The organism is Tunturibacter gelidoferens (genome assembly GCF_040358255.1).
Lineage (GTDB): Bacteria > Acidobacteriota > Terriglobia > Terriglobales > Acidobacteriaceae > Edaphobacter > Edaphobacter gelidiferens.
In genome coordinates this window covers 4,612,065-4,668,449 of sequence record NZ_CP132938.1, presented here as the reverse complement: position 1 = coordinate 4,668,449, position 56,385 = coordinate 4,612,065, and the positions used below count along the sequence as shown (strand labels likewise).

Genomic DNA, 56,385 nt, shown 5'->3' with positions numbered 1-56,385 from the left:
AGTCGCTCGAGATGATGTTGGGCGGGATCGAGGCTGCTTCGTAGGGCAGTTCGAGACAAGAAAAATCCCCGGTGATCCCGGGGATTTTTTATGGGTTGATTTTTAGGAACGATTCTTTTCTGCGCGACCGATCACTGCACGGTCACTTGAAAGTTGATTGCGTGTGAGAGGTTGCCAGAGGAGTCTGCGGTGGTTACGGTGATGGTCTGGGCACCGGCTGGGGTGCCCGGATTGGTGACGGGGTTGGAAGGCGAGGAAGAGCTGCAGCCAGAGAAAGTAAACAGGCCTGCAGCTAGTAAGAGTGTGAACAACATTGCGCGCGCGAAGCGACGGTTGAGTCCGCGGGTGCGGCGGGGAGAGAAGGCCAGAAAGAGAAGGCTGGCCCACGCAACACCTTGCAGCGGAACGGAGAGTCTGCGCAGGAAGGCGGTGGTTGGCGCGGTGGTTGTGATGGTGAGGGTTGAAGTTGCCGCGCCACTCGATGGGGTTACAGAGGAGGGGGCGAAGGTGCAGCCGACGCCGGTGGGCAGCGTGCCGCAGGAGAATTTCACCGTGCCGGTGTAGCCACCCACAGGGGTGACGGTGAGAGTGGTGGTGGCAGACTGTCCGGCCTTGATCGTTGCGGAGGACGGGGAAGCGGTGATGGTGTAGTCCGGCGCGGCGACCGTGACTGTGACTGGTGTGGAGGCGCTGCCGAGGTTGGCAACGTCGCCGGCGTAGGTTGCTGTGACGGCAAAACTGCCGGTGGCAGTGAAGGCGAAGGGTAGCGTCGCCACTCCGTTGATGAGTGAGGCGGTGCCGAGCGTTGCGGTTGACGAGGCGAATGTAACTTTACCGGTTGGGTTGAGACCAGTGACCGACGCCGTGAAGGTGAGTTGCTGGTTAGTTCCGGCGCTGCCTGCAGAGACGGAGAGGGTGGTGGTGGAATTTACGGGAGCGACGACGATCGAGACTGCGTTGGAGGAGCTTGGAGTATTGTTGGCATCTCCGGGGTAGTTGGCGATGACGGGATAGGTGCCGGCCGCCGCGAAGGAAGTGGCGAGAGCGGCGGTGCCGTTGGTGATAGCTGCTGTTCCGAGTGCTTTGCCGTTGGTGATGAAGGAGACTGTGCCGGTGGTTGGGCTGGCTCCGGTGACCGTTGCTGTGAGGGTGAGCTGCTGGCCGGGCGCTGCGTTGGTTGAGGAGGCCCCGAGCGTGGTCTTCGAGGGAAGAGGAGCCGGAGCGGTTGGAGCGGGGTTGAGCTGGTTAAGGAGAGATATGGTTGCACCACCTGCTGTGTAGACGTAGTCGAGCGTATGATCGCCTGGCAGACTGTGCGCTTGAGCATTAAGTCGAGCCAGCATCGAGAAGCCTGTACTAATTAGAGGATAGGTATTCTCAAGAACGAAGCTACCTGTACCGTCTCCTAAAAACACCGCAAGAACTCCAGGCTGCCCATAAGGAAAAGATTGCAGGAGCAGATCCGGGTGGCCATCTGCGTTGACATCCCCAATTGACGCTAACGGGGAGGCGCCATAAGGAAAGGTGCCCGTGAGGTCGGGAGTGTAAAACGGTGTTGTCTGAAATGTCCCATCCCCATTTCCAGCATATAAGCTAACACCGGTAGGGCCGCTATTGTAGACCACCAGATCCGGTTTTCCGTCGCCATTCAAATCGCTGAGAGAGATGGCGTTTCCGGCGATGCTTAGAGGTTGGCGGTTGAAGGTGCCATCGCCATTGCCCAGGAGAGTGGAGTTGTCCCAGATGATATCGAGGATGCCGTCTCCGTTCAGGTCGGCTATGAGTATTGGTGAAACGAGGGAGTTCGGTATTTGTTGCGCTAGTTCGACCGGAGCGGCGAAATTTCCGGCTCCATTGCCTGCAAGATAGTAGAGAGTCTCATAGGGATAGGCTCTTGAAGAAGGGGTGGTATAGACGATGTCTAGATTTCCGTCGCCGTTGAAGTCTCCTACGACGGTAGCTCCTACCCCAGGAACGGGTATCTGTAACTCATTGACGATGGGCTGGAAGGTACCGTTTCCGTTCCCCGCCAGAAATTCTACCTGGGCATTGCCACTAGGTGTTACGCCCGGAAAGAAGAGGACATCTTCCTTCCCATCTCCGTTGAAGTCCCCTACCGTAGTTGGGCCAGCGAAAGGATTGGGGGAAACTTGAGTTCGGCTTACCACAGTAAAGCTGCCATCGCCGCGTCCTAGAGCTACGATCAAGTTGCCGGACTCGTCGGTGGAAAGCACATCTGTGAGTCCGTCGGCGTTTAGATCAGCCACCGCTTGGTAGTTCGAGCCCAGCAACGTAGCTCTGGGGCCCTGAAAGGTGCCGTTGCCGTTTCCTGCAAGGACGATGGACTCGACATTGGATTGGAAGTAAAGGTTGGTAATTCCATTATCAGCTGTCTCAGGTATGGCAAAGTTGGAGACGCCGTAGCTCTCCCCAAGAGTCAGACCTCCAGCCCCGTCGTTGAGGGCAATAGTCGTCACGTTGCCAATGAGAGCGAGATTTGTAATGTTGCTGGCATTCGTATTCTGGAAGGGAACGATGTATAGGTACTTTACTGTTGGGTCGAGCGCCAGGCTGCTTCCGTTCGTCAACGTTCCACTTGAGTCGCCAAGCAAGACCTGGAGCGATGACGTCGGGGTCTGAGGATTCGGTCCAAGGTAGGCAACGTCGGTCAACCCGTCGCGGTTGAAATCCCCGACGACAAAAGCTGTCCCTGTGCTCGCCGTAGTGAGTTGTGGCGTGTTCAGCGTTCCATCACCGTTTCCGTAATAGATCGCAATTTGCGTGTAGCCTGCGATGATGTCCTGCTTGCCATCGCCATTGAAGTCACCAGCGTCGATGGTAGACAGAGATACACCTGACGGCGCGGGATAGAGCTTAGGCGAAGAGAGCGATCCTGGTTTGCCGACGCCCTGATTGAGAAGTACGCCCACATTCACCGTATCTGCGACAACGGCGATATCGAGGTAACCGTCTCCGTTTAGATCGACTGCGGTGATTCCGCTAAGCGCGCTCGAAGGGACCGGGTAGTAGGACGCTGTTTGAAAGGTACCGTCCCCATTCCCTAGCATTACACCGACGTACGCACCTGAACATGAAAAGGCAAGGTCAATCTTGTTGTCATTGTTCAAATCCGTTGCCAAAACGAATTGCGGGGAGCATGACAGTGGGATGCTTGTAAGAGTTGGAGATGACGCCGGGCCGTTGTTCAGTCTTAGGCCCATCGCGTTGATACCGTTTGGAGTGGCCTCATCAATTCGTCCATCGCCATTGAAGTCTCCGAATGCGCCGGTGGCTGTTGGGAAGAGAGCGAAGTTGTACGGAAGCGTTGGGTAGATGGGTTTTTGAGTCTGAGCGAAGGCGGGGAGGGTGAGAAGGGTGATCAGGAAGGCGAGGAGCGATCGGGCTCCGGAGGGGGTCTTGAACCAAGAGGTCGCAGTCATTTGTGGCATGTCCTTCAAAAGGTGCTCAGCGGGAACAGGTTTGTGAATCTCGTACCGTGCTTGTATGCGCGAGTCGGTGCCACCAGCGAATCTCACCGGAGGTGACCCGGAATGTCACACCAGATCATACAAGAGCGCAGTTGCCTGGTCGTAGAGGATCTTGTGACCTGTTTGGGGGATGGAGAAGGTGTGTCATTCTGAGACGCGTTTTGGTTGTGGGAACGTCTAAGATGGACGAGTAACTTTGAGCGGAGACGGGTGCCGTAGGGTCTATGACTGAGTTTGTAATCAAGCTGGCGGATGAGCGTGGACGGGTGATGGAGCAGAGCCATGCGGCGGCTACAGCGGAGGAGCTGAAGGCGCGGTTTACGCAGGCGGGGTACTTCGTCTATTCGGTCAAGGCGAAGAGTGCGCTGGGGGCGAGCAAGAAGAAGGTAAAGCTCGAGACGTTTCTGGTCTTCAATCAACAGTTTCTGACGTTGATCAAGGCGGGTTTGCCGATTCTTGGATCGCTGGAGCTGCTGGGGAAGAGGCAGAAGATTCCGCACTTTCGCGCGCAGCTGGAGGACGTGGCGTCGCGGGTGAAGACGGGAGAGTCGATCTCGCAGGCGTTTGAGGCGCAGGGCGGATTTCCGATTGTGTACACGACGACGCTGCTGGCGGGAGAGCGGTCGGGAAATCTGGAAGAGGTGCTGCAGCGGTTTCTGGACTTTCAGCGTGTATCGCTGACGTTCAGAAAGAAGCTGAAGGCTAGTCTGATCTATCCGGCGCTGCTGGTGGTGATGGTGATTGGGCTTTTCATCTTTCTGATCACGTTTGTGGTGCCACGGTTTGCACAGTTGTATGACCAGCTGGGGACGAAGCTGCCGGCGTTGACTACGTTTCTGTTGGATTTGGGGCGTGAGGCGCAGTCTTACGGAATCTACGTGGCTGTAGTGGTGGGTGTGGTTGGGTTTTTGCTTTACCGCTGGTCGAAGACAGATGCGGGTGCGAGACTGATCGATAAGATTCGGATCAAGCTGCCGGTGTTTGGCAGTGTCTGGCTGAAGTACCAGGTCGGATTGTTTTCGCGGACGCTGTCGACGCTGCTGACGGGCGGATTGCCGCTGGTGCCGTCGCTTGAGACTGCGGCGAAGTCGATCGATTCACGGGAGATTGCGAGCGCGGTCTATAAGTCGGTGGAGACGGTTCGCGAGGGGAAGGGCTTGTCGGTGAGCTTGCAGGCGACGAAGGTGTTTCCGGAGCTGGCGATCGAGATGATAGAGGTGGGCGAGTCGACTGGCGCGCTACCGCAGATGCTGAATTCGGTGGCGGAGTTTTTCGAGGAGGATGTGCAGACCAATCTTACCGCCGCGATGAGTTTGATCGAGCCGCTGATCCTGATCATGATGGGGCTGGTGGTGACGACGATTCTGATTGCGCTCTATCTGCCGATCTTTAGCTTGAGCGCGGGCGGTTCGGGCGGTCAGTAGGGAACGGCGGGCTTCTTCTTTGCGTACCTCGGGTATCCTCGCGCGTCTGAGCGGATTGCGCTTGGCCTCGCAGCAGGGAGGGCGTATGGATGCGAAGGCTCCGGCACGGGGAATCGAGATGCGGGAAGGCTCCTCCCGTGTTGTCTGCCCTAAGTATCCTGGGTGGCTGAAGGTGGGCTTTTGGATCTGCGTCGTGATCGCGGTTGCGGTGGTGTTGCGTCGAGTCGCGGTGCTTGCTCATCCCACGCAGGGCGGGTCTGGTGGATCGTCGCCGACGGCGGGGCTTGATGCGGTGTTTGCGTCGCATGAAGCTTTGACGCTTGCTCATATTCTTCCGGCGATGGCGTTTGTGCTACTGAGTCCGTTTGTGCTGTTGCAACGATCCAGGGCGATGCGGGCGGAGCGGGTGTTCTTCCTGCTGGGAGCCTGGGTGGGAGTTACCGCGTATGCCATGAGCGCTCATCCGGTTGGAGGGTGGGTGGAGCGGTCGGCTGTTCTGTTGTTCAATAGCCTCTTCTTGTTTTCGCTAGTGCGGGCCTTTGTGGCTGCGCGGCGGGGTGAGGCGGTTGAAAAGATGCGCTGGATGTTGCGGTCGGTTGCGATTCTTCTTGGTATCGCAACCACGCGGCCGGTGATGGGTGTGTTCTTTGCTACGAGCCGGTTGACGCATCTTGAGCCGGCGCAGTTCTTCGGCGTTGCGTTCTGGATCGGATTTTCGATCAACACGATTGCTATTGAACTCTGGCTGCGTTCGAGGGGAGACCGGCTTCCTGTTGTGGGTTAGGGCGCATTCAGGCCAGGGTCTTTGAGAGAGAGGTTACAATTCGTCAAGCTCTGGCGGGGTGAAGGAGTTGACTGTGATCTCTCGGCGTTGGGTGTTGCGATGCGTGATGGCGGTGGCTCCGCTGATGGTGCTGGCTGGGTGTACCAGCTCCTACTACAAGGCGATGAAGACGTTTGGTAAGGAGAAGCGGGACATTCTGGTGTCGCGGGTGAAGGACTCGAAGAAGGACCAGCAGCAGGCGAAGGAGCAGATCAAAACGACGATGGAGTCGTTTCAGGAGCTGACTGGATTCCAGGGTGGGTCGCTGGAGAAGAACTACAAAAAATTAAACGGAGAGTACGAGAAGGCTGCGGATAGTGCGCAGAAGCTTCATAACCGCATCGACTCGATCGATCAGGTGTCGAACGATCTCTTCAAGGAGTGGCAGAAAGAGATTGACGGGATGGAGAACAAGAAGCTGAAGGCGCAGTCTGCGGTGATGCTGCGGCAGTCGCGGTTAAGTGAGGCGGGATACATCAAGTCGATGCGGCAGACTGAGGCGCGGATGACACCGGTCATCACGGCGTTTCGCGATCAGGTGACGTTTCTAAAGCATAATTTGAATGCGCGGGCGATTGGATCGTTGAAGGGAACCTCGGCGCAGATGTCGACCGATGTGGATGTGCTGATGGTGAGCCTGGATGCGTCGATCGCGCAGGCCGATGCTTTGATTGCTTCTTTGAATACGGATCAGCCTTAGAAGATCTGTCCTGCCGGACGGGCCCACTGCGCGTGGGGCGGGCGTTCGCACGCCCTTTTACTGCTTCGCGTGGTCTTCACGTTGGTCGGAGGAAAGATGGCGCCGACCAGCGGGAGGCTCTATGCTGCTGGCTTAGCCAAGACCGGTATACGCGTCACGAAGTGACCGCCCCACGCGCAGTGGGCCCGTCCGGCAGGACATTGCCTATCAGAGACTCTGCTTGAGCACGCGCTTGGCGGCGAGCGAGAGCATGAGGCGGGAGAAGCCGCTGAACATCATGCTGATACCGACGAGCGTTCCGATGACCCAGACCGTGCTCGCAGGCCACGAGCGCCAAATCATAATGGCCAGGATGAGAGTGATGACACCGTCGAACAAGAGCCAGCTCGCTCCGTGGCGGGGACGAAGCTGGAAGGATTGGATAATCTCCACGATTCCTTCGAAGACCAGATAGACGGCAAGGATCAGCGTCAGGACGATGAGGGCATCGAGCGGGTGCAGCAGGAGATAGACGCCCGTGAAGAGGTAGATGGCGCCGACGAGCAGCTCCCAGAGCACGCCGCCGGTGGTGTGGGTCTTGAAGGCGAAGACGAAGTGTGTGATTCCACTGATGATCATCGCCCAGGCAAAGATGAGTGTGACCGCGAGGCCCGAGAACGGCGGGACGAGAATAGCGAAGAGGCCAGCCAGGATGAGCAGAATGCTGAGGGCTATGGACCAGTTGATGGCTTTGGGGGCGAGCGCGGCTAAGGTGGGTGGGTAGGTGCTCATGGTGGGGTCCTCCAAAAGACGTAGGTCTGTGAGACTAAACGGGGTTGCGCGGAGGATACCATAAGAGGTGATTCTGCTGAATAATAGAAGATTGGACGGATGTTTCGTCTCCTGCGGATTTCGGCTTTTTCTTATGATCGGATTCGCGCAAGAAAGATCGTTTGAACACACTGTGAATGACGCGAAGGTGTGAGTGACGGTTTGGTTGGAACAGGAGTCTTACGAATATGGCAATGGCACCGTTGGCAATACCGATTAATGAGGCAGGAATGGGCGAGGTGGAGCGCGCGCAGTCGCTGGCGCGACGCTATCGTGCTGATTTCGTAGACCTGAAGAACTTCAAGATCTCGCATGAGTTGTTCAAGAGCGTGCCGGTGGACATGATGTTCCGGTACAACTTCGTGCCGCTGGAGCAGATGGAGGGCAAGCTTGCGATTGCGGTCTCTGATCCTTCGAAGCTGATGGTGCTGGACGAGATCTCGGGGTTGCTGGGACAGCGGCTGGTGACGCGGGTGGCGACACTGAGCCAGATCACCGAACTGCTGAAGAAGACCGAGCAGAGCCAGCGTGTGCTCGATGAGGCGAGTGAGGGTCTTGCGTTCGATGTGCTGCACGGCGATGAGAACCAGGACTCGAATATTTCGATTGAGCGGCTGACGAGCGAAGACGATATCTCGCCGATTATCCGGCTGGTGGACACGACGATCTTTACGGCGCTGGAGCGACGCGCTTCGGATATTCATCTCGAGACCTTCGATGATTCGCTGCTGGTGAAGTACCGCATCGACGGCGTGCTGCAGCAGGCGATGGCTCCGATTGCGCGGGAACATCACCAGACGATTCTTTCGCGTATCAAGGTCATGAGCGAGCTGGATATTGCAGAGCGGCGCGTGCCGCAGGACGGTCGCTTCCGCGTGCGGTACAAGGGCAGGCTGATCGACTTCCGTGTGTCGATTATGCCGACGGTGCATGGCGAGAATGCCGTGCTTCGTGTGCTCGACAAAGAGTCGATGTCGGAGAAGTTCAAGTCGCTATCGCTGGATGTGGTGGGGTTTGCGGCGAAGGATCTGGAGAGATTTCGGCGGTACATCAAAGAGCCTTATGGCATGGTGCTGGTGACCGGGCCGACGGGTTCGGGTAAGACGACGACTCTTTACGCAGCGTTGAACGAGATTAAATCCGAAGAAGATAAGATCATCACGATTGAAGATCCGGTTGAGTATCAGATTCGCGGCATCACGCAGATTCCGGTGAATGAAAAGAAGGGGCTGACGTTTGCGCGAGGGCTGCGGTCGATTCTGCGACATGACCCGGACAAGATCCTGGTCGGAGAGATCCGCGATGCGGAGACGGCGCAGATTGCGATCAACTCGGCACTGACGGGCCATCTTGTGTTTACGACGGTGCACGCGAATAACGTGGTCGATGTGCTGGGGCGGTTTTTGAATATGGGCGTTGAGCCTTACAACTTTGTTTCGGCGCTGAACTGCATTCTGGCGCAGCGGCTGGTGCGGCAGGTTTGTGAATTTTGTGTGAGAGATGTGCACTATAGCGACGCAGAGTTGTTGGCGAGCGGTCTGGATCTGCACGAGTGGCGCGGGTTCAACTTTCGTGAGGGGCCCGGATGTATTGAGTGCGGCGGGACGGGGTATCGTGGACGGTCGGCCATTCACGAACTGCTGGAGCTGGACGATGAGATTCGCGAGATGTTGCTGGCGAAGAAGCCGGGCAGCGAGATTCGTAAGAAGGCCAAGCAGAAGGGAATGGCTTTTCTGAGGGATTCGGCGTTGGAGAGAGTAAGGGATGGGATTACGACGCTGAAAGAGATCAATAAGGTTACATTTATCGAGGCTGGACGGTAAGGTGACGAATGGAAACACTCCATTCCTAAGTTCACGGCTTTTTGGTTGGACGTGCTTTCTGCTGGCACTCCTTGCGGTTCTTACCATGCCTCGTAGCATTCACAGCGCTTGGCTGGGAATGGCTAACTCGACATGGCGATGGCCCGCGGTAGTCTTCATCGTCTGCATTCGCTCGCTATGGATTTATGTCTTCGCAAAACGATGGCTTTTAATAGGTCAAGCGCATTCTGAGAGTAAGTAGCTTGATGAAGAAAAACAGGTAGTCTAGGACGGAATGGAAATTTTACCGAAGACATTGGGCACGCGGCCGCGGCTGGCGGTTGAGGTTCGCGCAGAGGGCGTCGTGGCGGCGCGGGCTGAAGATGCCTCTGCTCTGCTGACCGCTGTGGCACGAGTTGACCTGGCGAATGGCGCGCTGGCTCCTGGACTGAAGCATGGCAACCTCGTTGATAAGACTTGCGTGTCGTTAGCGGTGCGCAAGGCGCTCGACACGGTTTCGGGGCGTGGGTCGTCCGATCGGGCAGAGCGGGGCGCGGGGCGCCTTCGGGATGTGACGCTGGTGGTGCCGGATTCGGCGGTGCGTGTGTTGTTTCTGGACTTCGAACAGCTGCCCACCAAAGTGGCGGAGGCTCTACCTCTGGTGCGGTTTCGTTTGAAGAAGCTGCTGCCCTTCGACGCGGATGATGCGATGGTGAGCTACCAGGTGATGTCGAGCGAGAAGGGAACGATCAAGCTACTGGCGGTTGCGATCCCGAAGGCTGTGCTCGAAGAGTACGAGGCGATGGTGCTGGCTGCGGGATATCTGCCGGGCGCGGTGCTGCCGAGTACGCTGGCTGCGCTGGCGGGCCTGGACGAGACGCCGTCGCCGGTGCTGGTGGTTAACGCCGGGCTCGGTTCGGTGACGACGGCGATTGTGCAGGCGGGAGTTCTGCTGCTGCATCGTTCTGTGGATATGGGTGCGGGGGCGAGTGCGGGTGCTCCGGTTGAACTGGTTGAGAGCGCGATACCGCTGGTGGATCGGGAGAGTTCGGTGCAGGAGTGGGCGCGGCAGGAGCCGCTGGGGCCGGATGGATGGGATCGGTTCGATGCGCCTTCTGGAATGCCGCCTTCGGTGATGAATTCGGCTTTGGTGCGAGAGATTGAGGCGCAGGCAGCGGCGCGTGAAGTGGCGCAGGCGGTGAGCGTGGCGGCGGCTTACTTTGAAGACTCGTTGCATACGGCTCCTGAGCAGTTGCTGATCGCGGGAACACTGGACGCGGGGACGCTGACGGCGGCGACCGAAGAGAACGGGCTGGAGGGCCTGCGGGTGCGCGAGATGATGGATGCAGGGATGATGGAGGCGGGAGCGGTGACGGCGAGTGTGCCGCGAGGCTGGCTGGCCGGCGTCCGGGGAGCGCTGAAGAACTGATGCGAATCTCTGTCAATCTTGCGAATCGACCGTTCATTGAGCTGAGGCCGTTGTTTGCGAAGCTTCGGCTGGCGATGGTGGTGCTGGCGCTGCTGGCGGTGGGGTTGGGGTTTGCGCTGCACTCGCTGAATGCCAAAGCCCGCGTGGCGCAGGCGCAGATGGACGCGCTGAAGGCGAAGACGCAGAGGTATCAGAACGAGCGCCAGGCGAACGAAGCGAGGATGCACCAGCCGCAGAATATGGCAGTGCTGGAGCGGTCGCGTTTTCTGAACCAGATGTTTGCCGAGAAGAGCTTCAGCTGGACGGCCGTGATGATGGACCTCGAGAAGGTGCTGCCGGTTGGGGTGCAGGTGACCAGCATCGATCCGGCGATTACGAAGGAAGGCGATGTGAATATTCGGCTGCGGGTGAGCGGCGATCGCGACAAGGCAGTGCAGCTGGTAAGAAATCTGGAGACGTCGCAACGGTTCCTTTCGCCGAGGCTTGCTTCGGAGCAGGCGCAGACGCAGGAGGGAAACCGGAACGCGGCGCAGGTGATGGCTCCGGGTGCGGTGCAGTTCGATGTGTTGAGTGGATACAACCCGCTGCCGGAGAGGTCTGCGAAGGATGTCGCGGCGAAGGGCAGGGGCGGTGCAGCGGAGGGTGATTCGCCCGCGGACGGGGTGAAGAAGAAGAGAGCGACGGCTCCGAAGAGCGCATCTCCTGCATCTCCAAAAAGCGGCTTGGCGAAGACTCCAGCGCAGAAGGGAGCTGCGCGATGACAACGGTAGCCGAGAAGAAGCGAACCGCAGTTGCGGCGAAGCAGTGGGCCGAGAAGGCGAGCCGTCTGGGCACCCTGAAGAACTTCCATATCGCAGGAGTCGTGGCGCTGGGGCTGGTGAATCTTTACCTGCTGGCGCATATGGCCTTCGCGTGGCGCGCGGCGAACAGCCAGAATGCGGCTGCGTTGGCGGACCAGATGGTACAGATGAAGACGGCGGAGATCGCAAGACAGCCACTGGAAGGTTTGGACGAGAAGCTGGCGCAGGCCACGAAGGATGCAGACAAGTTCTACAAGCAGCGGCTGCCGTTTGCGAACTCCGAGGTGGCTGGAGAGCTGGGCGCATTGGCGAAGAAGCAGGGAGTGAAGCTGACGCGGGTGCAGTATGCCTACTCGCCGGTGATGGATGGGACCGTCGGCGCACTGACCGAGGCGCGGATGGATGCGAGCTTGAGTGGGGACTACCGGCCGCTGGTGCTGTTTATCAACTTGCTGGAGCGGGACAAGATGTACTTCCTGATCACGGGGCTTACACTGACCGGGCAGCAGAGCGGGACGGTCGGGCTAAGGCTGCGGCTGACGACTTACCTGCGGTCGCCGGTGGGGACCGAAGGCTCGGAGAAGAGCGTAGCTGGTGCTGGTGAGAAGGCGGCTGAAAGCACCTCGGAAGCGACTGCGGCGGGAGGCCAGCGATGATGCGGCTGACTGCGGATCAACAGAAGAAGGGCGCTGCGATCGTTGCGTTCGTGCTGGTTGCGGCTGGCGTCTTGTACTACGAGCTGCGTGATGACAGCCCTGCTCCGGTGGCGCCGCCTGTGGTCGTCACGGCTCCGGCGAGGTCTGCTCCTGCTGCGGGGGCGGTTGTTGCGCTGCCGTCGGGAAATATCGCGGGTGCGGCGGCGAAGAAGCTTGGGACGACCTCGGCACAGCTTGATCCGACGTTGCGAATGGATGCGATGCTGGTGACCGAGTCATTGGTGTACTCGGGTGGTGGACGGAATATATTTTCGGCGAACTCTGCCCCGATTGATATCCCAAAGCCGATTGTGCCAGTCAGAACGGTGAAGGCTCCGCCGCCGGGTCCGCCGCCACCTCCACCTGGTCCGCCTCCACCACCTCCGATCGACCTGAAGTTCTTTGGTACCGCGACCGCCGCGGACGGAACACGCAGAGCATTTCTGCTGCACGGGGAGGATGTGTTTCTGGCCTCCAATGGCGATATCGTGCAGCGGCGGTATAAGGTGATAACGATCTCGGCCAACTCCGTGCAGGTGGAGGATATGGCGAACAACAATACGCAGACGCTGCCGCTGTTGGCGCGGTGAGACTGCGAAGCTGGAGGTAGATGCGATGAGGAAGCTTCGCCCCGGTTTTCGGCTCGGTGACCGCAATCCCCGTGTGTGCGCGAAGGGTGATCTGCGCGTCGGGGATCTGCACATTGATGACCTCCACATTGATGTTCGACACGGAGAGCAGGGCTTCATGCTGGTGGGGCTGATCGTCGCGATCTTCATCATTCTGCTGGTGCTGGGAATCGCGGCTCCGAAGATGGCGCAGGAGCTGAGGCGCGAGAAGGAGGTCGAGGCGGTCCATCGCGGAAACCAGTACGTGCGCGCGATCCAGCTCTACTACCGCAAGAACAACTCCTATCCGGGCACGATGGATGCGCTGGCGAAGGGAACGCCTGTGAAGTATCTGCGTCAGGAGTACGTCGATCCTTTCACGGGCAAGGCGGATTGGCGATTGATTCACGTCGGCGAGGCGAAGACTACAGTGAAGGGATTCTTCGGCAAGCCATTGACGGGTCTTGCGCCGGGGTTGGGTTCGGCCGCGGGCCTGGCATCTCCTGGGGCGGCCGGGGCGGGAGCCGCAGGTTCCTCGTCGGCATTTGGGTCTTCGAGCGGCAGCGCATTCGGTTCATCGGGGGCAGGGTCGGGGTCAAGCGCCTTTGGGGGCTCTTCCGGAACTACGCTGGGAGGTACAAGCTCCGCCGGGGCTACCTCGGGTGGCACCACGGGAGCTGGAAGCTCAAGCCCGGGTGCGGCGAGCGGAGCGACGGGTTCAACGGACAGCTCGGGAGCCGCCTCGACTGGGACCGGCACGAACAGCACGTTGGGATCTGCAGCCGGAATTGCCAGTCAATCCACTGGTGGTTTTTCGGGGGGTGGAGCACCGTTCGTCGGTGTTGGCATTCCCAAAGAGGGCACCTCGATCAAGGTGCTGAACGAGCAGACGTCGTACAACACGTGGGAGTTTATCTACGATCCCCGGATTGAACAGATGAAAGCCGCCGCAGGTCTACAAGGCGGAGGAACGCAGGGACTTGGATCGGCTGGCGGACTGAGCTCAGGCGTTGGAGGTGCTGGGACCGGTACTGGAACCTCTGGATTCGGGTCGTCGGGGAGTTCGGGCTTCGGCTCTTCGCCTAGTTCCGGATTTGGATCGTCACCCAGCTCAGGATTTGGCTCATCGCCAAGTTCGGGCTTCGGATCGTCTCCCGCATCCGGTTCGCAAGGGAGTGGCACAACTACTCCGACTACACCGCAGCAGCCTCAGTGATCCTTTGCGGCTCCGGTGCTGCTCCGGAAATCATAGCTGCGTGGCGACTACGGTTTCTTTGTAACCGCTGCCTTTTGATCGATAGTGCGCAGGCGGCCGATACGTCCGTGTGGACCCACAACAAAGGGAAGCGATAGCGCGTTCCAGTTTTTGTCTGTATCTTCAGGGTCGGTCGGTGAGGGCGTAAGCGGACGCCAGTTTTTTCCATCGTCGTTTGAGATGTCGGTGCCGTTCGGGCCTACCGTGATCCAGAGTTTCTGATCGGCATCCCACGCGACGGCGGAGCGATAGCCGTGGGGTGGGGTTGTGGAGGAGATTACTCTTTGCCGCTCAGATCCGAAGAAGACCACGCCCCCAAGTGAGTTGTTTTCCCGGTGTGGCAGATATGCACACGCACCGACACTATCTGGAGATTCATAGTTTCCTCCCACAACCATCAAGTCGTCTTTGTAGGGTTGGGTCTGTCTGCTTGCAATAGAGAAAGCTCCCGAACTTTTGTTGGAAGAAAATGGAAGCTTCGTTACTGTAAATTTGAATTTCGTCTCATTGTCGAACGGATTGTGTGGCTCCGCCGAAAACAAACGCGACCCGCCTTCGCCACCGGTAATGAAGCGAATCTCGTTTGGCCTGAGTGTGACGACAACACTATTGCTCGCTGCAAAAAGAGATTCTCTCGTGTTCGCGTTGATCGGTCCTAATCGTTTGTATGCATTCACTTCATCATCTTTCGCCCATATTTCCCAAGAGTCTCCTCCGTTTTGCGTTGTATAAACAGCAAATTGACCATTCACGGGATCGCCGACAAGAACGCCAGACCGGTGGTCATTGGACTGCCGTTTCTTTGGCAAGAAATCAAACCTAATTGAATCCCAGAAGCCGTCTTTGTCCGGGTTCGTGAAGATGAGCTTCCAAGTCTGGCAACCATCCGTGGTTTTGTAGAGTCGGGACTGATCGCCCGGGCCGCTGGACATCACGATGGCGGTGTTTTCGTCGAAGGCCTGGACGCCGCGGAAGTCGAGCTTCTCCGCACCGGGTGGAATCGCGCAGGTCTGCCAGAGGTAGCCACCGTCTTCGGTGCGCAGCACGGTACCATCAGTGCCGCTGGCCCACGCGACTCCTCCGCCGACGTTGTGAATGCCGCGCAGGCTGGCGGTGGTGTGGGACTCTTCGATATCCCATTGAGCGTAGGCGAAGCTTGCGGCTTGTGTCGTTCCCAGAGTGAGGGCCAGGGTGAGCGCCAAAAGAAGGTGAGAGGATCGCATCTGCTGACTAGTGTATGACGGAGCCCTGACCGAAGCGTGTAGGTGAACCTGAGGAGAGCGGTTCGTCCTGCGCACGAAGTCCCACACAATCGCGATGAGACCGCGAGTATGGGCACCCGCACCTTGCGATGCATCGGGCTCCGGCGATATGACCACAGGAATGGCCGAGTTGCGCGGAGCGGTGGCGATGAGTCGCAGGTTAGAGCTTTTGTTGCCAGAGGCCGAGTGCTGCGCCGGTGGGGTCGCTGATAACGCTGAACCAGCCCATGTTCGGTACCTCTTGAACGTCGACGTGGACTTGCGCACCCAGGCCTGCGGCCTGTTTTGTTGCTGCGTGAATGTCATCGACTGCGACATAGGGCAGCCAGGACGATGGCGCTCCCGGGACGGGCTGTGTCATCATGCCGCCGCCAGGGCCGCCGCCCTCCGGTTTGAACATGGAGTAGGTCATTCCTTCTCCATATTGGGTGTCGGTGATCTCCCAGCCAAACATGTCCGTGTAAAAGCTCTTCGCTTTTGCGAGGTTGGTGCTGCCTAACTCCAGGTGACAGAAGGGGTGTGCCATTGAGTTGTCCTCTTTTTTCAAGATGGTGTTTCGCGGCCCGCGTGCACGAAAAGGATTTTACTCGGAAACGGTTTACAGGGTTGTGACACCATTCTTCAAAGAGTGGAAGCCTGCGATCCCCGGAGGAGTTCCATGATGAGACGCATTGGATGGATCGGAGTGCTGAGTCTGGTATGCGCTGGGATGGGCGCAGCGAGGATGGCGGCGCAGAACGGGACAAACCATAAAGGCGGCTCGACCTCCGGAACGTCGTACAAGCGGCAGCAACCGGCACCGAAGGGAGTTCCTGCCGCTGGGGCGAAGGTGGCGCCAACGAATGCGCAGAAGCAGCCGTTGGTGCAGCCTCAACCGACAGGTACCCTCAAGCCACTCCAGACGCTTCCTTATCAATCGCCAACAGCGAGTGCGCCGGCGAAGGGGGCGTCGGCCACTGTTCCGACGCAGCCGTCCGGATCTGCGCCAGCGGCGAATCCCGCTAACCAGCTGTACATGAACTGGCAACCGATCGGGACGAGGACAACTGGATCGGCTTCGACGCCTATACCTACGCCTACGCCTACACCAACACCTACGCCTACGCCTACACCAACACCAACACCTACACCTACACCAACACCTACACCAACACCTACACCAACACCTACACCTACACCTACACCAACACCTACACCAACACCTACACCAACACCTACACCTACACGAGACACCACGGGAGCCTCGACCGGGTGGGGAACGATTGGGTCAAATTCGCCGCCAGGGACGGCGCAAAACCCGAATGCTTCAGGCGAAGGCTCGAAGGAGTCACCGGGGACTGGATCGAACTCGCTACCATCAACGACAAAAAATCCGCCGCCTGCTACCGGTATGACTACCCGGCACCCTCCGCGCTGGCCGCCGAAAGGATCGCAGACGCCGGCACCGACGTATCCGCGACATCCTCCGAAGACGCCACCACCGCTGATTCCGTCGTATGGGGCGCTGCCGCCGTATGGATATCGGCCGCCGCTGCCGCAACAGATCACTTCGCAGGCGCCAGGTTTGCCGCCCCCGCAGACGGTGCAGCCGTCTGACAACGGACAACCACCACAACCGGTTCAGAGCGCGCAGACACCAGCAGGGCCGACACCGAGTGCGCCGCCGTCGACAGCTCAGACCTCAGAGGCGCCGTCGGTGAATACACAGACGCCACAGCCTCAAGCGTCGTCGAGTCCGGACCATCCAAAGAGCATTCCTGCGATCGAACCGCCGCCGTCCGGATTGAGTCCGGTTATCCCTCTGGTGCCATCGGCGGTCGCTCTGACCTTAACTCCTTCATCCCTTCGACCGGTGGTAGGAAGAAAGATCGTCGTGGTGCCGGCGTTGACGCCGTCGCATGCTGGGACGAGCTACCAGCTGAACTGGGGCGACGGTTCGGCGATGGAGACTGTAAGCGATTCGGGCACACATCGTTATGCGAAGCCGAAGTTATACAAGGTATCGGCCAGGGCCGTGGTGGGGACCAGCGAGTTGAACCGCGAGATTCTGCTGCAGGTGGGCCCGGTGGTCCCGCCGTGGGTTGCTGTGCTGCTTACGACAATCGCAGGAGTGGGGCTCTGGGGCATGCACACGCTGGTGAAGGTGACTACAGGCTGCCGCTGGGACGTGCCGAAGATGAAGTTGTTAGGCAGAGAGACGTATGTGTCGCTGAGTTTTGTATCTGATATGGGGCCCGCTGAAGAGCGCATCACGTTTTCGAAAAAGAGACGCAGGTCCGGATAGGAGCAGCGATGACAGAGACAGCCGAGGAGAACAGAACGAAAGAAGCGACTGCAGTTCTTACCGAGAATATGAGCATAGGAGATCTGTTTTCGCTGGTCTCGGGCGGCGAGGCGGAGACCGACCTGAAGGCTGGGCTCGGTGCGGAGGAGTTGACGGATCTGCGCAAGAAAGTCCCGAAGATGATCTCCTGGAGCAGCGTACAGGAGGGTGTGACCGATTCGCTGGCGGAGGCGATGCATGTAAGCGTGTTGGCAACGCTGGCGAACGGATGGAAGCATTACTCGAAGTTTATGGAAGACGTGCGGCAGAGCCGGAGCAACCCGGAGATGGAGATTGTCTCAGCGATCGCCGACCACTCCATCCACTCCACCCTGCACCCGTATGTGGATGTCCGGCTGGCAGGAGTGAAGGTTCACGAGATCGCGTTCGATGTCGGACTTGTGACCACGATTCGGGGGCTGCTGCTGGGGTTGAAGAAGGGCGAGATCGTCTCGGTAGAGCTTGGGGAGTGCGAGTGGTCCGGAAAGATTGCGGTGGCGGAGGTGGATGTGCTTGAGCGAAAGCTCAAAAAGCTGAAACTTCCAGGGCATCTACGCCTGCAGGATGGCATCGCGATTCCTCTCAGTTGAGACCGTCGCTACTTCGGAGTGAGCGTCAAGGTGTGAGTGGTGGCGGCATCGACTGCTGCATGGCTGAAGGGCAGGGGAAACGTGGTGCCGTGATACCAGGCTGGCCACTGATCCATGAACCAGACGCTCAGAGGATTGGAGGATTCGCCGAGGACGAGGTTTAGGGTGCTGTTGTCGAGTTCGGATAGATCGGCAGTGAAGCGCTCGGAGGGGCCGAAGCTGTGGCCTACCTGCTTGACAGTGACGTCGTCGCCGCTTTGGGGCTGGGGGCCGGGGCTGGTGGGCAGGCCGAGGACGCGCTGAAGGATCGGAGACTGGCCATAGATGGGGTGTTCGATGTTGATGGGCCGGAACTCTCCGTAGTGCCACCTGGAGAGATCGGCTGGAGCGTGGCTATCGGCGAGGGCTTTTGAGACGGCGGCGGTGAGGAAGTCGTCCCAGCAGGAATAGGCCGGGGGAAGCCAGCGGCTGGGGGTGTGCATGATGAGCCACTCTTCCGCGTAGGATTTGTTGCCCCAGGTGTAGAGAGCCGCTCCAGTGCGGCGGACTCCAGGCTGAAGATCCGATTTTGTTCCGGGCTGCGACGTGAACTGCGGGTCGAGCAGGAGTGGCCACAGCGCGGCGCGAGTAGCAACGACGATGGCGGGAGCCGCGGCGTCCGCTTCCACGTTGCCGTTCCAGTCGCGGAGAAGATCGGCAGCCTGGTGAAGACGTTTTGCGGCGACCTTTTCTGTCGTGAACTCGGCTTTGGTGGTGTGATCGAGGGCATAGGCGAGACGCTGAGCGATGACGTGATCGACATCGGAGTATACGTCGGTCTGGAGCGCGAGCATGTCTGCGGCGGTGAGGTGGTCTTTGGTCTCGGCGGCGCGCGCAGTGAGGACCTTCCAGATGCGCTCATTGCGGTAGGGAGCGGCCCAGTTGAGAGTGATGGGGTAGGGATAGTCGTCGCTTGTGACGCGGGCGTTCGCGGTGGCGAGGATGCCGTTGGGCGGGTCGGTCGCCTGCGGCAGGTTGTCATAGGGAATCGTGCCAACCCAATCCTGCGCGGGGTCGAGCGCGTCGGCGGGAACCGGGCTGATGGGGCTTGGCGTAACGATATTGCCGCGAATCGGAATCTTTCCGACGGCATGGTAGCCGATGTGGCCCTGGTCATCCGCATAGACGAGATTCTGCGCAGGGCCGCCAAAGCTGGAGAAGGCAGAGATAAGGCCGGCGCCGTCGGTTGCCGTATCGACGGCCAAAAACGATGGCGAAATGTTTGCGGGATCGTAGATCGTCCAGCGAAGGGAGAGGCTGCGCTTCTCGCTGGGAAAGATGCCCGAGATGACAGGCGTATTCACGCCGCCGTGCTGAGTGGCAGGCACATCAAGGACAACATCCTTCGCTCCTTTGACGTGGATGATCTCCTGTTGGTGAATCACCGCATGCCAGGCGCTGTCGTGCGTTTGATACTCCATCGTGTCGCCACTACCGCGTATGTGTTCGACGTAGACATCCTGCACCTCAGCGCCGAGATTCGTAAATCCCCATGCCACATGGGCGTTGTGGCCGACGATGATAAACGGGACGCCGGGCAGTGAGACGCCGGAGACGTGCAGATCTCCACTCGGCGCGGGTGCTTCAAGATCCGCTTCATACCAGATCCCCGGAATATTATGCGCGAGGTGCATGTCGTTGGAGAGCAGCGGCTTGCCTGTAGCCGTGTGAGCGCCTGAGACGACCCAGTCGTTCGACCCCGCAAAGCATCCGTCGCACACAGGATTTTTCAGTATCTGTTGCAGGGCGAGCAGATCTTCGGGACTCGCAGTAGGAAGCGCCGGTCTCCGAAGTTTCGTCTGCGATTCGTCGAGTGGAATATCCGGAATATCCTGCTGCGGCGCAGTCAGATCGATCAGCGGCTGAGCCGGCGGATGGTCGCGCCACGAGCCCACAGGATACAGGTCCCCAACCAGATGCGAAGGCAGCCGCGCTGTCAGCGCCTCGCGATTCAACTCCTGCGGAAAGCTGTTCGTAAGATCCTGAAACATCACCAGGCCAATCAGAAGACTGTCGCGCGGAGTCCACGGCGCAGGCACATAACGCAGCAGGCGAAACTCGAGCGGCAGATGAGCGCTCTGGTCGGCGATCGAAGCATTGACGCCAGCGGCATAGCGCTCAAGCAGATGAAGCTGATCTGCCGGGAGAGTAGCCAGCGCACGATCGGCCGCAGCGCGAATCTGCAGCGTGCGTTGAGCGCGATCGTGCTCAAGCAGAGGCGCACCGAGGATCTCCGCAAGGTTGCCCGCGGCGTGTCGGCGCAGCGCATCCATCTGCCACAGCCGGTCCTGCGCGGTCACATATCCCTGCGCCGTCACCAGATCGTCAAGCGAACTTGCCCGAAGATGAGGAACGCCATGGCCGTCGCGCTGAACCGAGACTGGAGCGGACAACCCAGAGATGGAGATGACTCCATCCAGCTGCGGCAGAGCATCGTGCATCGCCTGGCGAGTCCAATGGCGCGCGTAGAAGAAACCAACCGCGCCGGAAACCAACACGAGCAAAGTAAAAATAACGACGAGTCGATAAAAGATCCGTCTGCGCTGAACCCGCAGGGCGGTGCGGGCTTCTTCCGGGGAGGCTGCTGCGGCGATCGATTCGTACGGGTTCATAGCCTTGATCGAAGTGTAAATGGAGTGCGGGAATCTGCGCGCAACTCGACATCGCCTCGCACATGTCATTTAATCTGGTTTACTTGGCATCAGTTTCAGAGACACTGGACGTAGTTTCGTTTGCAACGCGGTGCCGGACCGAAACGAGGGTGTTATGGAAGCTGGATCGAGTCTGCATGCTGTCGAGACAGTCATTCTTCTTCTGCTGGTGCTGGTCGCCGGTTTTGCGGCGATGGCGCGGCGGATCAAGGTGCCCTATCCCATCGTGCTGGTGCTGGCGGGGCTGATCATCAGCTTCCTGCCGCGTATGCCGCGTGTTCCGCTCGATCCGAACGTCGTCTTCGTGGTCTTTCTGCCGCCGCTGCTGTACGCGTCCGCGTGGTGGATGTCCTGGCGTGAGTTTCGCCGCAACGCAATCTTGATAAGCCTGATGGCGTTCGGGCTGGTCGGCTTCACGGTGTGGGGCGTAGCGGAGTTCTCCGAGCACTTCATCACTGCGCTCGACTGGAAGGCTGGCTTTCTGCTCGGTGCGGTCGTCGCAACAACAGACGCGATCGCCGCAACCTCGATTGCAAAGTCCATCGGCCTGCCCAGGCGGATCGTCGACATCCTGGAAGGTGAAAGCCTGTTGAACGATGCGACCGGTCTGCTGGCGCTCGAGATTGGACTTGGAATCATCCAGGGCGGTGAGACCCCGACGCTGGGCGGGGGCCTGGCGAGGCTGCTGTATCTGGTAATCGGAGGCATCGGGATCGGCCTGCTGATCGGGGTGATCGTGGGCTGGCTGGAAAAGTTCATCGACTACGGTCCGGTCGAGCTCGTGGTGAGTCTCGTCGTTCCGTACGCAGCTTACATCGCAGGAGAGCACGCCAAGGCCTCAGGAGTTCTGGCAGTCGTGGCGTGCGGAATCTACCTGAGCCGCAAGAGTACGCAGTTCTTTTCGCCGGAGGTGCGTCTGCAGGTGCATGGCGCCTGGGACGCACTGACCTTCATGCTGAATGGCCTGGTCTTTGTGCTGATCGGATTGCAGCTGCCCTACGTCCTGAACGGGATTCACGGCAAGTTCGGCAGGGGAACGCTGATCTTTTACGGAGCCGTCTTCAGCGTGGTGCTGATCGTGCTGCGAATGGTCTGGGTCTTTCCGGCCATCAAGATCGCGTCGTATGTGGAACGGCGATGGATGGGGCATCAAGAGGAGGAACTGCGCCCGCGCGAGGTCTTCGTCGTCGGATGGACAGGAATGCGCGGTGTCATCGCGCTGGCTGCGGCGTTCTCTGTTCCGGAGATGCTGGGAAACGGTAGAGCTGAGACAAGAAACCTGATCGTGTTTCTGGCGTTCTGTGTCATCCTAGTCACCCTCGTGCTCCAGGGTCTTACGCTGCCCGCGTTGATTCGCGCGCTGGGACTGGCCGGCGTACCGGGCATGGATCCGGAGGAGAAGGAGGCACGGAGAATCGTACTTCGTGCGGCGCTTCATCATCTTGAGGAGGAACGCAAGCGGCAAGGGCAGGACGCAGAGCATCTATACGACGACCTGATTCATCGGTACAGGCACAAGCTTGCAGCCGTCGGCGGTGGCGAAGAAGGAGATCTTGAGGCCGCCGACACCGAGACGATGACACGTCTGCGAAGCATCCTGGAAGATGCCTTGCAGGCCGAGCGACGCACGCTGATCAGTCTGCGCGACAGGGGGCGGATCAGTGATGACACGTTGCGGACGATGGAGCGCGAGTTGGACCTCGCCGAGACCAGGTATCAGGGGACGCCGATCGCGTAGCTCTGGCATGCCGTAAACCTTCCAGATGGAACTACTCCAATCCAGCTCCCCTGATGACACCATCCTGAGACTCGACCGGTGGCTCCAGGAGCCGGGTATAGCCCGCGTTGGTGCGCGGCAGCGTGAAGACGATGACCGCGATAATCAGGATGATGATCGGCAGGATGACGACGCTGCCTTCAGGACCCGTTGTGCCTCCACTCAGCAGCGGCTTGCCGACGGGGTGGGTAGCGAGGAGGTGGTGTTGCACCATGATGCCGCTGTCGGCTACTCCGTAGAGGAAGGATTGGCCCCAGTCCCAGGTAGTGTGAAAGCCGACGGCCCACCAGAGAGAGCCGGTACGCCAGAGGACGAGACAGAACATCATCGAGGCGATACCTGCGGTAAGCAGCCCGATGGGCGACTCTCCGGGATTGCTGCCGTGGATCAGGCCAAAAAACGTTGAAAAGATGACAGCCGAAGTCCAGAAGGCAAGAACGTTGCTGTGAAGAGTTTTGAAGGCTGATCGAAAGAGGCCGGCCAGGCCGCGAGTGAGCGTGTACTGGAGATAGCCACGAGTGAAGTACTCCTCCAGTAAACCGACAGCGAAGAACAACGCCAGCCACTGCGCGCCGTAGCGGAGTATGTCGCTGCCAAAGAGGAGGCGATTGTCGAAGACAAGAAAACCAGCCTTCCAGAGGATGAGAATGAACGGTGTGAGGCAGATGATGCCCCAGGCGAGCCCCGCGACAAAGTGCGGGAGCTTGCTGGCACCTCCAAGACCGTAGACGCCGATAGGGCGGCGCTCCACCTTCGACATGATCCACGTGATGATCCCAACTCCGAACAGCGGTACGGCCTCGTTCAGAAACATGAAGTAGAAGGGGATAGTGTGGTCCGGCGAGGTGTGGTGGGTGGGTGGATGAATCTTGTGCGTGATGAAGTTCGCGAGAAAGAGAAAGGCCGCGAAGAGAGCAATAAAGATGAGCATGCTCCAGCCGGCGCGAAGCCCGTCCGTGCCGAAGAACACATGGCGCAGCGGCGAGGGTCGCTCGATCGGAGAGTGCGGGGTCGGAGGAAGCGGCGTGTCGGGCAATGGATCTTGGGTATTGGTCTGCAAGGGAATCCTCGTAGGGCTGGATTTGGTATACGCGAAGAGCCTGCGGGAAGTTCCGCGAAGTGACAGGGATCGCGACCGATGCAGGGTGCGCTATGCTGGACTCTTCACACCTTCCAGGAAAGGTGTTGAGCACGGGAGAGAGCCGATTTGGACTGTAAGATTTTTTATCACGATAAGTGCTTCGATGGTGCTTGTTCGGCTTCGCTATTCACGCGATTTCACCGGGAGTGCGTGAAGACGGCGACCTCGTACTCCTACCATGGGCTGGTGCATCGAGCAGGCGCACTCTTCGACGAAGCCGAGTTCATCAGCGGCGAAAACGCGATCGTGGACTTTAAATACTCCGCTTCCCCCAAGGTGACCTGGTGGTTCGATCATCACCAGAGCGCGTTTTTGACGCCCGAAGACCAGATGAACTTTGAAGCAGGACAGGCCGACGGTTCGCAGCGCATGCGAAAGTTCTTCAACCCGAACTACATCTCCTGCACCAGCCTGATCGCAGACATCACGCAGGTCAACTTCGGCTTCGACACAGCTCCCATGCTGGAGCTGATCCAGTGGGCCGACATCGTCGACGGCGCGCGGTACGAAAGCGCCAAGGCCGCAGTCGAGATGGCCGAGCCTGCGATGAAGCTGACGATGGTCATCGAAAGCTCCGCCGACGGCACCCTGGTGAAGAGACTGATTCCGCTTCTGACCGAGATGAGTCTGCAGCAGGTTCTGGACCAGGGATTCGTTCAGGAGCAGCTTGGCCCGTTGATGGGCCGGCACTGGGCCGCGCTTGAGCTCATCAAACAGCGAGCCACCGTCGACCAGGGCGTGATCACCTTCGACATCTCCGACCAGCCGACCGAGGGATACAACAAGTTCATCCCGTACTACCTGCATCCTGACGCAACCTACAACGTGGGGTTGAGCAAATCGAGCTTCCGAACCAAGGTGTCCGTAGGAACCAACCCGTGGACCAAGCTGATGCCTTCGGAGCTGGTCAATCTCGCTGCCATCTGCGAGCGCTACGGCGGGGGAGGCCACGCTCGCGTAGGCGCGATCAGCTTTCCCCCTGATCGCGAGGACGAAGCGCGACAGGCAGTCGGCGAGATCGTGGCGGAGCTGCGAGCAGCTTCAACCGGCCCCGAAAAAAATAGTTGAAAAAGTTGGCGTATTTTTTCCACCTGGAAAAGTGACGGTCAATGCACCACATTCACCATGCATCCCACCACGTTCTCACCACCAAAACACCACACCAAAAACACTCTTTTTCTAAAACACCCTCAAAAAATACCAGCAAAAACAACAAACCCCGGAGCGAACCATGCTCGCTCCGGGGTTTTGTTGTTTTTCTAAACTAAGGTTTAAGTTTTGTAAAAAGATTGAGCTTCGTCAGATCGTTGAAGATGACGAACGCAAAGAACGCCAGCAGGCAAACAAACGCAACCTGGTACACGCGCTCCTTGATCTGCTGATTTACATCCCGCCGCATGATCGTTTCAATCAGCAAAAACAGGATCATGCCGCCGTCGAGAATCGGAATCGGCAGCAGGTTGAAGATCCCCAGATTCAACGAGATGTAGCTCATCAAGCCAATCAAAGGCATCCAGCCCGGCATCTGCGCCGCCTGATGAATCTGCTGCCCAATCCCAATCGGACTCTGCAAACTCTTAACCGAAACCTGCCGGGTAAACAGCCGTTTCAGAACCTCAACGATAAGAAGAGAGCCTTTTTTGTTGAACTCCCACGACGCAACCATTGCCTTACCCAGCGGCAGCCTCTCTACTTTGACGGGAGGCTGCACAGCCACAAAACCTAGCCGGTAGTCCTTTTCCTTAGGTCCACCGGGAGTCTCTGCTAGCTCCGGAGTGACCTGAATTGGTAAAGTCTGCGTCGTGCCATCAGGCGCAGTGCGTTGAATCAAAAGGGCCGCGGGCTTACCAGCCTGATTCTGAAGATAGGACAACAGTGCAGGAACGGAGTGCAACTGAAGCCCGTCGATACTGAGGATCTTGTCGTGGGGCTTGAGCCCCGCGTGGGCTGCGGGCATGTTGGGCTCAAGCGAGTCGACCTGAACGGGCGTCGTCTGCATCTTCGGAATGAGACCAAGGTTGTCGAGAGAAAAGTCGTCGGGTGCGCCCTTGTTTTCAACGAAGAGTTTGGTGTCGGTGCGCTGGCCGTTGCGGATGAAGGAGAACGGCACGGTCTGGTTGAGATTCAGAAGGGAGCGTATTCCGACCTGGTCCCAAGTGGGGTTTTCGATGGAATCATAGTGGACGATAGTGTCGCCGCTACCGATGCCGGTCCTGCTTGCGGGCGTGTTCGGGGTGATGTAATCGGTGTGAGCAGGCCCGTCGATGAACTCCTGCACCTCGTTGTGGAGCATGGAGACGCCGGTCATGAGGCCGAGGGCGAGGATGAAGTTTGCGATCGGGCCTGCGAGTGCGACCAGGATGCGCTGCCAGCGGGGATGGGCGTTGAAGTCGCCGGGATCGGTTGTGCGAGGCTCGTCCGTCTCAATGGTCTGGAAGGACATTTCGCCGGCCATCTTGACGTAGCCGCCCAGAGGAACGGCGGCGATCTGGTATTCGGTGTCGCCGCGGCGGAAGCCGAAGAGGCGCTTGCCGAAGCCGATGGAAAAGACCTCGACGCGGATACCACAGAGCTTGGCGACCGCGAAGTGGCCGAACTCGTGGACCAGAACCATGATGCCGAGGACGATGAGAAGCTGGATGATTGTTGCCATGAAGTTCGGGAGGACCTCGTTACTTGGTTGGCTGCAGGCTACCGTTGGGCGCCGGTGAGTTGGCGGGCAATCACTTCGCGCGCAGAGGCACGCGCGGCAAGATCTGCATCAAGCACATCGAGGATAGACGCCGGAGATTGACCGGAAGTTAGCTGCAGCACAGCATCTATTGTACGCGGGATGCCAAGGAAGGGGATACGTCCTTCGAGGAATGCGGCTACGGCGATCTCGTCGGCGGCGTTGAGGGCGATGCAGGCGTTGCCACCGGTTTCGGCTGCTTCGTAGGCGAGTCGGAGACAGGGGAATCGATTGAGATCGGGCTGGGAGAAGTCCAGCTGCGAGAGTGTGGTGAGGTCGAAGGTGAGGGCCTCTTTTTCAGTCACGGCGACGCGCTCTGGATAAGCGAGGGCGTAGAGGATGGGGAGGCGCATGTCGGTGACGGAGATCTGGGCGAGGATGCTGCCGTCGACGAACTCGACGAGGGAGTGGACTGTGGATTGAGGGTGGATGGTGGTGCGGACCCGGCTGGCAGGGAGGTTGAAGAGGCGGCAGGCTTCGATGACCTCGAAGCCTTTGTTCATCATGGTGGCGGAGTCGATGGTGATGCGCTGGCCCATGACCCAGGTGGGATGCTTGAGGGCCTGCTGCGGGGTGATGTTCTCGAACTCGGCGAGGGGAGTGTTGCGGAAGGGGCCACCCGATGCTGTGAGCCAGATCTGCTTCACTTCGGCTGCGGTGCCGCCGCGCATGCACTGGTGAACGGCGTTGTGCTCGGAGTCGATGGGGAGGAGGGCTACGTTGTGTTGCTTTGCCGCGGCGATGATGAGCTCGCCTGCGGCTACGAGGCACTCCTTGTTGGCGAGGCCGATGGTCTTGCCGGCGCAGACTGCGGCGTAGGTGGCTTCGAGGCCGGCTACGCCTACGATGGCCGACACTACGAAGTTGACCTCAGGCAGCGTGGCGACATGGATGGTGCCTTTGCTGCCATGGACGACTTCGATGTTGGTGATGCCTTCGGCTTTAAGGCGAGTCAGCAGAGCGGCTGCGAGGGCTTCGGTGGCGAGGGAGATGACTCTGGGCCGCCAGCGTAGGCACTGGGCGAAGGCATCGTCGATGTTGGTGCCAGCGGCGAGGGAGACGACCTGGTAACGGTCGGGGAAGGATTCGCAGATGGAGAGAGTGCTGTGGCCGATCGAGCCGGTCGAGCCGAGGATTGCTAGCTTTCTCACGAGGCCTCGGCCTCGGGGTCTATGGGGTGCTTTGGATTCTCAAGGTGGCTGGCGGCGCGCAGCGTGGCTGGCCTGCCGAAGGGGTCTCCCCCCCTATTACCTGCGCGTAAGTCTTTTCCTTGCATAGATATGGGGGTCGCGTTGTCTCGTAAATATTTCATATACAAAGGGTTACTTGCAAATATGTCCAGTCAAAGGAGTTACGTCGCATCCTTGGTAAACGTCGGGGTTTACTTCAGAACTACTTCAAGTATAGCCGGTTGAGGGAAACTAATACGCCATGCGAATTCCCTTGATTGAGGAGGGTTTGAGCTGTTTCGGGGCTTGACAAGATTTGGCCGCGAGGGCTCTTCCGGGGAATTTGTGCGATTTGGGTGAGAAAGGGGTGGACGGTATGGGTGGGTCCGACCTCTTCGGGATCCTTCGCTGCGCTCAGGATGACAGCAAAGGCGAGGATTCGACGGCAGAGGCGACTGCACAGGCTGAGGATTCGATGGCACAGTCGATTGATTTGACTGCACAGGCTAATGATTCGATGGCAGAGGCTGATGATTTGATGGCGCGGGCTGATGCGAGGCGAGAGCGGGCACGGCAGTTGAGAGATCGCGGGTTTCTTCGACTCTTATTTCTGGTCGGCTATGTTCTGGTGTGGGGTTAGGATTGCCAGCCGTATTGGGCGGCGAGGTCTTTGAAGTCAGGGTTTTGCTGGAGGATGAGAGCTAGTTTTTTGGCTCGGGTCCAGCCTTTTATTTCTTTTTCTCGGGCTATGGCTGATCGGATGTCGCCGAAACGCTCGTGCAGGAAAAGACGGTTGCAATGATATTTGCTGGCGAAGGTGGATTTGATGCCGTTTTTGTGCTCGAAGAGGCGCTGGTCGAATCTGCTAGTAACGCCGGTGTAGAGGGTTCCGGTGCGGCTGCCGAGGATATAGACGTGGCCTTCTGGCATGGTTGTTTTGTGGGGAAAAACGGGTTGTTTTCGCAGAAAGGGTGGAACGGTATGGGTGGGTATGAGTGTGTCGGGATCCTTCGCTGCGCTCAGGATGACAGCAAAGGCGGACAACGGCAAGTGCAAAGGCGAACAATGGCAAGTGCAAAGGGCGGACACAGGTGCAAAGGGCGGACACGGAAAGTGCAAAGGGCGGACACGGAAAGTGCAAAGGCGGACACGGAAAGTGCAAAGGCGGACAACGGCAAGTGCGAGAACGTTTGGAGTGCCGTTAGAAGCGGCCGAGACCGAAGTAGTCCTTGAGGAGGAGGACATACCAGAGGACTGGGGCGGCGAGGAGGAGAGCGTCGATGCGGTCGAGGATGCCGCCGTGGCCGGGAAGCATGGTGCCGGAGTCCTTGACGCCTGCGCCGCGTTTGATGGCGGACTCGAGAAGGTCTCCTAGCTGGGCGGCGATGTTGAGGATCGCGGCGAGCAGGAGGGATTGCCAGAGTGGCTCGGAGATGTGAAGCAGGGTGTTGCCGTGGGCGGTGAGGGTGTCGGCGATGGCGATGACGATGCTGGCGGCGATCACGCTGCCGATGATAGAGGCGATAGAGCCCGCCCAGGTTTTGCCAGGGCTAAGACGGGGGGCGAGCTTGCGTTTGCCGAAGGCGCGGCCGATGTAAAGGGCTGCTATATCGCCGGCCCAGACACAGACCATGAGGAAGAGGACGAGCGCGGGACCATCCTCCTGTTTCCAGAGGAGGGGGACCAGCGTGAGGGGGTAGGCAATGTAGATGAGGCCGAAGAGGCCCTGGGCGGTGTCGGGCAGGACCTGGATGAGCGGGGCTCGAAAGCCGTTCCAGGCGAAGAGAATCAGGGTGAGTCCGCTGAGGACGGGAAGCTGGGACTCGACGGGAACGTTGGGGAGGGTGACGACGAAGGCGAGAGCGGTTCCGAGGGTCATCCACCAGATGGGGATGCGGAGTTTGGCTCCGTGTGCTTCTGCACCGACGGAGGCCAGCTTGAGGTATTCATAGGCTGCGAGTTCTGCAACGATGGCGCTGAAGAGTGTGATCATCCACAGCTGTCCGAAGAAGATGAGGGCGAAGACGGCGAGGATGAGAACCGTGGCGGTAAGAATGCGTTTCATGAAGTCCTGAACAGAATATATCGGAGTCGTCAAGATTATTTTATTTTATATCTTGACTTATCAAGATATATCTTAGTAATATCCAGCCATGAGAAAACTACACGAACACTTACACGAGCACTACAGAGGTTGCCATGGCACAGAAGAAGGGCGTGGTGAGAGACACAGGGACAATCAACGAGGCGGTTTTGGCGACTTTGGCGGAGGACGACATGGCTTTCGCGGGGGACGTGGAGGGCCGATGCGGTTCTTTGGGGCGGGCGATCTTCGCTACGTGATTTTGCAGCAGATTGCGGAGAAGCCGAGCCATGGATACGAGATCATCAAGTCGATCCAGGAGCGACTGGGCGGGGTGTACGCGCCGAGTCCGGGGGTTGTGTATCCGATGCTGACGATGTTGGAGGAGATGGGACACGCGACCGTGGTCTCCGAGGGCGCGCGCAAGCTTTATACGATCACGGAGGAGGGGTCGAAGTCACTGGCTGAGAATAAAGCGGTGGTGGATGCGATCTTCGCGAGGATGGACCATGCTCGCAGCGAGCAGGGGAGTGGTCGTTCTCCTCAGATTGAACGCGCGGTGGAGAACTTCCGGATGGCGCTGCGGATGAAGAAGGGTCCGCTGACGACGGAACAGATTCACGCGATTACAGACATCATTGACGCTGCTGCAAAGCAGATTGAGAGGGCTTGAGATGAACTCTTACCGTTACAAGATCACGGTGGAGGCGCTGACTGGAGCGAAGGGAGAGCCGGTGGAGGGACGGACACTGTCGTTCGAGACTGCGAACCACGACGATATTCTGGGAATTGTGGAGAGGATGCGGGCTTGGTTGCCGTTCGACAGCCATACGGTTGCGTCGCTGGGAGTTGGGCTAAAGTTGGTCTCAGAGGTAGCGCTGATGGAGCGCAACGATCCTATGTTTGCGGCGATTCGTCCGGCGCTTGGGGAGTTTGTGCGTGGATTGAAGCAGCGGCCTGAGACCATCGCATCTGAAAGTCCGCGCAGGTTGCTTTAGGCTAGTGGCGGGTAAGGACGGCGTCGGGCTTTATTTCTGATTTGTTCTCGACTTTGGCGTCCGATTTGGGGATGAGGTGGTCCTTAATCTCTGCGGCTACTTCATCCGCGGGCTCTAGGTTGTTGAGATCTTCGTCGGTGAAGCTTTCGCCGAGGCCACCGAAGCGGCGCTCGCGATGCTGGTAGGCGTTGATGGCTTCGAGGAGGTGGAGGCCGTTGAAGTCCGGCCAGAGGCGATCGGTGACGAAGATCTCGGAGTAGGCGATCTGCCAGAGCAGGAAGTTGGAGATGCGCTGTTCGCCTGATGTGCGGATGACGAGATCGGGGTCGGGCATGTGCGCGGTGTAGAGGGCGCGTGCGATGGTGGGCTCGTCGAGGGACTCGAGGGCACCGGCGCCGAGGAGGTCATCGACGGAGCAGCCGCGGGTGTGGGCTTCGGTGGTGAGGTCGGTGAGGATGGTGCGGACGGCATCGACGATCTCGGATCGGGCGCCGTAGTTGAGAGCGAGGGTGAGAGTGGTGCCGGTATTCTTTGCGGTGGACTCCGAGGCCCACTGCATGGTGTCCTGGACTTCCTGCGGCAGGTCGTGCGTGCGACCGATGTAGGCCATGCGGACGTTGTTATCGTTCATCCGCTTGACGTTTCCTACGAGGTAGCTTTTGAGCAGCTTCATGAGGAAGCTGACCTCAGACTTAGGGCGGCGCAGGTTGTTCTCGAGCGAGAAGGCGTAGAGGGTGAGCCAGGGAAGATTGATGCGGGAGGCTGTCTCTACGACGAACTGGACGGATTCGGCGCCCTTCTGGTGACCGAGGAAGCGCTTGAGGGCGCGTTTTCCGGCCCAGCGGCCGTTGCCGTCCATGATGATGGCGACGTGTTGCGGAATTTTGGCTGGATCCAGCTCTCGGTATACGCTCTGCTCTTCGGCAGAGAGCTCATGGCTGCGATTGGGAACGCGGCTGGAGTTCGGAAGGGGTGTTGATGCGCGCAAAGCGACCTCGCAGATATTGACGCTAGCACACCGTTGGTGGGCGCGCAACGAAGGACGTCGGTTTTGCAGAGCCAGAAAAGCGAGAGTGGTTGGGGGAATCCGCAGATGTAATTTTTCGTCGAGGTTGCGAGCCAACGCATCTTCGGATTGCAGAGGGTTTAGCGAGCTTCTGACGCTGAGAGATTCGTAGCGAGTACAAAGAGAACGGGCTGAAGAGAAGATCGAGCGGAGAGGAGAGCATCACCACAGTGGTGTTGCTCTCCCTGGAGGTTTTAACTACGCACGAGCTGCGGTTCAGGCAGTACGGCGGCGTCCTGCAGCCAACTCGCGAACATGGTTGAGGAAGATGGAACGTTGCAGATCGTCGAGCTGCGATGTGTACATGGCGATCTCGGCGAGGAAGGGGTCGGTCATGAGGACCGCGGTCTCGTCGCGATGGCGGGTGTTGGAGTCGCGCAGCAGGGCGGAGATGTCGACCTGGAGAGCGCGAGCGAGGCGATCGAGAGAAGACAGGGTCGGCATGGCTTTGCCATTCTCGATCTTAGAGATGTAGGTGCGAGGCACTCCCATGCGAGCTGCGAGCTGACGCTGCGAGAGATTGCGCACGTGGCGCAGGTCTCTAACGGCGCGGGCTACTTGCAGGCCGCCTTCTTGGGTTGATGGTGGGGGAACCAGCGCCAGTGGTGCTGGAGCGGGTTCGGGCTCTTCGACCTCGAGGCATTTGTGGCAGCGGCGGCACAGCGCATTTGCTGTCCGGAACTGCACCAAACTGCAGTGGTCGCAACGCAGGACCTCACGTTGTTCGACAGGTGCCATCATGGTTGCCATAAGTTTTGTTGTAGCGAAGGGACCCAGAGCAAGGACCCAGCACATGTCCGATAACGGAACATATGATGTGCCTAGATTGACACTGGGACTCGGGTGAGTCAACAAAAAAACCGCAGACAAATCCACAAAAGCCTAAAAAAACAGGAAAGGAACCTAAGTGGTAACTTGCTTGCTGCTTCGGAAGGCGGTAGGCGGCCGCGTTAGATTTGGAGAGGAGGAGTTTTTGATGAGCGATGGTTTTGGTCGAGTGCAGGCGCTGGCGTTGCTAGAAGAGTGGACCAAGGGCGAGAGTCTGCGGAAGCATGGGTTGGCAGTCTCGGTTTGTACGCAGTCTTATGGCGCGATGGAGGCTTCGCGGTTGGGGCTTGAAGGGGAGGAGGCTTCGTCGTTTGTGGAGCGATATGCGAGCGCTGGGCTGCTGCATGATATGGACTATGAGCGGCATCCGACGCTCGAGGAACATCCGTTTGTTGGCGTGAGCCATTTGCGCGAACTGGGATGGCCGGAGGAGGTGCTGCATGCGATCTTGGCGCACGCGGACTACTCGGGAACGCCGCGGGAGTCGTACCTGGATAAGGCGCTGTTTGCGTGTGATGAGCTCGCGGGTTTCTTGACGGCTTGCGCGCTGGTGAAACCTTCGAAGTCGATTCATGAGGTCGAGGTTGCGGGCGTGAAGAAGAAGATGAAGGACAAGGCGTTTGCGCGGGCGGTGAAGCGGGAGGATATTACCGATGGCGCGGTGCTGCTTGGGGTGAGCGTGGAGGAGCATGTGGGGAATTGTCTGCGGGCGATGCAGGCGCGGGCCGGAGAGCTGGGGCTGGACGGTCAACTCTGATCGTGGCCAGTGTGATCCGTGCGTTAGTGGCAGCCGCGGAGGATGGCTAGCCAAAAGAGCGAGAGAAAAATGGAACCGATGATGCCGATGATTAGGATCGGTGGCCGGGTTGGGTTGGGTGTGGTGACGGAGCGATGGCTACGGCTGTTTTGCTCGGGATGGAGCGGGTTATAGGTGATGGAGATGTGCTCGTTCTGGGGGACAGCGATGGGGGATTGGAACTCGTCGGAGTAGAGGCGGCCGTGTGCGTAGTAGTCGAAGGAGATGCGGAACTTTTCGCGGTTCTGGAAGCCGAAGGCCAGGATGCTGAGGCCGGGAGACTGGTAGCGGCAGGTGGTGACGGTGGCTTCGGTGGCGATCCAGGGCTGCTCGGTCACAGCGTGTTAGATGCTATGCGCGGAATGCCGGCGGCGGCTAGGGCTTCATTGGTTTCTGCGACTGAGCCGGGTAGGTTGACGGGGCGGGTGGCGTCTTCGACGACGATGGTTTCGAAGCCGAGGGCGTGGCCGTCGAGGGCGGAGTAGCGGACGCAGAAGTCGTAGGCGAGGCCGCAGAGGAAAAGGCGGGTGAGGTTGCGTTCGCGGAGGTAGCCGGCGAGGCCGGTGGGTGTGGCGTGGTCGTTTTCGAGGAAGGCGGAGTAGCTGTCGATGTGGCGGCGGAACCCTTTGCGGAGGATGAGTTCGGCGTGGGGGATGTGGAGGGCGGGATGGAAGGCTGCGCCTTCGGTGTGTTGCAGGACGTGTTCGGGCCAGAGTGTCTGGGGACCGTAGGGGGCCTGGATGGTCTCGTAGGGCTGGGCGCTCGCATGAGTTGCGGCGTGGGTGGTGGCGAAGGAGATGTGTTGGGTGGGGTGCCAGTCCTGGGTGAGGATGACGTGGTCGAACTTTTTTGCGAGGGCGTTGATGAGGGGGACTATGGCGTTGCCGTCTGCGATGGCCAAGGTACCGCCGGGCATGAAGTCGTTTTGGAGGTCTATGACTAAGAGCGCGTCGGTGGGTTGGAGTTGCATGGTGACTTGATGGTAGTGCAACAGGTGAAGACTACGGTCGTCCTTCGGACGATGCCCACATCTCAAAATCGAGATATGGGGCACCCGGCGTCATTGGACATGAAATAAGTCTGACATTGCTGCCTGCGTTAATGCTTATGGTTTGAGGTTTGTGGTGTCCTGGATGGTGCCGATTTTTATGTCGGAGCTTTTGCAGTTTTTATCGAGGCAGAAGCCGGTGATCCAGACTTCGCCGTCGCCGAGCATGACGCCCTGGGAGTTGACGAAGAGAGCCTCGTACTTTTGTTTCAGGATGACCGATGAGATGTCGGAGGTGATGATGCGGTCATAGTCCTTGATGAAGGCTTTTGGAGATTTGATGGTTATGGGACGCTTGCCGGGGTTGACCTTGATGGGATAGTGAACGAGGGCAGCGACGGCAGCGGGGTTGTGCTTAGCGACGGCTTGCTGGAGGTTGAAGAGGAGTTGCTGAACTTTGACGTGGCTTCCGACGGAGAGGTCGATGGATTTATCGAGGTCGGCGGTGGGAGTTTGCGCGAGAGCGCCGGCAGGCAGGAGAAGCACGCTGGAGATCAGAATCAACTGTGCGAGGTTGGTGCGGAGGTTCATTCCGTGTCTCCGTGGAAGATGTCTGAACTATGTCTGGATTCAGTTCGAAGATAGGGTACACGTCTTCGGACAAGACGGTGAACCTAATGTGCGGCTAAGATGCTAGGCTGGCGAGCTTTTGTGAATGGCGGTCAGCGGAGGATTTGAAGTTGGAGAGTGCGTTGGGGTCGAAGCTGGATGTGAAGGCGGCGCGGTTTGGAGCGAATCGTGCAGCGTTGCAGGTATTGATGGCGGCTTTGCGGGTTTCGGAGGACGAGATTCGGCTGGGTGGCGGGGCGAAGGCGGCAGAGGCTCAGAAGGCAAAGGGTCGGCTGACGGTGCGGGAGCGGCTGGCGTTGTTGCTGGATGAGGGCAGTGAGTTTCTGGAGCTTGGGCTTTGGGCGGCGTATGGGATGTATGGCGAGTATGGCGGGGCTCCGGCGGCGGGTGTGGTGACTGGGCTGGGGCGGGTGAGTGGGCGGCTGTGCATGATTGTGGCGAATGACGCTACGGTGAAGGCAGGGGCGTTTTTTCCGATGACGGCGAAGAAGGTGCTGCGGGCGCAGACGATTGCGCTGGAGAACCGGATTCCGACTTTGTATCTGGTGGATTCAGCCGGGGTATTTCTGCCGTTGCAAGAGGATGTGTTTCCGGATACGGATGACTTTGGCAGGGTGTTTCGCAACAATGCGGTGATGAGTTCGCTGGGGGTACCGCAGATTACCGCGATTATGGGGATGTGCGTGGCGGGTGGTGCCTATCTGCCGGTGATGACGGATACGGTGTTGATGACGGAGGGGTCGGGGTTGTTTCTGGCGGGGCCGTCGCTGGTGCAGGCGGCGATTGGGCAGAAGACGGACGCCGAGGAGCTGGGCGGGGCGGCGATGCATGCGGAGATCTCGGGCACCGTGGACTTCAAGGAGCCGAATGATCATCTGTGCCTAGCACGGTTACGTTCTCTGGTGGGAAAGATCGGTTCGCCGGCCAAGGCTCCGTTTAGTGTTATCGAGTATGACGGGGGGAAGGACGCGCCGAAGTTTGCGGCGGAGGATTTGTATGGGCTGATCGATCCCGATCCGGCGAAGGCTGCGAGCAATGTTTACGATATGCGCGAGGTGATTGCGCGGATTGTGGATCGTAGCGAGTTCGATGAGTACAAGGCGGAGTTTGGGCGGACGGTGTTGTGTGGGTATGCTCGGATTGGTGGGCGGGCCGTGGGGATTGTGGCGAATCAGAAGATGCACCAGTCGCAGACGGTGGCGGTGGGGCCGCAGGCTGGGGAGAAGAGGACGGAGTTTGGCGGGGTGATCTATACGGAGAGTGCGCAGAAGGCGGCGCGGTTCATTATGGATTGCAATCAGAGTCTGGTGCCGCTGATCTTTCTGCATGACGTGAATGGGTTCATGGTGGGGAAGGATGCGGAGTGGAGCGGGATTATTCGTGCTGGGGCGAAGATGGTTTCGGCGGTGAGTACGAGTGTGGTGCCGAAGATTACCGTGATTGTGGGCGGGAGCTTTGGGGCGGGGCACTATGCGATGTGTGGGAAGGCTTATGATCCGCGGTTTTTGTTTGCGTGGCCTACGGCTCGGTATGCGGTGATGAGTGGGGCTTCGGCGGCGAACACTTTGGCTGAAGTGCGCGCAAAGCAGATGGAGCGTGGAGGGAAGGTGCTGTCGGATGCGGAGAAGAAGGCGCTGTATGACGAGATTAAGTCCTCGTATGATGCGCAGGCCGATCCGAGGTATGGGGCGGCTAGGCTTTGGATCGATTCGATTATTGATCCGGTGAAGACGCGGGAGGTTTTGATGACGGCATTGGAGGCGGCTAGTTTGAATCCGGAGGTGGCGAGGTTTAATCCGGGGGTTTTGCAGACGTGAAGAAATGGCTACGCGATCATCCATTTCTAGCGTCAGGCAGCTTGATAGCTCCTGTCGCCGTCGTGAGCGGATTTGTTTCGTCCGGCGCAGGACATGGCAACTACGTCCTTGCTCGGTTGATTTTGCCTTTCGCTTGTCTAGCGATTGGGGATTATGTGGGCGCGACTGTTGTCGTATTTGTTCTAGCACTATTGCAATGGCCGCTGTACGGACTTCTAAGCGAACGGTCTTCCCATAAGGTTTTGACTATAAGTGCCATTATCGCTACTCACAGTTTGATCTGTTGGTGGCTGTTTACGAAAGGGTCTGAGAGTTTTCGATGAACGAAATAGTGAAGATTATTGAATGTCCGCGGGATGCTTGGCAGGGGCTGCCGAAGAATATGCCGGCGGAGGTGAAGGCGGACTATCTGCGGGTGTTGATTGCGGCGGGGTTCAAGCATATCGATGCGGTGAGCTTTGTTTCGCGGTCGGCGGTGCCGCAGATGGCGGACTCGGAGCTGGTGTTGGAGTATCTGGATCCGCCGGATGATGTGGAGATTATCGGGATCGTGGTGAATGCGAAGGGTGCTGAGCGGGCGGTGAAGACGGGAAGCGTGCAGACGTTGGGGTTTCCTTATTCGGTGTCGCCGACGTTTTTGCAGAGGAATCAGGGGCAGACGCCAGAGGATGCGCTGGAAGAGTTGGAGAAGATCGGCACGCTGGCGTACAAGGCAGGGATGGATGTGGTGGCTTATATCTCGATGGCGTTTGGGAATCCTTATGGGGAGGCTTGGGACATCGACGAGGTGGTCGCGGCTTGCGATCTGCTGGTCGATAACGGGGTGACGCAGATCTCGTTGGCGGATACGGTGGGACTGGCGACGCCGAAACAGGTGAGCGATCTGGTGGCGGATGTTCTGGCAGTGCATGAGGGTATTGAGATTGGCGTGCATCTGCATGCGAGGCCGGACCAGGCGGCGGAGAAGATTCGCGCGGCGTACGAGGCGGGGTGCAGGCGGTTCGATGCGGCGATTGGCGGCCTGGGTGGATGCCCGTTTGCGCAGGATGCGCTGGTGGGGAATGTCGCGACCGAGGTGCTGCTGGCGGAGTTGAAGGGGCTGGGGGCGGAGTTGGAGCCGCTGCGGCCGTTGGATGGGTTGCTGGCGGCGAGTGCGGAGATCTCTCGGAAATATGGTGAGAGAGTGCAGTAAGAGCAGCGAGTCAGCTGATCAGCGAGTTAGCTGGGCTGGCGGAGGACAGAGTTAGGAGGCTTTTTGTGAGTTATGTAACGATTCTAGTTACGGATGTGGATGGAGTTCGGATGATCACTCTGAATCGTCCGGAACGGCGCAATGCGATGACGCCCGAGATGCAGCAGGAGTTGATTGCGGCGATGGAGGAGGCTGCCGCGAGCGACTGCAGCGTTGTGGTGTTCGCGGGCGCAGGGGAGGCGTTTTGTGCTGGGTTGGATTTGAGCGCGCTGCAGGGGATGAACGACAAGTCCGCTGTGGAACATACTGCAGATGCGGAGCGGATTGCGCGGCTGTTTCGAACGTTGTACGAACTTCCGAAGCCGACGATTGCGGCGGTGCACGGAGCTGCGATTGCGGGTGGGACCGGGCTGGCGACGATGTGCGACTTTACACTGGCGGTGCCGGGTGCGAAGTTCGGGTACACGGAGGTGAAGATCGGATTTGTGCCGGCGGTCGTGTCGGCTTTTCTTGTCTTGCAGATTGGAGAGAAGGCGGCGCGCGATCTGCTGCTGACGGGGCGGATCTTTACCAGCGAAGAGGCGCAGCGGCTGGGGTTGGTGAATGAGGTTGTCGACGCGGAGAAGCTGACGGCGCGGACGCTGGAGCTGGTGGGGATGTTGCGGGCAAACAGTCCGGAGGCGATGGCGGCAACGAAGCGGCTGCTGAGGGCTCAGAATAAGCCGTGGTTGAATGCGGCGATTGCGGAGGCACTGGCGGCGAATGCGGAGGCCAGAGGGACGCATGATTTTCGCGAAGGTGTGGCGGCGTTTTTGGAGAAGAGGAAGCCGGTTTGGGGCAGGGGTTGATCATTGCGGGAAGGTGTAGCTGCTGCGACCCGGAGGCAGATCGATCTGAATCGTGGTTCAGATTAGGTAGACTGTCTGGATGATCGAAGTTGTCGCAGAGAAGCGTGTTGGGGAGGCTCGGGTGCGGGTACGGTATGCCGAGACCGACCAGATGGGCGTGGTGTATCACTCGAACTACCTGATCTGGTTTGAGGTGGGGCGGGTGGAGTTGATCCGCAGTATGGGGTTGGACTACAAGCGAATGGAGGCGGAAGAGGGTTGCGGGATCGCGGTGGTGGAGGTGCATGTGCGATACCGTGCGCCGGCCAGGTATGACGATGAGCTAATGGTCGAGACGAGGTTGACGGCCGCTCGTGGGGCGGTGATTAAATTTCGCTACAAGGTGTTGCGGATTGCCGATGGCGCGTTGCTGTGCGAGGGGGAGACGGTGCATGTTGTGGTGGGCAAGAATATGAAGAAGATGTGCTTGCCGCCAAGGTATGCGGAACGTTTTGCGGCTTATCTGGCGTCACACGCATCCCATGAGTAAGTGGTTTGCAGTCAGATCTGTGATGAGGTGAGGTTGGATGAGTACTGACAAAAAGGTTGCGCTGATTACGGGTGGAAATAAGGGAATTGGTCTGGAGACGGCGCGGCAGCTTGGGAAGCTCGGGATTACTGTGCTGATTGGCGTTCGCGATGTGGCCAAAGGCGACGCTGCCGTGACCGAGCTGAAGAAGGACGGCGTCGAAGCGCGTGCGGTGAAGCTCGATGTGGATAACTCAGCGGACTATGCTGAGGTCGCGAAGTTGATCGAGAGAGATTACGGTCATCTCGATATTCTGGTGAACAATGCAGGCATCATGCTCGATGGCCGTAAAGGCAACGAGACCACCAAGACCTCGAAGGACCTTCTGCAGAAGACGTTCAACACGAATTTTTTTGCCGTGGTGGGGCTGACTCAGGCGCTGCTGCCTCTGTTGAAGAAGAGTCTGGGTGGGCGGATTGTGAATCTTTCGAGCATTCTGGGCTCGAATACGCTGCACGCTACGCCGGGGTCGTTTATCTACGATGCGAAGACGTTTGCTTATGACGCTTCGAAAGCGGCGCTGAACTCGTTTACGATTCACCTTGCGCATGAGTTGAAAGATACGAAGATCAAGGTGAACTCGGCGCACCCAGGTTGGGTCAAGACGGAGATGGGCGGCGAGGGCGCGCAGCTTGACATTGAGACCGGCGCCAAGACCTCGGTGGAGCTGGCGACGTTGCAGGATAGCGGGCCGAATGGAGAGTTTCTCCATCTTGGAAAGCCGCTGCCCTGGTAGTCAGCTGAGGAGTAGACCGCGAGGCTTTACGTTTTCGCGGATGAAGGTGATGGTGGTTTCAAGCGGCGTTCCCGGTCCGAAGATGGCCGAGACGCCGTTTTCTTTTAATTTCGGCTGATCCTCGTCGGGGATGGTGCCTCCCAGGACGAGGAGGATGTCTTCGGCTTTCTGTTCGCGGAGCAGGGCTGTGATGCGGGGAACGATGACGTTGTGGGCGCCGGAGAGGATGGAGAGGCCGATGCAGTCGACGTCCTCCTGGATAGCGGCCGAGACGATCATCTCGGGGGTTTGTCGGAGGCCGGTGTAGATGACCTCCATGCCGGCGTCGCGCAGGGCGCGGGCGATGATTTTTGCGCCGCGGTCGTGGCCGTCGAGGCCGGGTTTTGCGACTAGAACGCGGATTGGAGGCGGTTTGGTCATCGAGGAGTGAGTATATCTGGCGGGTGGCTGGGTGGGGCACTCCCCACTGGGGGTTTCTTGCAGGGAAGTACTTTGGTTTCTGCTAGTTGTGACAGGGTGGTGTCTGTAAAGGTAAATGTCCCCTGATGTCAAGTAAGGAGAAACCGATGCAAAATGAACCTACTGAGAAAGAATCCTCACTGCCATTCACGGCTACCGGGTGGGTCGCTTTATGTCGGACTCAATCCGCCGAATTCTCCGACTCTCTTCCTGAAGAGAGTCGCAAACAACTAGTAGAGCATTACTTATGTTCCACAGCGCAAGGGCCTCTGGATTCTGATTTCCATTCAGTAGGTGCAAATTCTCTTGAAGATTTTGTGTAGCTGTTTCGAAGTCTGCCATGCCAGCCATAATCTCATATTTCTATGGAACCACAATGGATTCCAAATAGTCAGGAAGGGGTATGCCTCTCTCCTGATAATTAACCTTCATAACGGCTAGCCCAAACTCTTTGGTGAACGTGAAAAACTCTGACTGCTGAATGAACTCCACCTCTAAGGGATTTACTTCTCTTCCTTTCAACATGTCGCTATGCTTCCCCATCACGCTGTTAGCAAGAATGTCTGCGATCTGGAGTGGGGCATGTATCTTATCGTCGAGCGGCAAAAATGGCCCCAGCCACTTTACTGTTTCATGATTGGCTGTCTTGAAGGCCATGTAGACGTCATGCAGTTCATTGAAATCGTCTCCCTCGTCATGCACAAATGCGACGGTGTGGGGAGCTAGCATGCTCGACAGCTTGAACAACAGGCTTTCGAAGGCAAACTTGTATATGTTTTCTGTGAAGAATTCGGAGGCTAGGGGCAATTCTCTTAGCTCGTTGTATACGGATACCGGAATCGATACTCCAATCCCCCTGATTCCCTTGCTATGCATTGCGAGATCAATCAGCCGTTCGCGCACTAGGGTTGCAGCCTGTCTCCCATAGGGCTCGGGCAGTATCCTAAAACGCTGAAATTCTTTAGTCAGCCATTTGAATTCGCTGGTTTTGAAGTAAGTAATACCTTCGGCCTTTAGCTGATTGTTCCAAGCCGTATAAAAGGCTTCCCAATCCTCCTTTCGAGCATAAAAACCAGCGCAAACGTAAGCAAACTCTTGATGCTTATCCTTGCTGTCATCAAGAAAACACTGATAAAGCATGAGGTCCTGGTGTACCTAGAGACAAGAACAACAGCAGATCCCTGCGGGATGACAACAAAAGAACAGGCAACGGCAGATGCAAAATACAGGGATTCTTCGCTTCGCCCAGAATGACGGCATTCTGAGCGGCGGGTTGTTGTGAGGTTACCGCGATTTTGAGTTTGGTACTAGAGGTCGTCGGCGGTGCCGATCGGCATGCCGGGTGGGGCTTCGATGGGCTTGGCGGGGATGAACTTTTCCGGGTCGCGGTTGAAGTCGTTGATGCGGTCGATGAGGGCGGCGCGGTGGATGGCTTCGGCGGTGTCGGGGAGTGGGGCGGCGGTGGTCCACTGCTTGAGGAGGTCGTTGAGGTGAGAGCGGGCGATGGCTCGGGCCTGCGTGGAGGCTTGCGGGTTGACGGCGAGAGAGAGCATGGCTTCGAGGGCGCGGAACTCTACGGCTCGCTCTACTTCGGAGGACATGGTGTGGCCGCCTTCGGGTCGCTCGGCGGTGGTTTTGGAGATGGCTTCGAGGACGCCGCGGAGGGAGGGGGCGTCGGCGAGGCGCATGTGGTACTGGACGAGGCGTGAGGCGCGGGCGGGGTCGAGGAGGACGTTGAGGGTGAGGTCGGCGGCGGACTCGGCGGTGGCGACGGGGTCGAATGTGAGGCCGGTCTCGGAGGGGAAGGACTCGCGTGTGCGTGGCAGGCCGGGAGGGCGTGGGGGGAGGATTTTGAGGAGAGATTCGGGGAGGGTGAGGGTTTCGGGGGAGAGGGTTTTGAGGACGGCGGTAAGGGCTTTCTTCTGTTCGGCGGAGGGGACGATCTCGGGGGCGGGTTGGTTGTCGCCGCGGAGGTTGTAGCGGTAGTCGAGGCCGCCGATCTCTTTGATGGTGGCTTCGGTTTGGTAGCGGTGGAGGAGATAGAGGGGGACGAGTGTGTCTTCGAGCTGCGCCATGGGTGTGCCGGTGGTGATGGCGTCTTCGCCGAAGCGGGCTAGGGCGGCGGTGCGGATGGTTAGGATGCGGTCGAGTTCGTCGGCGGGGTCGGTGCCGTTGTCCCAGAGGTGGGCGTGGGGGTGTGCGCCGCCGCGGGGGCGGGCGTCTTCGTCGGTGATGTAGAGGAGGCCGGTCTTCTCGCTGGCTTCGAGGATGGCGTTGAGGGCGGCTGGGTCTTCGTTGGGATGTTTATTGCTATCAAATTCGCGGTAGCCGTAGTCGATGGTGACCTTGTCCCAGACGCCGATGTTGACGGCGTAGCTTTGGGCGAGGGTGGGGATGCCTTCTTTGTTGAGCGTGATGTAGGGGTGGGGGTAGTCCATGACGGAGACGGACTCTTCGGGGGTGTGGGGGAAGGAGCTGGCGGCGAAATTGTGGGCGAGGCCGAGGGTGTGGCCGGTCTCGTGCGCGGCTAACTGGCGGGTGCGGGCCAGGGCCATTTGGAGCATCGGATCGGTTTCGGGATTCTTTTGAGGATTTGCGGTTGTGCGATTCCACGTCCCAAGTGGGGCACCCGGAATCGGTGTAAATCCGGGACCTCGTTCGAATTCCCTGTAGGGGCTGAGGAGGGCTTCGGCGATGAGGTAGTCCTGGCGGCTGCGGAGGGAGCCGAGGGTTACGTTGCCTTTGAGGATCTCGCCGGTGCGGGGGTCGACTACTGCTGAGCCGTAACTCCAGCCGCGGGTGTAGCGGTGGACCCACTGGATGATGTTGTAGCGGATGTCCATGGGGTCGGCGTCGGCGGGGAGGATGTCGACGCGGAAGGTGCCCTTGGCCCAGCCTGCGGCCTGGAAGGCTTGATCCCACCAACGTGCGCCTTCGAGGAGCGCGGTGCGGATGGGTTCAGCGGCGCCGCGGTCGACGTAGTACTGGATGGGGGTTACGGCTTCGCAGGCGTGGGTGCAGGCGGGATCTTTTTTGAGGAGGCGGTGGCGGATGATGAAGTCCTGATCGAGCGGTGCGCCTAACGGAGCTGCGTAGTCGCGATAGCTGGTGGGGAAGTAGCCGGCGCGGGGATCGAAGCGGCGGGGCGTGAAGCCGGGGCCGGGGAGTTCGATGAAGGACTGGTGCTCGCGGAGGGTGAGGGCGTGGGGGTCAGGGGTGACGTTGGCGACGAACTCTCCTTTCGAGGGGGCGTCGGTGGTGAAGGTGAGGATGGATTCTACTTCGGTGTTTTTGGGGAAGGCTTTGGTGGCGTCGAGGGCAATGGTGGAGCGGGTGGGGTCGAGCTTGTAGGTGCCTTGCTTGGTGGTGGTGAGGGTCTCGGCTACACCGTGGGCGTCGCGGAGGTAGAAGTCGGTTGCGTCGATGAGGACTGCGCCGTTGGGGTCTTCGGCCTCGACTTTGAAGCCGTAGAGGATGGACTCTGGGAAGGACTGGCGGACGGCTAGCTGCTCGAGCGGGTCGGTGGAGGTGGAGCGGAAGTGCTGGTTGGGTTCTACGAGGAGAAGCTTGGGGCCGGTGCGCTCGAAGTGGAGGATCCGGCCTTCGGAGATCTGGCCGCGGTCGAGGCCGAGGTCGTTGGAGCCGGTGCCGTAGGGGAGGGAGTGGGTGTAGAGGAGGTCGGGGCTGTGGCCGTTGGCGTCGAGGTGGGGGATCTCGAGATAGAGCTTGCCGGCTTTGGCGTCCCAGTCGAGCGGGAGGTAGCCGTCGAGGTGCTTCATGCCGGTGGTTTTGGCAGCGATGGTTTGCGCGGAGATTGTAACCGGAAGCGTGGCATATAGCGTTGGGGAGATGGCGAGGAGGGCCAGGGTCATGCGTTTGGGCATGGTTTTGTTTTACACCAGAGGGGCAAGACAAGAGCAACGGCAAAGACAAATGCGGGGTCTTGACGGATACCGTAGAATGCATCGGTTCGCTGCAACTGAGAGATGTGGCCGCAATCCACTGCGCGGTTCACGATGAGACTGTGACTGCTTCGGTCGAAATGACGATTACATTTCTTGAGGAAGTAGGTCAGGACCTGCGGGCGGTCTGCCAGGCTTTGGCGTACTGCCAGCTGGTGTAGGTGGAGTGGTAGAGGTGGAGCAGGAGGCCTTCGCGGCCATCGAGGAAGCCGAGGCGGAGAAGATAGTTTCGGAAGAAGGTGAGGAGGGGGAGGACGAGGACGTTGTGAAGGAGGGCAAGGCGTGAGTAGCTGGTGTGGCCCTTTTCGATGACGGTCTGCGCACCGAGGGTGCTGTAGCGGTTGAGGCTTTCGATGTAGCTCTCGAGGGTTGGGTAGGCGTGGTGGACGATGTCGTGTTTGAGGGTCTCGGTGACGCCATCGAGTGCGATGGTCTCGTGGACGGGACGGTCGGTGAAGCGGGCGGGAGGAGCGAAGTTGGCGGAGTGGCGGCGGAAGAGGCGGAGGTGGGGATCGGGATAGAAGCCGCCGTGGCGGATCCAGCGGCCGAGGAAGAGATTGCGACGACGGAGGAGGTAGGCGTCGGCGGAGGGAGAGGCGGCGAGGAGAGCGCTGATCTCGGCCTGCAGCTCGGGGGTGAGGGCTTCGTCGGCGTCGAGGGAGAGGATCCAGGTGCCGGTGCAACGCTCGATGGCGAAGTTTTTCTGGGCGGCGAAGCCCTGCCAGGGTTCGAGGAAGAGTTTGGCCTTGAAGGATGCGGCGATCTCGAGGGTGCGGTCGGTAGAGCCGGAGTCCACAACGACGATCTCGTCGGCGAATTGGACGCTAGCGAGGGTACGGGCCAGGTTGGCCTCTTCGTTGAGCGTAATGATCGCTACGGACAGCTTCGGCGTCATGATGGCTATCCCATCCTCCCTGGTCTGGGAGCGAAACTCGTTAGTTGTTTTGTATGCCAGTTGGCCGGATGGCCGCGTAGGGTTTTAGCTTAATACGGTTTGCGCTTTGAAGTTCATTTTTTTGTTGCGGGTGGGCACCGCTTTCCGTTTAAGGAAAACGGGATCGTGTGGCGTGGAGGCTGAGCACTCGCCTGTGCCGCGAACGATGAGACTGTTCGCGGCTTCGATTGTTGAGGTTGGATAGGTGAAGGCAGGGGTGTTGTTGGTGGTCAGGGGAGGGTGATGGCGGGGTCTTTGAGGTGCTCGCGGAGGAGGCGCTGGGTGAGGGTCTTGAGATCTTCTCCGGTCTTGGTGAAGGTGAAGGTACTGGTGGCTTCCGCCCAGTCGAGCTTGTAGCTGGTGGCCTGGGCCGAGATCCAGACCTGGCGGATGGGGGTGTTGGGAGTGATGACGAACTTGCTGGAGCCGTTCTCGAAGATGATGTTCATGACGCCGTTGTTGTCTTCGAACTCGAAGCCCGCATCGTCGTCCTCGGCGGAGATGAGGGACTGTTTGAGGGATTCGAGGGCGCGGTCGGATTCGCGGCGGAAGGTGGCTTCGTCGATCATGAGGTTAGTTTACCCGGTGTACTCCTCTTGAGCTGTTTCGGCGATGGCCTGGGCCGGGACTGTGCGATAGGCGAGGAGGTGGCCTGCGGCTACTGCAGCTACGCATAAGACCACGGACAGAAGAACATTCGCGAGAGCTCTGCCCCATGCGCCGGAGCGCATCAGGTCGAAGGTCTGGAGGCTGAAGGAGGAGAAGGTGGTGAAGCCTCCGCAGATGCCGACCATGACGAAGAGGCGGAGATTCTCGGAGGCGGGATAGCGGCCACTTTGCAGGGTGAGCGTTCCGAAGTAGCCGATGATGAACGACCCGAGAACGTTGATGAAAATGGTGCCGAAGGGGAATCCGATGCTGTAGGTGAGAGTGAGGCGCGTGATGGTGTAACGCAGTAAGCCGCCCAACGCACTGCCGATTGTGACCCAGAGATATGACATCGTCTGCCTCGTTGTTCCTCAAATTAAGAAGATCGAATTGGCAGAGGTCATCAGCCGGATCTTTACGGCGGTTTTGGGAGACCTCATTCCCATGAACTTATCGTAACAGTAAAGGGATGGTTGCTTCCGTAGATCAGTTTCAAAAAAGGCGGCCGTCCTGTGCTGCGGCGGCCGTGAGGAAGGACATCTGGCGAGTACCGCGCTGCGAGGGCAGCATGCGGCTCGGTAGGAGCAGAAGGTGACTGCTCACTGCAGGTCTGTTCCCCTGAATGGTAGGTAGAACGGGAGGGGGAATTGTCAGGAGAAAGTCAGGTTCAGATCATTTAATTGCACTAATCGATTCAGTCGATCTGCATCGTTTTCGTAAAATGGGTTGATGAAGAAGAGTATTTCCCCGATTTACATCACGAGCCTGATCGCGGGCGCCTTTTTCATGGAGAACTTAGACGGCACGATCATCGCTACTGCGCTGCCCCAGATGGCACGCAGTTTCCATGTCGGCGCGGTCAATTTGAACATTGGCATGACCGCATATCTGCTTACGCTTGCGGTCTTCATCCCGATCAGTGGATGGGTTGCCGACCGTTTCGGTTCGCGTTCCGTCTTCGCGTGTGCGATAGGTGTCTTCACGCTGGCTTCGCTGTTGTGCGGTGCAGCTGGGACGCTTACGCAATTTACCTTTATGCGGGTTCTGCAGGGTATTGGCGGCGCGATGATGGTGCCGGTGGGTCGACTTATTGTTCTTCGGACTACACCCAAGGAGAAGCTGACTCAGGCGATCGCTTACATCACGTGGCCTGGTTTAACGGCGCTCGTTATTGGCCCTCCGCTGGGAGGCTTCATTACAACGTATGCGAGCTGGCACTGGATCTTCTTTCTTAATCTCCCTGTCGGAGTCCTGGCTCTGGTGCTCACGCTGCTTTGGATCGAAAATGTTCGAACCTATGAAAGACATCCTTTCGACTGGACGACGTTTCTGTTGGGAGGATTCGCCTCTACCGGTGCTGTGTACGCGATGGAGAAGCTGGGAGGAGACGGCGGCAGCTGGCAGGTGCCAAGTGCCACTCTTGCTCTGAGTGCGCTCAGCGGAGTTGCGGCGATCGTCTTAGCAAGACGCAAGCCGGCGACCGCGTTGGTGGACTTCGAATCGTTGAAGCTCAAGACGTATTCGCTCTCGGTCTATGGAGCAAGCGCATTTCGAATTGCGGTTGCGGTGCTCCCATTTCTTCTGCCACTGATGTTTCAGATTGCCTTTGGACTGAACGCGTTTAGGTCAGGACTTTATCTGCTTGCGCTCTTCGGGGGCGACCTGAGCATGAAGGTATTTGTGATCCAGGTGCTGCGCCGGTTCGGCTTCCGCAACATTCTGCTGGTCAATGGAGTGATTACGGCGGCATCGATGGCACTCTGTGCGACGTTGAACCCTTCTACGCCAACTCTCGTGATTCTCGCGATTTTGTTCTTTCACGGAGCTTGTCGATCGATGGAGTTCACCTGCATGACTACGCTCGCCTACACGGAGATCCCTCCTAACAGGATGAGCCGCGCGAATGGATTCCTGAGCGCGATTATGCAGCTGAGCATGGGGATGGGCGTGGCCGTGGGTGCGATTACGCTGCGTCTGGTTGCGCACGCGCACGGTCACTCTGCCGCGGTGCCGCAACTACGCGACTTCCACATGGCAATACTCTTTATCGCTGTTCTGGCGCTTGGGCCGGTCTTCGATAGCCTTGGACTACCACACGATGCGGGAGTCGCCACGAGCGGTCATCGCCAGGAGAGTCTCGAGGTAACTCCGGTTTAGCGAGAGCGCGCTGGAGCGTTGAGGGCGTGCTGATGGTCGTATGTGCGATGACGCCTGTGGCGGGATGACGAGCAAGATCAAAAAGGCCCCTCGTTGTGAGGAGCCTGTTGATGAAAGGATCAGATGCTGCTGTGTGAAGTTAGAAGGGGATGTCGTCGTCGGTGATGCCTACGTCGGCGTAGTCGGGCTGGCTGGAGGGGGTGCGCTGGTCGTAGCTGGCGGTATTGGACTTGGAGTAGCCGCCGGTGGAGGCGCCTTCGCCACCGGATTTGCCGCCGAGTAAGGTGAGTTCATTGCAGAGGATCTCGGTCTTGTACTTTTTTTCGCCGCTGGTCTTGTCATCCCAGGAGCGAGTCTGGATCTTGCCTTCAATGAGGATCTGCGAGCCTTTTTTGACGTAGTCGCGCACAACCTCTGCGGTGCGCTGGAAGCAGACGATGTTATGCCATTCGGTCTTGTCGGCCCAGTTACCCTGGGCGTCTTTCTGGCGGTCTGCGGTGGCGAGAGAGAAGCTTGCGACGGTCATGCCGCCGGCGGTGGAACGGATCTCGGGGTCTTTGCCGACGTTGCCGAGGAGGAAGACTTTATTGACGCCTTTTGCCATGTGAAGAACTCCGGTGTTTTTTACGAAAGTGAGGTGGCTGCCCAGGTTGGTGCTTGTCGCTGCTTCAGGTACGTCCTCCCGTGGACGTTGTTCGAGGGTACTTCAGTGCATAAACTTTATCCGCTTCGTATCGAAGCTGGGATCTTCCATGCAACGATCCAACCGCATCTACTGGGCGGAAGACCATATCTTACACCATGAGAACCAAGGCTTTCGACACGGCCAGAGGCTTATTGCAAGCGCGATTTGCGGCTGAAAGAACGATGAGATCGGAGTTCTTTCCGTTGCCGGATCAAAGGGGAGGAGGATCGTAGTGGCAGGCTGCGAAGGGAGATAGGGATGGATTATGATTGCTATCTCAATCAGGCAAATTGAGATAACTCCGGGGGTTCTTGTGTCCGAATGGTATGTGACCGCTTCCAAGAATGACTTCCGGCTTCGGGATCGGCGGGGCGGTCGCTCGGGCCTCAGTCAGAGTTTGCTGTGGTTGATTACGTTGCGCCACGTGGTTTGTCTTACGGCGTTTCTGTTTTTGCTGGCTGGGTGCCGCTCCCGGCAGAACGTCGCTGGTCCGACGGTGGAATTTACGAAGATTCCCCCCGCTGCGCAGGGCGGCCGGGAGCGCGTCGACACGATCTCAGGGCGTGTGACTGGCTCACGGCCAGGTCAACGGATCGTAATCTATGCGATGAGCGGGCCGTGGTGGGTTCAGCCCTGGCCGGACCAGCCGTTTATTACCATTCAGACGGATTCGACGTGGAGCACGTCAAGTCATCTCGGGTTCAAGTATGCTGCGATGCTGGTCGATCCGGGATATCAACCGCCGCCGACGATGGATGTGGCACCTACGGTTGGCGGTTCGATTGCGGCGTTGGCGATCGTCGATGGTGTTGGCAAACCTCAGATTGCGCCTACGGTGCCGATTAAATTCAGCGGCTATGACTGGGGAGTCCGCACGATCGCTTCGGATCGCGGAGGGTTGAATCTTCCCTACGAAGGCGATAACGCGTGGGTCGATCCGCAAGGGGCGCTCCATCTTCGCATCAGGAAGAAAGGGAACAAGTGGTCTTGCGCGGAGGTGGAGATGAACCGAAGTTTGGGATATGGAACCTACATCTTTACGGTAAGGGACACGTCTCATCTGGAACCAGCCGCGGTCTTAAGCTTGAACACTTTTGACGATTGGGGAGGAGAGCAGAACTATCGTGAGGTGGATGTTGAGATGAGTCAATGGGGCGATGGCGCCAGTAAGGACAATGCACAGTTCGGTATTCAGCCTTTTTATGTTCCGGGCAATGTCGCTCCGTTTGTGGAGCCTGCGGGTAAACTGACTCACTCGTTCCACTGGGAGCCTGGGCGAGTGAAGTTTGTGACGGTGCGAGGAGACTCGATTCGCGAAGGCGCGCCCGTTGTTGCGGAACATGTCTTTACCTCGGGCGTACCCTCGCCTGGCCACGAGAAGATGCAGCTGCTGTTTTACGTGGTTGCGAGCGATAAGTATCCGATGCAAAAAGAGAGTGAAGTTGTTCTGGAGAAGTTCGAGTACCTTCCGTGATGGGGTTATGAAAGTTCATCGGCTTGTCGGAAAAATGGTGGCCGTGTTCGTTGTGATGTTCGTCGCCCAAACGGTTCACGCTGTCGATCCGAACCGGGCTCTCTCGCAATACATGCGAGAGAGTTGGGGGCTTGAGAGAGGTTTCACCGGGGGCGCGGTGACCTCGATCGCTCAGACCGCAGATGGGTTTCTGTGGATCGGGACGGAGAAGGGCCTGGTTCGTTTTGACGGACTAAGCTTTCACGTCTTCCAACAGCAGATTCCAGCGACGCTCCCGATCGGCCCCGTGCAGGAACTGGTTGCGGACTCTCAATCGAATCTGTGGATCCTTCTGGCGAATACTACGATCCTGCGATATCACGATGGGAAGTTCGACCCAGGCCACAGTCAGGCAGAGGTTGGAATTACATCCATTGGGCGACGCAGAGATGGTTCGGCGCTTCTCTCGTCCCTGGCTCTGGGGCCGCTTGCGTATCACGCAGGCAAGTTCGATGTTCTCACCGCGCCGCAGGCGCCTGGGAGATCCGATCCTGCTCAGGCAGCAGTGATGAATGATGAGCTCTCCAGCCGACTGAGCTGGGCAACCGGCGTGGCTACTCACCGATTTGCCAAGCCGAATACTGCGGTAGCGGCAGTAGCAGAGACCAGCGATGGCGTCATCTGGTTAGGTACACCCGATAAAGGTCTCTTCTATTTGAGAGACGGGCAGGTTCACAGCGTAGCGCTGGAGGTGGATGACGGAAGGGTTAATTGCCTGCTTCCGATGGAGAATGGCGAACTGTTGATTGGAACCGACAAAGGCGTTTTGCGCTGGAATGGCTCGAAGATTACTCGCGAGGGCGTGCCCTCTGTACTTTGGAAGGTTTCGGTTCTCTCGGCGATTCGTGACAGGGACGGAAACATCTGGATCGGCAGTTCTCATGGACTGCTTCGATTCAACGCCCTCGGCATCTCTTCTGATGACGAAGGGACGGTTGCTTCGGGCCTGGCGGTGAACACTCTCTTTGAGGATCGAGAGGGGAACATATGGATCGGAACGCCGCGGGGTATTGAAAGGCTTCGTGACAGCACTTTCGTGAGCTACGCGGTTGACAACGACTTACGGTCGGCGAGCGGTGGTCCGGTCTATGTCGATGCAGGAGAACGCACGTGGTTTGCCCCTCTCGACGGTGGGTTGCATTGGCTGAGAGATGGAAAGATCGAAAGCGTGAACGCTGCGGGCCTGGACAGAGATGTTGTCTACTCCATCACGGGCAGCCGCGATGAGTTGTGGGTGGGCAGACAACGAGGCGGGCTCACACGGTTGCGTTTTACGAACGGCGCCTTCGAGACCAAGACCTACACGCATGCGGATGGACTCCTTCAGGACAGTGTGTATGCAGTTCATCGGAATCGCGACGGATCTGTCTGGGCTGGGACTCTTAACGGAGGGGTCAGTGAAGTAAGGGACGGAAAGCTTACTTCCTACACCATGGCGAATGGGATGCCGTCCAATGCGGTGACATCGATAGCCGAAGGTGCCGATGGGACCATGTGGTTCGCAACCCCGGTTGGTCTGACTCAGCTATCGCATGGGCAGTGGCGAACCTTTACAGAGAACAATGGGCTGCCATCACCCGATATTGATTGTCTGCTTGAGGATTCAAGCCATGTATTGTGGGTCGGGACGACGTCTGGCCTCGCGTATCTCAACTCCGGTACAGTCCATATTCCTCGTAATGTGCCGGAGGCGCTGCATGAGCAGATCTTCGGAGTTGCGGAAGACACCAATGGCTGGCTCTGGGTTGCGACCTCCAATCACGTTCTAAGAGTGAAGCGCGATAGACTGCTGAGCGGCGTGGCGGAGGAGGGAGATGTGCGAGAGTATGGGACTATCGATGGATTGAGTGGAGTCGAGGGGGTCAAGAGGCAGCAATCGGTCGTCGCAGATCCACTGGGACGCATCTGGTTTTCCATGAATCACGGACTTTCGGTGGTCGATCCGATCCGAGCAACGCACTCTACGGCACCAGTGTTGGCGAAGATAGATGCGGTTTCGGTCGATGGAGTTCCAATCGATTTAGCGACGTCTGTGCGCGTTCCATCTGTTCGTCAGCGAATGACGTTCAACTTTTCGGGTGTGAGTCTCTCTGTGCCGGAGCGAGTTCGATACAAATATCGTCTTGATGGATTCGATCGTGGATGGAGTGACCCGGTTGGGTTGCGAGAGGCTGTGTACACAAACCTGGACCCAGGATCTTACACGTTCCACGTTATCGCCTCGAACAGCGATGGGGTGTGGAACATGGACGGGCCTTCGTTGAATCTGACGGTGGTTCCGGCGTTTTACCAGACAAACTGGTTTCTGTTGCTGTGCGCGGCTACGGTGGCAGTTCTGGCGTGGGCGGTTTATCAGTGGCATGTCGGCCAGGTAACGTCGCGGATGGATATCCAGTTTATCGAGCGACTCTCGGAACGAACTCGCATCGCTCGTGAGCTTCACGACACACTGTTGCAGAGTTTTCAGGGATTGATTCTTCATTTTCAGACGGCACGGGACCTGATTCCAAGAGATCCTTCGGAGGCGGAGAAGAGTCTCGATTCCGCTCTGGAGAGTGCGGATCAGGCGATGGTGGAGGGACGCAACGCAATTTACGACATACGGTCTTCTACTTTGGTCGATGACGACCTGGCGCACATGATCACCACGCTGGGAAGAGAGCTTGGAGCCAACAGCGAAGATGGAACCGGGCCGCGGTTCTCTGTCGTCGAGGAAGGAACCGCGAAGCCACTGGATCCGATCTTTCGGGACGACGTCTACCACATCGTTCGAGAGGCGCTGCGAAACTCCTTCAAGCATAGTGAAGCGCAGAAGATCGAAGCGGAGATTACGTACGGGAAGAGGCTGCTGCGCGTGCGGATCCGCGACGATGGGAAGGGAATCGACCGGAAGGTCCTCGAGGAAGGGGAGCGCGCGGGGCATTGGGGATTGCCTGGCATGCGAGAGCGCGCCAAACGGATCAGTGGACAACTGGCGGTGTGGAGTGAGGCTGGCGTTGGGACCGAGGTGGAGTTAAACCTCCCCGGATCCCTGGTTTACGAAGCAGGCTCCTCTCAATTTTTGCTTCGATTCTTCCGCAGGATTGGAACTCGAGATAAGGGGCTGTGAAGTTCGTGGAGTCGTAGTCTATTTGCGGACGAGAAAGATGAAGCGGAGAAGGAATAGGGCTGCGAGAAGATAGAGCATCCAGTCCTGACGGCGAGCGCGTCCGGCGAGGAGTTGCAGAAGCGCGTAGCTGGTGAGGCCGAAGCTGAGGCCGTCGGCGATGGACCAGGTAAGAGGGATGGTCGCAACGGTCAAGAAGGCGGGGATACCGATCTGCGGATCGTCCCATTCGATCTCGCCGAGGCCGGTGAGCATGAGGCCGCCGACCAGGATGAGCGCGGGCGCGGTGGCGAAGGTTGGGATCGCTCCGACGAGAGGAGCGATGAAGAGCGAGAGGAAGAAGAGGATGCCGGTGACGATGGCAGTGACGCCAGTGCGTCCTCCTGCTGCGACTCCAGCGGAAGACTCGATGTAGCTGGTGACCGTGCTGGTGCCGGCGAGTGAACCGAGGATGGTGGAGGATGCGTCGGCGAAGAAGATGCGGTTGAGGCGAGGGATGGTGTGGTCGGGGGCGATGAGGCCGGCGCGCTGAGTGACGGCGACGAGCGTGCCGATGTTGTCGAAGAGGTCGACGAAGAGAAAGACGAAGATGATCTCGAAGGCTCCGACGTGGAGCGCGCCAAGGATGTCCAGGTGGAAGGCTGTCGCTTTGATCGCGGTGAGGTCGTAGGTAGAGGGTTGCCAGTGAACCTGGTGGCAGAGAATGCCTACGAACATTGTGGTGAGAACACCGATGAGCATAGAGGCTCGGACGCGAAGGACCTGCAGGATCGCGATGAGTAAGAGGCCGAAGATGGCGAGCGCGGTTTGAGGGGCGCGGAGGTTGCCCAGAGTGACGGTGGTGGCGGCGCTTGGGACGATAATGCCCGCGTTGCGGAAGCCGATAAAGGCGATGAAGAGGCCGATGCCTCCGCCTACCGCTGCATGGAGTTGATGGGGGATAGCGGCGACAAGGCGCTGGCGAATACCGGTGAAGGTAAGGGCGAGGAAGATAACTCCGGAGAGGAAGACGGCGCCGAGAGCAGTTTGCCAGGGGACTCCCATGCCGAGGACGACGGTATAGGTAAAGTAGGCATTGAGACCCATGCCGGGTGCGAGGGCGAGGGGATAGTTGGCGATGCTTCCCATGAGGATGCTGCCGAAAGCCGCGCAGAGACAGGTGGCCGTAGTAATGGCGGCGAGGGGCATGCCGGTTTTGCTGAGCAGAGAAGGGTTCACGAAGATGATGTAAGCCATCGTGATGAAGGTCGTTAGTCCGGCAAGAATCTCTGTTCGCCAGTTGGTCGCGTGTTCTGAGAAGCCGAAGTAGTGCTCCAGGCGAGTGCGGATGGGCATCAGGTCAGGCTCCTGTGAGACGGGAAACTAGAATGGATGGAGTAGTACCAGCATAGCGTGAGAGGGCTTCGATGACGGCAGAGGACGTGAAGAAATTGCTTGGGTTGCAACCGCATCCGCGCGAGGGCGGGTGGTATGTGAGGACCTACGAGGCCGCGGAGAAGGTGGACGCCGAGATATTTAAGGACAAGAGGTATGCGGGAGCACGACGGACTGCGACTGCGATCTATTATCTGCTGGAGCCGGACACGTTCAGTGAGATGCACCGGCTGAAGTCGGATGAGGTGTTCCATTTTTATGCCGGCGACGCGGTGGAGATGCTGCAGTTGGTCGAGAAAGGTAAGGGCGCGACGGTGGTGATCGGGAACGATCTGCTACGAGGTCAAAGGCCGCAGGTAGTTGTGGAGCGGGGCGTGTGGCAAGGCTCACGCCTGGTTGACGGAGGGCGATGGGCGCTGCTGGGATGTACGGTGAGTCCAGGGTTCGAGTTTGAGGACTACGAGACCGGCGAGCGACGGGAGCTGTGCGAAGCGTGGCCCGAGTTTGCTGAGGAGATTACGGCTTTGACCAGAGTCGCTCCCTGAGAGATGGAGGCCAGTGCTTGCTGCATCCGATATTGCAGTCAGCGATTACCTTTGAAGATGTGGATATTTTCAGCGACGAATAAGACGCCTTTTCACCTGATGTTGTACTGTGATTCGTATTGTTTGGGTACGGACTGAATGAAACATCTGTTTAGCGGCGTGCTTGACCATATTGCGGCCAGTACCAGGCGCAAGGTCATCGCTATTTACATTCTTCTTCTCCTGATGAATGTGTCTGCCTGGATGTGGGCTTTTCTTGCATTTCGACACTATCCCGTGTTGCTGGGTACTGCATTCCTGGCTTACAGCTTCGGCCTTCGTCATGCGGTGGATGCCGATCATATTGCAGCGATCGACAACGTAACGCGGAAGTTGATGCAGGAGGGCAAACGCCCGGTTGCGGTGGGATTCATGTTCTCTCTCGGACATTCGACGATTGTGGTGCTGGGCTCGATTGCTATCTCGGCTACAGCATTGTCGCTGCAACATCGACTGGATGCCGCGAGACACATCGGCGGCGTGGTAGGGACGCTCGTTTCGACACTGTTTCTCTTTGCGATCGCGATCGTGAATATGGCGGTTCTGCGGTCGGTGTATCTTGCTTTCCAGCGGGTTCGTCGAGGGGAGCGGTATGTTGAGGAAGACTTCGATCTGCTGCTGGGCAGCCGCGGATTTCTCTCTCGCCTGTTTCGTCCCATGTTCGCGTTGATCCGCCGCAGTTGGCACATGTACCCGCTCGGCATTCTGTTCGGCCTTGGATTCGACACCGCGACGGAGATTGGATTGCTTGGCCTCTCGGCCTCTGAGGCCGCAAGAGGATTGTCGCTGTGGTCAGTTCTGGTCTTTCCCGCGCTGTTTGCCGCAGGTATGTCGCTGATCGACACCACCGATAATGTCTTGATGCTTGGTGCTTATGGGTGGGCTTTTGTAAAGCC

The 56,385-nt window shown here is 58.6% G+C and carries 52 protein-coding genes and 1 riboswitch (2 of these 53 running past the window's edge); of the genes, 29 read left to right on the top strand and 23 right to left on the bottom strand.

Annotated elements, in window-relative coordinates:
* A protein-coding gene (locus RBB81_RS20135; RefSeq protein WP_353071865.1) for a TetR/AcrR family transcriptional regulator crosses the window boundary here: on the top strand, positions 1–44 show its 3' portion. It extends 547 nt beyond the left edge of the window; only the last 44 of its 591 coding nucleotides appear in the window; its start codon lies beyond the left edge, outside the window; it ends in the stop codon at positions 42–44.
* Between the two features lie 87 nt (positions 45–131).
* Here the strand turns inward: RBB81_RS20135 and RBB81_RS20130 are convergent, their stop codons facing one another.
* On the bottom strand, positions 132–3,440 hold the full coding sequence (locus tag RBB81_RS20130) for an FG-GAP-like repeat-containing protein (RefSeq protein ID WP_353071864.1): 3,309 nt from the start codon (positions 3,438–3,440) through the stop codon (positions 132–134).
* Between the two features lie 272 nt (positions 3,441–3,712).
* On the opposite strand from RBB81_RS20130, the gene RBB81_RS20125 reads away from it, so the two are divergent.
* The 3 genes from RBB81_RS20125 (at position 3,713) to RBB81_RS20115 (ending at position 6,435) form a co-directional block, all read left to right on the top strand.
* Positions 3,713–4,912 (top strand): type II secretion system F family protein, encoded by a 1,200-nt coding sequence (locus tag RBB81_RS20125; RefSeq protein ID WP_353071863.1) that lies wholly within the window; start codon positions 3,713–3,715, stop codon positions 4,910–4,912.
* A gap of 85 nt (positions 4,913–4,997) precedes the next feature.
* Positions 4,998–5,696: a DUF2306 domain-containing protein gene (locus RBB81_RS20120; RefSeq protein ID WP_353071862.1), complete on the top strand. Its 699-nt coding sequence runs from the start codon at positions 4,998–5,000 to the stop codon at positions 5,694–5,696.
* A 73-nt stretch (positions 5,697–5,769) separates the two neighbouring features.
* Positions 5,770–6,435 carry a DUF2959 family protein gene (locus tag RBB81_RS20115; protein ID WP_353071861.1) on the top strand — a complete coding sequence of 222 codons (666 nt, stop codon included), beginning with the start codon at positions 5,770–5,772 and terminating at the stop codon, positions 6,433–6,435.
* 207 nt (positions 6,436–6,642) lie between these two features.
* On the opposite strand, the gene RBB81_RS20110 is transcribed toward RBB81_RS20115, so the two are convergent.
* Positions 6,643–7,206 (bottom strand): HdeD family acid-resistance protein, encoded by a 564-nt coding sequence (locus RBB81_RS20110; protein WP_183787631.1) that lies wholly within the window; start codon positions 7,204–7,206, stop codon positions 6,643–6,645.
* Positions 7,207–7,433: 227 nt separating this feature from the next.
* Here RBB81_RS20110 and RBB81_RS20105 point away from each other — a divergent pair, with 227 nt between their 5' ends.
* The 6 genes from RBB81_RS20105 (at position 7,434) to RBB81_RS20080 (ending at position 13,795) form a co-directional block, all read left to right on the top strand.
* Positions 7,434–9,068: a GspE/PulE family protein gene (locus RBB81_RS20105; protein ID WP_179584986.1), complete on the top strand. Its 1,635-nt coding sequence runs from the start codon at positions 7,434–7,436 to the stop codon at positions 9,066–9,068.
* A gap of 274 nt (positions 9,069–9,342) precedes the next feature.
* Positions 9,343–10,476, top strand: coding sequence for a hypothetical protein (locus tag RBB81_RS20100; protein ID WP_183787632.1), 1,134 nt, complete (start codon positions 9,343–9,345; stop codon positions 10,474–10,476).
* Positions 10,476–11,237, top strand: coding sequence for a PilN domain-containing protein (locus RBB81_RS20095; protein ID WP_183787633.1), 762 nt, complete (start codon positions 10,476–10,478; stop codon positions 11,235–11,237). Before RBB81_RS20100 ends, RBB81_RS20095 begins: the two co-directional genes overlap by 1 nt.
* Complete coding sequence (locus tag RBB81_RS20090) at positions 11,234–11,932, top strand: hypothetical protein (RefSeq protein ID WP_353071860.1); 699 nt, start codon at positions 11,234–11,236, stop codon at positions 11,930–11,932. The genes RBB81_RS20095 and RBB81_RS20090 overlap by 4 nt, the downstream gene beginning before the upstream one ends.
* Entirely contained in the window at positions 11,929–12,561 is a 633-nt protein-coding gene (locus RBB81_RS20085) for a hypothetical protein (RefSeq protein WP_179584978.1), read from the top strand. Before RBB81_RS20090 ends, RBB81_RS20085 begins: the two co-directional genes overlap by 4 nt.
* Positions 12,562–12,586: 25 nt before the next feature.
* Positions 12,587–13,795 carry a type II secretion system protein gene (locus RBB81_RS20080; protein WP_353071859.1) on the top strand — a complete coding sequence of 403 codons (1,209 nt, stop codon included), beginning with the start codon at positions 12,587–12,589 and terminating at the stop codon, positions 13,793–13,795.
* Between the two features lie 47 nt (positions 13,796–13,842).
* On the opposite strand, the gene RBB81_RS20075 is transcribed toward RBB81_RS20080, so the two are convergent.
* Entirely contained in the window at positions 13,843–14,880 is a 1,038-nt protein-coding gene (locus RBB81_RS20075; protein ID WP_353071858.1) for a WD40/YVTN/BNR-like repeat-containing protein, read from the bottom strand.
* Positions 14,881–15,256: 376 nt separating this feature from the next.
* On the bottom strand, positions 15,257–15,622 hold the full coding sequence (locus RBB81_RS20070) for a VOC family protein (protein ID WP_353071857.1): 366 nt from the start codon (positions 15,620–15,622) through the stop codon (positions 15,257–15,259).
* A 132-nt stretch (positions 15,623–15,754) separates the two neighbouring features.
* Between RBB81_RS20070 and RBB81_RS20065 the strand changes: the two genes are divergently transcribed.
* Positions 15,755–17,380: a hypothetical protein gene (locus tag RBB81_RS20065; RefSeq protein WP_353071856.1), complete on the top strand. Its 1,626-nt coding sequence runs from the start codon at positions 15,755–15,757 to the stop codon at positions 17,378–17,380.
* Between the two features lie 8 nt (positions 17,381–17,388).
* A complete protein-coding gene (locus RBB81_RS20060; protein ID WP_353071855.1) occupies positions 17,389–18,009 on the top strand; it encodes a hypothetical protein in 621 nt (206 codons plus the stop codon).
* A gap of 8 nt (positions 18,010–18,017) precedes the next feature.
* Here the strand turns inward: RBB81_RS20060 and RBB81_RS20055 are convergent, their stop codons facing one another.
* Complete coding sequence (locus tag RBB81_RS20055) at positions 18,018–20,660, bottom strand: penicillin acylase family protein (protein ID WP_353071854.1); 2,643 nt, start codon at positions 20,658–20,660, stop codon at positions 18,018–18,020.
* A 154-nt stretch (positions 20,661–20,814) separates the two neighbouring features.
* Between RBB81_RS20055 and RBB81_RS20050 the strand changes: the two genes are divergently transcribed.
* Complete coding sequence (locus tag RBB81_RS20050) at positions 20,815–22,437, top strand: Na+/H+ antiporter (protein WP_179584968.1); 1,623 nt, start codon at positions 20,815–20,817, stop codon at positions 22,435–22,437.
* A gap of 31 nt (positions 22,438–22,468) precedes the next feature.
* Here the strand turns inward: RBB81_RS20050 and RBB81_RS20045 are convergent, their stop codons facing one another.
* Positions 22,469–23,536: a CPBP family intramembrane glutamic endopeptidase gene (locus RBB81_RS20045; RefSeq protein WP_353071853.1), complete on the bottom strand. Its 1,068-nt coding sequence runs from the start codon at positions 23,534–23,536 to the stop codon at positions 22,469–22,471.
* 147 nt (positions 23,537–23,683) lie between these two features.
* Between RBB81_RS20045 and RBB81_RS20040 the strand changes: the two genes are divergently transcribed.
* Positions 23,684–24,685, top strand: coding sequence for a DHH family phosphoesterase (locus tag RBB81_RS20040; protein ID WP_179584964.1), 1,002 nt, complete (start codon positions 23,684–23,686; stop codon positions 24,683–24,685).
* Positions 24,686–24,881: 196 nt separating this feature from the next.
* Here RBB81_RS20040 and rseP read toward each other — a convergent pair whose 3' ends face one another.
* Together rseP and RBB81_RS20030 are read right to left on the bottom strand one after the other, a co-directional pair.
* Complete coding sequence (gene rseP / locus RBB81_RS20035) at positions 24,882–26,270, bottom strand: RIP metalloprotease RseP (RefSeq protein WP_353071852.1); 1,389 nt, start codon at positions 26,268–26,270, stop codon at positions 24,882–24,884.
* Between the two features lie 38 nt (positions 26,271–26,308).
* On the bottom strand, positions 26,309–27,499 hold the full coding sequence (locus RBB81_RS20030; protein ID WP_353071851.1) for a 1-deoxy-D-xylulose-5-phosphate reductoisomerase: 1,191 nt from the start codon (positions 27,497–27,499) through the stop codon (positions 26,309–26,311).
* Positions 27,500–27,893: 394 nt separating this feature from the next.
* Here RBB81_RS20030 and RBB81_RS20025 point away from each other — a divergent pair, with 394 nt between their 5' ends.
* The gene (locus RBB81_RS20025; RefSeq protein ID WP_183787642.1) at positions 27,894–28,157 is read left to right on the top strand and encodes a hypothetical protein; all 264 of its coding nucleotides are present in this window, start codon (positions 27,894–27,896) and stop codon (positions 28,155–28,157) included.
* On the opposite strand, the gene RBB81_RS20020 is transcribed toward RBB81_RS20025, so the two are convergent.
* Together RBB81_RS20020 and RBB81_RS20015 are read right to left on the bottom strand one after the other, a co-directional pair.
* Entirely contained in the window at positions 28,154–28,447 is a 294-nt protein-coding gene (locus RBB81_RS20020; RefSeq protein WP_353071850.1) for a GIY-YIG nuclease family protein, read from the bottom strand. The two genes, RBB81_RS20025 and RBB81_RS20020, sit on opposite strands and share 4 nt — an antisense overlap.
* Before the next feature lie 271 nt (positions 28,448–28,718).
* Positions 28,719–29,582, bottom strand: a complete 864-nt coding sequence (locus RBB81_RS20015; protein ID WP_353071849.1) for a phosphatidate cytidylyltransferase — start codon at positions 29,580–29,582, stop codon at positions 28,719–28,721.
* Between the two features lie 134 nt (positions 29,583–29,716).
* Between RBB81_RS20015 and RBB81_RS20010 the strand changes: the two genes are divergently transcribed.
* Genes RBB81_RS20010 through RBB81_RS20000 form a run of 3 tightly spaced genes read left to right on the top strand, consistent with a single transcriptional unit; the run spans position 29,717 to position 30,598 of the window.
* Entirely contained in the window at positions 29,717–29,860 is a 144-nt protein-coding gene (locus tag RBB81_RS20010) for a hypothetical protein (RefSeq protein WP_353071848.1), read from the top strand.
* Positions 29,824–30,273, top strand: a complete 450-nt coding sequence (locus tag RBB81_RS20005; RefSeq protein ID WP_221272727.1) for a PadR family transcriptional regulator — start codon at positions 29,824–29,826, stop codon at positions 30,271–30,273. The genes RBB81_RS20010 and RBB81_RS20005 overlap by 37 nt, the downstream gene beginning before the upstream one ends.
* A 1-nt stretch (position 30,274) precedes the next feature.
* Positions 30,275–30,598 carry a DUF3861 domain-containing protein gene (locus RBB81_RS20000; RefSeq protein ID WP_353071847.1) on the top strand — a complete coding sequence of 108 codons (324 nt, stop codon included), beginning with the start codon at positions 30,275–30,277 and terminating at the stop codon, positions 30,596–30,598.
* Between the two features lies 1 nt (position 30,599).
* Here the strand turns inward: RBB81_RS20000 and RBB81_RS19995 are convergent, their stop codons facing one another.
* Entirely contained in the window at positions 30,600–31,586 is a 987-nt protein-coding gene (locus RBB81_RS19995; RefSeq protein ID WP_353071846.1) for an isoprenyl transferase, read from the bottom strand.
* Between the two features lie 294 nt (positions 31,587–31,880).
* Positions 31,881–32,414 carry a helix-turn-helix domain-containing protein gene (locus RBB81_RS19990; RefSeq protein ID WP_179584948.1) on the bottom strand — a complete coding sequence of 178 codons (534 nt, stop codon included), beginning with the start codon at positions 32,412–32,414 and terminating at the stop codon, positions 31,881–31,883.
* 226 nt (positions 32,415–32,640) lie between these two features.
* Between RBB81_RS19990 and RBB81_RS19985 the strand changes: the two genes are divergently transcribed.
* Complete coding sequence (locus tag RBB81_RS19985; protein ID WP_353071845.1) at positions 32,641–33,249, top strand: HD domain-containing protein; 609 nt, start codon at positions 32,641–32,643, stop codon at positions 33,247–33,249.
* Between the two features lie 23 nt (positions 33,250–33,272).
* Here RBB81_RS19985 and RBB81_RS19980 read toward each other — a convergent pair whose 3' ends face one another.
* The 3 genes from RBB81_RS19980 to RBB81_RS19970 form a co-directional block, all read right to left on the bottom strand.
* Positions 33,273–33,626, bottom strand: a complete 354-nt coding sequence (locus RBB81_RS19980) for a hypothetical protein (protein ID WP_353071844.1) — start codon at positions 33,624–33,626, stop codon at positions 33,273–33,275.
* Positions 33,623–34,258: a bifunctional nicotinamidase/pyrazinamidase gene (gene pncA, locus RBB81_RS19975; RefSeq protein ID WP_353071843.1), complete on the bottom strand. Its 636-nt coding sequence runs from the start codon at positions 34,256–34,258 to the stop codon at positions 33,623–33,625. The genes RBB81_RS19980 and pncA overlap by 4 nt, the downstream gene beginning before the upstream one ends.
* A gap of 135 nt (positions 34,259–34,393) precedes the next feature.
* The gene (locus tag RBB81_RS19970) at positions 34,394–34,867 is read right to left on the bottom strand and encodes a hypothetical protein (protein ID WP_183787650.1); all 474 of its coding nucleotides are present in this window, start codon (positions 34,865–34,867) and stop codon (positions 34,394–34,396) included.
* Positions 34,868–35,010: 143 nt separating this feature from the next.
* Here RBB81_RS19970 and RBB81_RS19965 point away from each other — a divergent pair, with 143 nt between their 5' ends.
* The 5 genes from RBB81_RS19965 to RBB81_RS19945 all read left to right on the top strand — a co-directional run bounded on the left by RBB81_RS19965 (position 35,011) and on the right by RBB81_RS19945 (position 40,067).
* Positions 35,011–36,723: an acyl-CoA carboxylase subunit beta gene (locus RBB81_RS19965; protein ID WP_183787651.1), complete on the top strand. Its 1,713-nt coding sequence runs from the start codon at positions 35,011–35,013 to the stop codon at positions 36,721–36,723.
* 319 nt (positions 36,724–37,042) lie between these two features.
* The gene (locus RBB81_RS19960) at positions 37,043–37,915 is read left to right on the top strand and encodes a hydroxymethylglutaryl-CoA lyase (RefSeq protein ID WP_183787652.1); all 873 of its coding nucleotides are present in this window, start codon (positions 37,043–37,045) and stop codon (positions 37,913–37,915) included.
* 65 nt (positions 37,916–37,980) lie between these two features.
* Positions 37,981–38,763, top strand: coding sequence for an enoyl-CoA hydratase/isomerase family protein (locus RBB81_RS19955; protein ID WP_348641509.1), 783 nt, complete (start codon positions 37,981–37,983; stop codon positions 38,761–38,763).
* Positions 38,764–38,842: 79 nt separating this feature from the next.
* On the top strand, positions 38,843–39,292 hold the full coding sequence (locus tag RBB81_RS19950) for an acyl-CoA thioesterase (protein ID WP_353071842.1): 450 nt from the start codon (positions 38,843–38,845) through the stop codon (positions 39,290–39,292).
* Between the two features lie 37 nt (positions 39,293–39,329).
* The gene (locus RBB81_RS19945; protein ID WP_353071841.1) at positions 39,330–40,067 is read left to right on the top strand and encodes an SDR family oxidoreductase; all 738 of its coding nucleotides are present in this window, start codon (positions 39,330–39,332) and stop codon (positions 40,065–40,067) included.
* On the opposite strand, the gene RBB81_RS19940 is transcribed toward RBB81_RS19945, so the two are convergent.
* The 6 genes from RBB81_RS19940 to crcB form a co-directional block, all read right to left on the bottom strand.
* Positions 40,068–40,487: a cobalamin B12-binding domain-containing protein gene (locus tag RBB81_RS19940; protein ID WP_183787655.1), complete on the bottom strand. Its 420-nt coding sequence runs from the start codon at positions 40,485–40,487 to the stop codon at positions 40,068–40,070.
* Positions 40,488–40,889: 402 nt separating this feature from the next.
* Entirely contained in the window at positions 40,890–41,666 is a 777-nt protein-coding gene (locus RBB81_RS19935) for a DUF3800 domain-containing protein (protein ID WP_353071840.1), read from the bottom strand.
* A gap of 167 nt (positions 41,667–41,833) precedes the next feature.
* Positions 41,834–44,410, bottom strand: a complete 2,577-nt coding sequence (locus tag RBB81_RS19930) for a zinc-dependent metalloprotease (RefSeq protein WP_353071839.1) — start codon at positions 44,408–44,410, stop codon at positions 41,834–41,836.
* 187 nt (positions 44,411–44,597) lie between these two features.
* Complete coding sequence (locus tag RBB81_RS19925) at positions 44,598–45,383, bottom strand: glycosyltransferase family 2 protein (RefSeq protein WP_179584930.1); 786 nt, start codon at positions 45,381–45,383, stop codon at positions 44,598–44,600.
* Positions 45,384–45,652: 269 nt separating this feature from the next.
* Positions 45,653–45,991, bottom strand: coding sequence for an iron donor protein CyaY (cyaY, locus tag RBB81_RS19920; RefSeq protein ID WP_179584928.1), 339 nt, complete (start codon positions 45,989–45,991; stop codon positions 45,653–45,655).
* Positions 45,992–46,000: 9 nt separating this feature from the next.
* Positions 46,001–46,423: a fluoride efflux transporter CrcB gene (gene crcB, locus RBB81_RS19915; RefSeq protein WP_353071838.1), complete on the bottom strand. Its 423-nt coding sequence runs from the start codon at positions 46,421–46,423 to the stop codon at positions 46,001–46,003.
* A gap of 34 nt (positions 46,424–46,457) precedes the next feature.
* Positions 46,458–46,523: riboswitch (Fluoride riboswitch) on the bottom strand.
* Between the two features lie 276 nt (positions 46,524–46,799).
* Between crcB and RBB81_RS19910 the strand changes: the two genes are divergently transcribed.
* Positions 46,800–48,227 (top strand): MFS transporter, encoded by a 1,428-nt coding sequence (locus RBB81_RS19910; protein WP_353071837.1) that lies wholly within the window; start codon positions 46,800–46,802, stop codon positions 48,225–48,227.
* A 139-nt stretch (positions 48,228–48,366) separates the two neighbouring features.
* Here RBB81_RS19910 and RBB81_RS19905 read toward each other — a convergent pair whose 3' ends face one another.
* The gene (locus RBB81_RS19905) at positions 48,367–48,831 is read right to left on the bottom strand and encodes a single-stranded DNA-binding protein (protein WP_179584923.1); all 465 of its coding nucleotides are present in this window, start codon (positions 48,829–48,831) and stop codon (positions 48,367–48,369) included.
* Between the two features lie 409 nt (positions 48,832–49,240).
* Between RBB81_RS19905 and RBB81_RS19900 the strand changes: the two genes are divergently transcribed.
* Together RBB81_RS19900 and RBB81_RS19895 are read left to right on the top strand one after the other, a co-directional pair.
* Positions 49,241–50,386 carry a hypothetical protein gene (locus RBB81_RS19900; protein WP_179584922.1) on the top strand — a complete coding sequence of 382 codons (1,146 nt, stop codon included), beginning with the start codon at positions 49,241–49,243 and terminating at the stop codon, positions 50,384–50,386.
* Between the two features lie 7 nt (positions 50,387–50,393).
* The gene (locus tag RBB81_RS19895) at positions 50,394–53,534 is read left to right on the top strand and encodes a sensor histidine kinase (protein WP_183787661.1); all 3,141 of its coding nucleotides are present in this window, start codon (positions 50,394–50,396) and stop codon (positions 53,532–53,534) included.
* Positions 53,535–53,552: 18 nt separating this feature from the next.
* Here the strand turns inward: RBB81_RS19895 and RBB81_RS19890 are convergent, their stop codons facing one another.
* Positions 53,553–54,866 (bottom strand): NCS2 family permease, encoded by a 1,314-nt coding sequence (locus RBB81_RS19890; RefSeq protein WP_179584920.1) that lies wholly within the window; start codon positions 54,864–54,866, stop codon positions 53,553–53,555.
* A 71-nt stretch (positions 54,867–54,937) separates the two neighbouring features.
* Between RBB81_RS19890 and RBB81_RS19885 the strand changes: the two genes are divergently transcribed.
* Positions 54,938–55,450: a cupin domain-containing protein gene (locus RBB81_RS19885; RefSeq protein WP_179584919.1), complete on the top strand. Its 513-nt coding sequence runs from the start codon at positions 54,938–54,940 to the stop codon at positions 55,448–55,450.
* A gap of 138 nt (positions 55,451–55,588) precedes the next feature.
* A protein-coding gene (locus RBB81_RS19880; RefSeq protein WP_353071836.1) for a HoxN/HupN/NixA family nickel/cobalt transporter crosses the window boundary here: on the top strand, positions 55,589–56,385 show its 5' portion. 259 nt of this gene lie beyond the right edge of the window; 797 of the gene's 1,056 nt are visible here — the first part of the coding sequence; it begins with the start codon at positions 55,589–55,591; its stop codon lies off the right edge, out of view.

Bases quoted from the DNA above. Each gene is read 5' to 3' on its own strand.
- RBB81_RS20130 (WP_353071864.1), bottom strand. From the start codon at position 3,440: ATGACTGCGACCTCTTGGTTCAAGACCCCCTCCGGAGCCCGATCGCTC.
- RBB81_RS20125 (WP_353071863.1), top strand. From the start codon at position 3,713: ATGACTGAGTTTGTAATCAAGCTGGCGGATGAGCGTGGACGGGTGATG.
- RBB81_RS20120 (WP_353071862.1), top strand. From the start codon at position 4,998: ATGGATGCGAAGGCTCCGGCACGGGGAATCGAGATGCGGGAAGGCTCC.
- RBB81_RS20110 (WP_183787631.1), bottom strand. From the start codon at position 7,206: ATGAGCACCTACCCACCCACCTTAGCCGCGCTCGCCCCCAAAGCCATC.
- RBB81_RS20105 (WP_179584986.1), top strand. From the start codon at position 7,434: ATGGCAATGGCACCGTTGGCAATACCGATTAATGAGGCAGGAATGGGC.
- RBB81_RS20100 (WP_183787632.1), top strand. From the start codon at position 9,343: ATGGAAATTTTACCGAAGACATTGGGCACGCGGCCGCGGCTGGCGGTT.
- RBB81_RS20095 (WP_183787633.1), top strand. From the start codon at position 10,476: ATGCGAATCTCTGTCAATCTTGCGAATCGACCGTTCATTGAGCTGAGG.
- RBB81_RS20090 (WP_353071860.1), top strand. From the start codon at position 11,234: ATGACAACGGTAGCCGAGAAGAAGCGAACCGCAGTTGCGGCGAAGCAG.
- RBB81_RS20085 (WP_179584978.1), top strand. From the start codon at position 11,929: ATGATGCGGCTGACTGCGGATCAACAGAAGAAGGGCGCTGCGATCGTT.
- RBB81_RS20080 (WP_353071859.1), top strand. From the start codon at position 12,587: ATGAGGAAGCTTCGCCCCGGTTTTCGGCTCGGTGACCGCAATCCCCGT.
- RBB81_RS20070 (WP_353071857.1), bottom strand. From the start codon at position 15,622: ATGGCACACCCCTTCTGTCACCTGGAGTTAGGCAGCACCAACCTCGCA.
- RBB81_RS20065 (WP_353071856.1), top strand. From the start codon at position 15,755: ATGATGAGACGCATTGGATGGATCGGAGTGCTGAGTCTGGTATGCGCT.
- RBB81_RS20060 (WP_353071855.1), top strand. From the start codon at position 17,389: ATGACAGAGACAGCCGAGGAGAACAGAACGAAAGAAGCGACTGCAGTT.
- RBB81_RS20055 (WP_353071854.1), bottom strand. From the start codon at position 20,660: ATGAACCCGTACGAATCGATCGCCGCAGCAGCCTCCCCGGAAGAAGCC.
- RBB81_RS20050 (WP_179584968.1), top strand. From the start codon at position 20,815: ATGGAAGCTGGATCGAGTCTGCATGCTGTCGAGACAGTCATTCTTCTT.
- rseP (WP_353071852.1), bottom strand. From the start codon at position 26,270: ATGGCAACAATCATCCAGCTTCTCATCGTCCTCGGCATCATGGTTCTG.
- RBB81_RS20025 (WP_183787642.1), top strand. From the start codon at position 27,894: ATGGGTGGGTCCGACCTCTTCGGGATCCTTCGCTGCGCTCAGGATGAC.
- RBB81_RS20020 (WP_353071850.1), bottom strand. From the start codon at position 28,447: ATGCCAGAAGGCCACGTCTATATCCTCGGCAGCCGCACCGGAACCCTC.
- RBB81_RS20015 (WP_353071849.1), bottom strand. From the start codon at position 29,582: ATGAAACGCATTCTTACCGCCACGGTTCTCATCCTCGCCGTCTTCGCC.
- RBB81_RS20010 (WP_353071848.1), top strand. From the start codon at position 29,717: ATGGCACAGAAGAAGGGCGTGGTGAGAGACACAGGGACAATCAACGAG.
- RBB81_RS20005 (WP_221272727.1), top strand. From the start codon at position 29,824: ATGCGGTTCTTTGGGGCGGGCGATCTTCGCTACGTGATTTTGCAGCAG.
- RBB81_RS20000 (WP_353071847.1), top strand. From the start codon at position 30,275: ATGAACTCTTACCGTTACAAGATCACGGTGGAGGCGCTGACTGGAGCG.
- RBB81_RS19990 (WP_179584948.1), bottom strand. From the start codon at position 32,414: ATGGCAACCATGATGGCACCTGTCGAACAACGTGAGGTCCTGCGTTGC.
- RBB81_RS19985 (WP_353071845.1), top strand. From the start codon at position 32,641: ATGAGCGATGGTTTTGGTCGAGTGCAGGCGCTGGCGTTGCTAGAAGAG.
- pncA (WP_353071843.1), bottom strand. From the start codon at position 34,258: ATGCAACTCCAACCCACCGACGCGCTCTTAGTCATAGACCTCCAAAAC.
- RBB81_RS19970 (WP_183787650.1), bottom strand. From the start codon at position 34,867: ATGAACCTCCGCACCAACCTCGCACAGTTGATTCTGATCTCCAGCGTG.
- RBB81_RS19960 (WP_183787652.1), top strand. From the start codon at position 37,043: ATGAACGAAATAGTGAAGATTATTGAATGTCCGCGGGATGCTTGGCAG.
- RBB81_RS19950 (WP_353071842.1), top strand. From the start codon at position 38,843: ATGATCGAAGTTGTCGCAGAGAAGCGTGTTGGGGAGGCTCGGGTGCGG.
- RBB81_RS19945 (WP_353071841.1), top strand. From the start codon at position 39,330: ATGAGTACTGACAAAAAGGTTGCGCTGATTACGGGTGGAAATAAGGGA.
- RBB81_RS19940 (WP_183787655.1), bottom strand. From the start codon at position 40,487: ATGACCAAACCGCCTCCAATCCGCGTTCTAGTCGCAAAACCCGGCCTC.
- RBB81_RS19935 (WP_353071840.1), bottom strand. From the start codon at position 41,666: ATGCTTTATCAGTGTTTTCTTGATGACAGCAAGGATAAGCATCAAGAG.
- RBB81_RS19930 (WP_353071839.1), bottom strand. From the start codon at position 44,410: ATGCCCAAACGCATGACCCTGGCCCTCCTCGCCATCTCCCCAACGCTA.
- RBB81_RS19925 (WP_179584930.1), bottom strand. From the start codon at position 45,383: ATGACGCCGAAGCTGTCCGTAGCGATCATTACGCTCAACGAAGAGGCC.
- cyaY (WP_179584928.1), bottom strand. From the start codon at position 45,991: ATGATCGACGAAGCCACCTTCCGCCGCGAATCCGACCGCGCCCTCGAA.
- crcB (WP_353071838.1), bottom strand. From the start codon at position 46,423: ATGTCATATCTCTGGGTCACAATCGGCAGTGCGTTGGGCGGCTTACTG.
- RBB81_RS19910 (WP_353071837.1), top strand. From the start codon at position 46,800: ATGAAGAAGAGTATTTCCCCGATTTACATCACGAGCCTGATCGCGGGC.
- RBB81_RS19905 (WP_179584923.1), bottom strand. From the start codon at position 48,831: ATGGCAAAAGGCGTCAATAAAGTCTTCCTCCTCGGCAACGTCGGCAAA.
- RBB81_RS19895 (WP_183787661.1), top strand. From the start codon at position 50,394: ATGAAAGTTCATCGGCTTGTCGGAAAAATGGTGGCCGTGTTCGTTGTG.
- RBB81_RS19890 (WP_179584920.1), bottom strand. From the start codon at position 54,866: ATGCCCATCCGCACTCGCCTGGAGCACTACTTCGGCTTCTCAGAACAC.
- RBB81_RS19885 (WP_179584919.1), top strand. From the start codon at position 54,938: ATGACGGCAGAGGACGTGAAGAAATTGCTTGGGTTGCAACCGCATCCG.